Source organism: Haloarcula sp. CGMCC 1.2071 (assembly GCF_037078445.1).
GTDB classification, from domain to species: Archaea; Halobacteriota; Halobacteria; order Halobacteriales; family Haloarculaceae; genus Haloarcula; species Haloarcula amylolytica.
The window spans coordinates 109,865-165,086 of the sequence record NZ_JAYMGY010000002.1 but is presented as its reverse complement, the minus strand read 5'-3'; the positions used below and the strand labels follow the sequence as shown (position 1 = coordinate 165,086).

Below are 55,222 nucleotides of genomic sequence, written 5' to 3'. Positions count from 1 at the left end.
GACGATCCGGAGCACATCCGGAACATCGCCATCGCTGCTCACGTCGATCACGGAAAGACGACACTGACAGACAATCTGCTGGCCGGTGCCGGCATGATTTCCGACGACACCGCCGGCGAACAGCTGGCGATGGACACTGAGGAAGACGAACAGGAACGTGGGATTACCATCGACGCGGCTAACGTTTCGATGACCCACGAATACGAGGACCAGAACCACCTCATCAACCTCATCGACACCCCCGGCCACGTCGACTTCGGTGGCGACGTGACCCGTGCGATGCGTGCCGTCGACGGCGCGCTGGTGGTCGTCGACGCCGTCGAGGGCGCGATGCCCCAGACCGAGACGGTGCTCCGGCAGGCGCTCCGCGAGGGCGTCAAGCCGACGCTGTTCATCAACAAGGTCGACCGCCTCATCTCCGAGCTTCAGGAAGGACCCGAGGAGATGCAGGAGCGCCTGCTCGCGGTCATTCAGGACGTCAACGACCTCATCCGCGGTATGACCGAGGAGATGGACGACATCGAGGACTGGACGGTTTCCGTCGAGGAAGGGACCGTCGGCTTCGGCTCCGCGCTGTACAAGTGGGGCGTCTCGATGCCGTCGATGCAGCGGACCGGCATGGACTTCGGCGAAATCATGGAGCTCGAGCGCAACGACAACCGCCAGGAACTCCACGAGCGCACGCCGCTGTCCGACGTGGTGCTCGACATGGTGTGTGAGCACTTCCCGAACCCTGTCGACGCCCAGCCGATGCGCGTGCCGCGTATCTGGCGTGGCGACGCCGAATCCCAGCTCGCCGAGGACATGGCGATGGTCAACGAGGACGGCGAAGTCGTCCTGATGGTCACCGACATCGGTGTCGACCCCCACGCTGGCGAAATCGCCGCCGGTCGTGTCTTCTCCGGCACGCTGGAGAAGGGCCAGGAGCTGTACGTCTCCGGAACTGCGGGCAAGAACCGCATCCAGAGCGTCGGTATCTACATGGGTGGCGAGCGCGAGGAAGTCGAGCACGTTCCCGCCGGGAACATCGCCGCCGTCACGGGCCTCAAGGACGCCATCGCTGGCTCCACCGTCTCCAGCGAGGAGATGACGCCGTTCGAGTCCATCGAGCACATCTCGGAGCCGGTCATCACGAAGTCCGTCGAGGCACAGAACATGGACGACCTGCCGAAGCTCATCGAGACGCTCCAGCAGGTCGCCAAGGAAGACCCGACCATTCAGGTCGAGATTAACGAGGACACCGGCGAGCACCTCATCTCCGGGCAGGGTGAACTCCACCTGGAAGTCATCGGCCAGCGTATCGAGCGCAACCAGGGCATCCCGATCAACACCGGTGAGCCGATTGTTGTCTACCGCGAAGCCCCGCAGGCAGACAGCCGCGAAGTCGAAGGTCGGTCGCCGAACAACCACAACCGCTTCTACATCAGCATCGAGCCGCTCGGCGAGGACATCGTCGAGACCATCAAGATGGGCGAGGCGTCGATGGACATGCCAGAACTGGAGCGCCGTGAAGCGCTGCAGGAGGCCGGCATGGACAAGGACGACTCCCAGAACATCGAGCACATCCACGGGACCAACATCCTGCTCGACGAGACGAAGGGTATCCAGCACCTCAACGAGACGATGGAACTCGTCATCGAAGGCCTCGAAGAAGCCCTCGACGACGGCCCGCTCGCGTCCGAGCCGGTCCAGGGGTCGCTCATCCGTCTCCACGACGCTCGCCTCCACGAGGACGCCATCCACCGCGGCCCGGCCCAGGTCATCCCGGCCGTCCGCGAGGCTGTCCACAACGCGCTCATCGACGCCAGCATCAAGCTGCTGGAGCCGATTCAGCAGGTCCGCATCGACGTGCCCAACGACCACATGGGCGCTGCGAGCGGCGAGATCCAGGGCCGCCGTGGCCGCGTCGACGACATGTACCAGGAAGGCGACCTGATGGTCGTCGAAGGCGTCGCGCCGGTCGACGAGATGATCGGCTTCTCCTCCGACATCCGCTCGGCCACTGAGGGCCGTGCCTCCTGGAACACCGAGAACGCCGGCTTCCAGGTCCTTGCCGACAATCTCCAGCCGGACAAGATCAGCGAGATCCGCGAGCGCAAGGGCATGAAGCAGGAACTGAACCCGGCTATCGACTACTTCTAAGTACCTTTTTACTTCGTCGGGTTTCCTCGCGCCGCCGACGGCGGCGCTGCGGGAACCACTCCTCGTAAAAATCTACGCTAAAAACGACCTCCGAGTCGCGCTCTGCGAGCGCGCTCGGAGTGAAACCGCGCGCCGTCGGCGCACGGTATGCCTTCCCGCGCTTTGACCCCTCTTTGTTCCGCCACCGAACAGCTCTCACTCTCCCGCTTGTCCCCGCAACCGGTCGATTCGGTTCCCCAGCGGTGGCGATTTCGAGAACGGGTTCGCGAGCCGTCGTCTCGACGGTTCCATGTCGTGGATGTCGGCGTACCGTTCGAGGGCGTCCGCGACGGCACCCGGGCCGATGCGCTCGGCCGCGTAATCGTCGGCGGCCCGAACCCCGCGGCGGGTGACCCACTGGCTGACGACGATGAGTCCGAGACTCGCGCCGACGAGGGGCCACAGCGGGCCGATGCCGGCCAGTGCCACGAACAGCGGAACTACTGCGACGAGCAGGCCGCCGACGACCCGGGCAAGGACTCGGGCGTTCTGGCGGCCGGCCTGGACTGCGAGGAGGGCCGTCGCCGTCTCGTCGTCGAACACGTCGAGGAACGTGCTCGTCAGGAACAGGCGACGATAGCCGGGGACGCCGCGCACGGTCACGTTCGCGGTTCTCTCCTGTTCGGTGTCGAACACCCGGACGTCTCGGACAGTCAGTCCCGCACGCTCTTTGAGTCGCTCCAGTGTCTCCGCTGTCGGTTCGTCCGGCCTATCGACCGACCGCACTAGCGGGATGAACCACGGTGAGACGGCCTGTACGGTGACAGCGAAAACGGCAACGAGAGCCAGCAGTCCGGGGGGCGACAGCCCGGCTTCGAGCGGCACCACGACGACAGTCACCAACGCAGTGATTCCGAGGACGTACCGCCCCATCCGGACCACCGCCCGCCCTGTCGAGAGTTCGATGTCACGAACGCTGCGGATACCCGGGACAGTCGGCGCGTAGGCGGCCAGTCCGACGGCGCCGGCGGCGAGTAGCTCGGCGAACGTCGCTACCACTGCTCCGACGACTCCGGGCTGCCCGCCGGCAATCAAGTGGCCGAGTCCGAGCAACAGAAAGACGACGTACGACAGCAGCGTAAACGGGAGTATGATAGCGAGGAACAACTGCCGGTATCTGGCGACGGGGTTCGAGAGTCGTCGTACGACCGCGCTTCCGAGCGCGCCGATGCCCGCTCCGACGACGGCGAACGTTCCGACGGCGAGCAGCGCTGCACCTGTCGACAGCGATGTGGCTTGGAGGGCGTACACATACGAATCCCTCTGCTGTCAGGCAAAAAAACGTAGCGTTCACCTGTCTGTATCCGGCACGAGTAGGGTTGAGCCCCACGTTTAGGTCAACCGACGTCGAACAGCACGGTATGAGCGACCGCCTGCATCAGATTGTGGACCTTCTCGTCGCTGCTGTCATCGCCGGCACGTCGACGTTCATTTGGAGTTTCGTCCTGCCGACGGGGCTGGCACTGACGCTTGCGGGGATGTTCGCGGCGATGTACTACTTTTCACGCAATCCCTGGGGGTCGCCTCGCGGCGAGGCGTACAACGAGTGGATCGACGACCTGTACGACCGCTTTCTGCCGTGAGACCAAACGAACGGTTTCTTATACGTGCCCCTGCTGAGTCATCCACAATGAGCCGAGATACTCAGGAGGTGAGCGGGCGATGAGCGACTCGACCGACGAGGTACGGTCCTACACAGTTCGGCTGGAGCTGGTCGACGAACCGGGCGAACTGCTGCGGGCGCTCGAGCCCATCGCCACGAACGGCGGGAACCTCCTCTCTATCTTCCACGAGCGGGGGAACGTGACCCCGCGGGGCCACATTCCCGTGGAGGTCGACCTGGAGGCGACCCCCGAGCGGTTCGACGGGATCGTCGACGCCCTCCGCGACGCGGGCATCAACGTCATCCAGGCCGGGGCAGAGCAGTACAGCGAGGCGCTGACGATCATCCTCACCGGCCACCTCGTCAACACAGACCTCTCTGACACACTTTCGCGGATTCACGAATCTACTGACGCGACCGTGACCGACCTCTCGCTGTCGGCACCGGAGGGAACCGACGACGCCTCCAGCGCGCGCATCCGACTGGCGACCGAGGAAGGGGCAGTCGACGAGACGATGACTTCGATTCGTGCTGTCGCCGACGAGAAGGGGCTCCACGTCATCGAGCCGCTCGCTGCGGGAGGTGAGGCATGAGACTCGCCGTCATCGGAGCCGGCGCAGTCGGATCCAGCGTCGTCGAATTAGCGAGCGACCACGGCCATTCGGTCACCGCGTTCGCTGACTCCAGTAGTGCCGTCATCGACAGCGCCGGCATCGACACTGCCGAGGTGCTCGACCGGAAGCGAACCGACGGCGTTGTCGGCAGTGCCGCACCCGAAGACGCGCTTTCGGCCGAGTACGACGTACTCGTCGAGGCGACGCCGACGACGCTCGGCGACGCCGAACCGGGATTCAGCCACGTTCAGGCCGCGCTTGAACGAGACTGCCACGCCGTGCTGGCGAACAAAGGCCCGGTCGCAGAGCGGTACGCCGACGTTCGCGCGCTGGAACGCGAGAGCGAGGGGAGCGTGCTGTTCGAGGCAACCGTCGGCGGTGCGATGCCGGTCCTCTCGACCATCGACGACTTCGACCCGAGCCACATCACCGCCGTCCGCGGGGTGCTCAACGGGACGGCGAACTTCATCCTCTCCCGGATGGCGACCGAGGGTCTCGATTACGAGCACGTCCTCGCGGAGGCACAGGACCTCGGCGTCGCCGAGGCCGACCCGACCTTCGACGTCGACGGCACCGACGCGGCGCTGAAAGGCGTCATCATCGCGAACGTCCTGGCCGATGACGAGACGGAATACACGCTCGACGACGCCGAAGTCGAGGGCATTCAGGATATCTCCGGCAGTGCGCTCGAACTCGCACGGGCTGACGGCCGGACCGTTCGGCTCATCGCCGAGGTCGTCGAGGGCTCCGTCCGCGTCGGCCCGCGGCTCGTTCCGGACAACGCGCCGCTTGCCGTCTCGGGGACCCGCAACATCGCTCAGCTGGAAACCGAGCACGCCGGCCAACTCAACATTTCCGGCCGCGGTGCCGGCGGCCCGGAGACGGCGAGCGCGGTGCTTGCCGATATCGGCCGACTGTAACGAGACAGCGGGATTTCCGACACGCCCGCATCGTTCTCTTATTCACTGTGCTTCCCTCAGTTGGCAGTCCCGTTTGTCACTCCGAAGGACACAAACCCGGCCGTGACTGTCGGTATCGGTCGTTCTCCCTGACCAAGCTATTGGGTGCCACACTACCATGCCATGTCGTGCCGAATCGCAAGAAAGCGACGGGCTGACGCTTACACGCTTTCGAAATCGTTTTATGAACCACCAGCTAATAAACCCGATACAGCGCCTCTGCGCGTGAGAGATAACAATGAGCGACGAACAACACCAGAACCTGGCCATTATCGGCCACGTCGACCACGGGAAGAGCACGCTCGTCGGCCGACTCCTGTACGAGACAGGATCGGTACCGGAGCACGTCATCGAACAGCACAAGGAAGAAGCCGAGGAGAAGGGCAAGGGCGGATTCGAGTTCGCCTACGTCATGGACAACCTCGCCGAAGAGCGTGAGCGTGGTGTCACCATCGACATCGCCCACCAGGAATTCAGCACTGACGCCTACGAGTTCACCATCGTGGACTGTCCTGGCCACCGCGACTTCGTGAAGAACATGATTACCGGCGCGAGCCAGGCCGACAACGCCGTCCTGGTCGTCGCCGCTGACGACGGTGTGCAGCCGCAGACTCAGGAACACGTGTTCCTGGCCCGCACCCTGGGCATTGGCGAGCTCATCGTCGGTGTCAACAAGATGGACCTCGTCGACTACGGCGAGTCCAAGTACAACCAGGTCGTCGAAGAGGTCAAGGACCTCCTCACCCAGGTCCGCTTCGACTCCGAGAACGCCAAGTTCATCCCGCTCTCGGCGTTCGAGGGCGACAACGTCGCCAGCGAGTCCGAGCACACGGACTGGTACGACGGCGAAATCCTGCTGGAAGCACTCAACAACCTGCCGGCCCCGGAGCCGCCGACGGACGCGCCGCTCCGACTGCCGATTCAGGACGTCTACACCATCTCCGGTATCGGGACGGTCCCGGTCGGCCGCGTCGAGACTGGTATCCTGAACACGGGCGACAACGTGAGCTTCCAGCCATCGGACGTCGGCGGCGAAGTGAAGACCGTCGAGATGCACCACGAGGAAGTCCCGAAGGCCGAGCCCGGTGACAACGTCGGATTCAACGTCCGCGGTATCGGCAAGGACGACATCCGACGCGGTGACGTCTGTGGTCCGGCCGACGACCCGCCATCGGTCGCCGAGACCTTCCAGGCCCAGATCGTCGTGATGCAGCACCCGTCCGTCATCACGGAAGGGTACACGCCGGTCTTCCACGCCCACACGGCACAGGTCGCCTGTACTGTCGAGTCCATCGACAAGAAGATCGACCCGTCCTCCGGCGAGGTCGCCGAGGAGAACCCCGACTTCATCCAGAACGGGGACGCTGCCGTCGTGACGGTCCGCCCACAGAAGCCGCTCAGCATCGAGCCGTCCTCCGAGATTCCGGAGCTCGGTTCGTTCGCTATCCGCGACATGGGTCAGACCATCGCCGCCGGCAAAGTCCTCAGCGTCAACGAGCGATAACGTATGTCCCAGCAGGCACGCGTTCGGCTCGCGGGCACAAGCCCCGAGGACCTCGACGACATCTGCGCCGACGTGCGGGAGATTGCGAACAAGACCGGGGTCGAACTCTCCGGTCCGGTTCCGCTCCCCACCAAGACGCTTGAGGTTCCCACCCGCAAGTCCCCCGACGGCGAGGGGACCGCGACGTGGGAACACTGGGAGATGCGCGTCCACAAGCGGCTCATCGATATCGACGCCGACGAACGGGCACTGCGCCAGCTGATGCGCATCCAGGTTCCCAACGACGTCTCCATCGAGATCGTCCTCGAGGACTGAGCCTCGGGGCCTGTCGCTTCGCGACAGCGTCGTTGTGCCACCCGTCCGAACCGCTGGCCGGGACAGTGTGAATCGCTATCGAAGGCCGCTCTCACGCGCAGGGTTTTTATAACTCCGCGTTCGAGTGGCAGACCACGCGGGCTCGTAGATCAGTGGCAGATCGCTTCCTTCGCAAGGAAGAGGCCCCGGGTTCAAATCCCGGCGAGTCCATGCCGACTTTTCATTGTTCCGAAGGGCCCCTGAGTACGGCTCGAAGCTACTGCAGACCGATCACGAACCCAGAAACCGCTGCATAGAGCCGGTGGATCAGAAGAACTGAAACAGGTCGTCCCGCTGGGCCTCGTGAAGGTGGTGCCGGACGGCCTCGTTCAGCGGCTCGACGGAGCCGCGCTTCGCGCTGATCGGCGCGATAGTCTCCTGCCACTGTTGCCATGGCGGGTGCAGTCCGAGTCGGTCACAGAGTTCGTTCAAGCGGTCGTCCTTGTCGTCGACCTTGTCCATCTTGTTGACGGCGACGACGGGTTCGACGCCCACTTCTCGGAGGAAGTGAAACATCTCCACGTCGTGTGGGATCTCGTCGGGGCCGGAGTGGCGGTCGATGATGTCGATGACCGACTTGCCGTCCACGACGAGGATGCCGACGAGGATGTTCTCGGCGTTCCGCTCGACGTACTGGACCACGTCGGTCTTGATTTCCTCGCGGACGTCTTCGGGGACGCCTTTCATGTACCCGAAGCCGGGGAGGTCACTGATGACGAAATCGGCGCTGGCCCAGTCGAAGTGGTTGGGCGAACGCGTGACACCGGGTCGCTGGCCCGTGTCGAACGTGTGGCCCGTTATCTCGCGCATCAACGTCGATTTCCCGACGTTTGACCGACCGACGAGCACCACCTCGGCGTCCCGGTCCGGTCGTGATTCGAACATACCCCGTGTACTCCGCCGGCGGGGAAAAGCGCGTCCGTTTCCCGAGGACCGACTGTTTCGCGATTCATAGCCGCGTCTCGCTCCAGTTCTGCACCCGGGACCCGCTAACTAGCCGCTTTTTTACCCTCGCGGGTCCCACCCGGAGCCGTGCGGCTGGTACAGATACTGATTCCGACCGGAAAGCGCGACGCCGTCCTGGGCGTGTTGGCCGAGGAGGGCATCGACTACGTGCTCACCGACGAGACGAGCGGGCGGGAGTTCACCGCTGTCGTCACCTTTCCAGTCCCGACCAACGCACTCGAACCAGTCCTCGAAGAGCTGCGGGACGTCGGTATCAACGACGACGGCTATACGGTCGTCGTGGACGCGAACACCGTCATCTCCAGTCAGTTCGACGAGCTAGAGGAGACGTACGCCGAGGAGGAAGACGAAGACCGCATCGCGCGAGAGGAACTCACCTCGAAGGCAAACGACCTCGCTCCCTCGATGTCGAACTACGCGCTCATGACCATCATCAGCGCGATTATCGCGACTGCCGGGCTCCTGCTCGACTCCCCGGCCGTCGTCGTCGGCTCGATGGTCATCGCGCCGCTCATCGGCCCGGCGATGACCGCCAACGTCGGCACCGTTGTCGACGACCACGAGATGTTCATTCAGGGCGTCAAACTCCAGGCCGTCGGGCTCGGACTCGCCGTAGCAAGCGCGACTGTTTTCGCCCTGCTGGTCCGGTACGCCAACGTCATCCCGCCGCTCGCCGACGTGACCACGGTCGGCCAGATACGCGAGCGGGTCGCCCCCGACTTCCTCTCGCTGATCGTCGCGCTCGGCGCTGGCGCGGCCGGTGTCGTCAGCCTCACCAGCGGCGTCTCGACGGCACTGGTCGGCGTCATGATCGCCGTCGCGCTCATCCCGCCGGCGGCCACGGTCGGCATCGGTATCGCGTGGGGCCAGCCGCTCGTCAGTCTCGGGTCCGCCGTGCTCCTGCTGGTGAACGTCCTCTCGATCAACCTCGCAGTGCTCGTCGGGCTCTGGTACCAGGGCTACCGCCCGGAACACTGGTTCCAGGAGAGCGACGCACGGTCGGCGACTGTCAAACGAATCGGCGTCCTCGTCCTGTCGATACTCGTCCTGTCGGCGTTCCTGGGCGGCGTCACCTTCGACTCCTACCAGCAGGCGACGACGGAGTCGGACATCCGCGACGCCATCCAGGGCAGCGTCGACCCGCCGGCTCGCGTGCTGACGGTCGAAATCGAGTACACCAACACTGCGATATTCCAACAGCCGCGCCGCGTCATCGTCACCGTCGGTCTGCCGCCGGACGCGGAGCAGCCACTGCTTGTCGACCAACTGGATGCTCTGGCTGATGACGCGGCCGGCCGAGACGTTGCGACGGAAGTTCGCTACGTCACTGTCGAACGGAACGGCTGACGCTCAAAGCCGACTTTGAGCGTTCGACGATGTAAATACCACTGGGTGTGTCGGAGACGATATGGTATCACGACCACTCGCAATCGCTGGTGTGCTGGCACTGCTCGTCGCCGGCGGCGTCGGGTTCGCACTCGCGGACACCGGGGCCGTCGCGCCGTCGACGAATTCGACCGTGAGCGTCAACGCTGACGCGACCGTCGAACGCGCGCCCGACCGTGCAACCGTCACCGTCGCCGCCGTGGGCCGCGGTGAGACTGCCGAAGCAGCGCGCAACAACCTCAGCGGTGACGCCGACGCCATTACGTCGGCGCTGGAAGACGAGGGCGCGAACGTGACCTCCTCGCGGTTCCAGGTCCGCCCCGAGTACGAGGAGAGTCGAGAGGGCCGCGAACAGGTCGGCTACGTGGCGATCCACACCGTCGAAGCCGAGACGAGCAACGTTTCGACTGCCGGGACACTCATCGATGCCGCAGTCGACGCCGGCGCGGACCGCGTCGAGGGCGTGCGCTACTCCTTGAGCGAGGAGACGCGACAGGCCGCTCGCGAGGAAGCCCTGACGACCGCGATGGACAACGCCCGAACGGACGCCGAAGTCGTCGCCGCTGCGGAGGATCGGTCCGTCGGTGACGCCGTCACGGTCCAGACCAGCGACCACGGCCGCGCCGTCGTGTACGCGGAAGCGATGGCCGCCAGTGATGCCGGCGGACGGACGAGCATCCAGCCCGGCGATGTCACTGTCGACGCCTCTGTCAGTGTCTCGTACGAACTAGAATAAGCCGTTCTGACTCGCCACTGCGGTTCCTTGTTCGGATTGATCAAGACGCCTCCCGTTGGTGACCGCAGTCCTCGCGGGTCGCTTCGCTCCCCGCTCGGAGTGTTCGAGACGCCTCCCGTTGGTGACCGCAGTCCTCGCGGGTCGCTTCGCTCCCCGCTCGGAGTGTTCGAGACGCCTCCCGTTGGTCGGCGTCTCGCTATTCGTCAAACGGCAGTTCGATCTCGTACCCCACCGCGTCGATAGCGGCCTGCAGGACGCCGTCGACGTTGTCGTCTTCGGTGACGCTCATGTAGTGGTCGGCCTCGACGTCCGTCGAGAGGTCGCTCTTGTTGGCGATGGTCAAGACGGGCACGTCGAAGCGCGCTTCGATGTCGTTGCGCAGTTCCAGTTGGTCCGCGAGCGGGTAACCACACTCGCCGCTGGGGTCGACGAACACGAGAACGGCGTCGGCGAGGTGTTCGAGCGCGCTCACGGCCTGTGATTCGATCTCATTGCGGTCCTCCGGCGGCCGGTCGAGCAGGCCGGGGGTGTCGACGAGCTGATAGCGGATACGCTGGTCCTCGAAGTGCCCGACGCGGATCTGCGTCGTCGTGAACGGATACGAGGCGATCTCGTTGTCGGCCCGCGTGACGCGGTTGACGAACGACGACTTGCCGACGTTGGGGTAGCCGGCGACGACGATGGCCGGCTCGTCCGGTCGGATGTCGGGGATGTCTTTGAGGGCGTTGTGCGCCGTCGAGATGGCGGCGAGGTTGTCTTCGACCTCCTCGACCACGTCGGCGATACGGGCGAACGCCTGCTTGCGGAGCTTCCGGGCGGTGTCGATGTCGCCGCGGGCGACGCGGCTCTCGTACTCCTGGCGGATCTCGACGACCTTGTCGGCGGCCCACGAAACCTCTGCGAGGTGCTGTTTCAGCGCGTCGATACCGGGGTCGTTGTCTGCGGGGTAGGCTTCGCCGATGACCGCGTCGGCGAGTTCGATATAGAAGGGGTCCAGATCGTCGATCGTCGGCCACGCCGTCACCACGTTCTCCATGTTGTCGGAGGCGATGTTCGACGCCGTCATCAGCATCGACTGCTGGGCTTCGTTCCCGTCCTTGGCCCCGCCGGCGCGCGACGCCCGCGAGAAGGCTTTGTCCACGAGCTCCTCGGCGGTGGGCGTCGTCGGCAGACCCTCGAAGGGATGGCTCATAGGTCACGTTGACGTCCGGAGCGTAAAAGCGCATTCAATCGCTCCCCAAACTGTTGCGAGTCACGTTTTTGAGCGTCCCGACCGCAGTTCCGGTATGGCACACATCGACGCCGGCGAGATTCTCCCCAACGACCACGTCCAGCAGATGGCCGCCGAGGGACGGGTCACCCAGATGCACCGCGGCCACCAGTACGCCGACGAGGGCGACACGTTCGAGATCGACGGCACCGAGTTCGCGGTGACAGACGTAACACACCGGACACTGGGCGACATGACCGACGAGGACGCACAGCGTGAGGGGTCGGAAGACCTCGACGCGTACAAAGAGCGGATGAAGAAAGTCCACGGCAGCTTCGAGTGGGACGACGACAGCGAGGTCGTCCGGCATCGGTTCGCGCCAGTCGAAGAATAACCGCGGTCACCCGGTCAGGGCGCGAACTCGACACCAGTTATTTCGAACCGCGCGCCGCCGCTCTCACTGCTTGTCGCCCGGATACGCCAGCCGTGAGCTCCCGCGATCTCCTTGACTATCGCAAGTCCGAACCCCGTCCCGCCATCTCCTGTCGTGTAGCCGCTCTCGAACACCGTTTCCCGGTCGATTTCGGGGATTCCGGGGCCGTCGTCCTCGACGTAGAAGCCGGTCCCGTCGTCGAGTTCTCCAACCGTAATCGTCAGGTCAGGCTCACCGCCGTCAATGTCGTCGGCCCCCGTCCGACTGCCCGTGGAGCCATGCTCCACACTGTTCCGAAACAGGTTCTCGACGAGCTGTCGCAGCCGCTCCTGGTCAGCCATAATCGGCCGCATCGCTTCGGTTTCGAGCGCTGCGTTCCCAGTCCCGACAGTCGCCCAGCAGTCGGAACTCAGTGGCCCGATGTCGACGGGTTCGACGTCGCTTATTTGCTCGCCCTGCTGTGCGAGCGTCAGCAGGTCCTCGATGAGCGTATCGATCCGCTCGTGGGCGGTCCCGATAGCGTCGAGGTGCTCGCTGTCGTGGTCCGCCTGGGCCAGCTTGAGACGGCCACGCGCGACGCTGAGCGGGTTCCGGAGGTCGTGTGACAGGACGCCGGCGAACCGCTCTAACTGTTCGTTCTGTCGCTTGAGTTCTTGCTCCTGGGTTTCGAGCCGCTGTGTGTACGCTTCGAGCTGGTTCGTCCGTATGGTAGCCTTCGTCTCCTCGATACCGATTATTAGCCCACCGATGGAGCCGAGCATCAGCGCGATGGCCTGGGTCCCGTTCGCCCACTCGACAGTGACGCCCGGATGGAGGTCGCGCAGGAGGATGAACCCGAACATCACGGCGATACCGCCAAGCACCCACGCGATGATCCGCGGATAGTGGTGCTTAGTGATCTCGGACTGTGGCAGCCAGTAGCCCGTGTATATGAGCATGCCGCCCGGGCCGCCGATGAACAGCAGGTCGAGCAGCGCGAGCAGTATCGACCCGGTGGCTCGAAAGGCCAGCACCGCCTGAACGACCGCGAGCAGGATCAAGATCCCACCGGCCACAATGACCACGAACGGCAGCATAGATCTGTCCGATTTCGACGCCGCTCGTCGCCACAGCCCGGCGGAACCGGCACTTTCCGTGTTAGAATCCACGGTCAGACTAGGCTCCGAGCATAGATATTTTGGACTATTTTTACTGTAGGATTGTATTCGAGTGAATACAGCGCACGACTGCCCGCGAGCGGGCTGCCACCGCGCCGCAGACAACCCTTATCAACTACGGTAACTATCAGTAACTACATGACAGAGACGATGAGCAAGTCGAAAGCGGACGATCCGGAGCGGGCGTATCTCGCGGACGTTGCGGATGGCTGTGGCTGCACCGAAATCTGGGAGCACATGAGCGAAGCCCGCGACGCAGACGACAACTGAGCGCCCTATTCTTCCGATGCCACGTCGACGCCTGTAAACTCGAAGCGTGCGCCGCCGCTCTCACTTTCGGTGAGCGTGACCGTCCACCCGTGAGCAGTGGCGATCTGTGAGATTATCGAGAGTCCGAACCCGGTGCCGTCAGTCGTCGTCGAGTAGCCGCTTTCGAACACCCTCTCCCGGTCGGCTTCGGGGATGCCCGGGCCGTCATCCGAGACGGCGAACCCGCCCGGTATTTCGCTAATCGCCACTGTCACGCCTGGAGCGTCGTGTTTATCGGTACCGCCGGACTGCATCCGACTGTCCGTAGCGCTGTGCTCTACGGCGTTTCGGATCAGGTTCTCCAGTAATTGTTTGAGCCGCGTCATGTCCGCCTGTATCTTGCGGTCGGTGTCGACCACCAGTGCCGCGCCGTCGGTATCGACTACCTCCCAGCAGTCCTTGACTGCCGTCGCCAGTGCCACCGTTTCCATCTCCGCGACGCTGTCGCCGGTCCGGGCCAGCAACAGCAGGTCGTCAATCAACGCCTGCATCCGGTCGAGCGCCTGCTCTATCGCAACGATGTTGTCGTCGTCGCACTCTTCTCTCAGCGTACCCAGTCGGCCGATAGCGACGTTGAGAGGGTTGCGAAGGTCGTGACTGACGACTGTCGTGAACTGTTCCAGACGGTCGTTTTGCGTCGATAGTTCCTGCTCACGGTCACGGAGTTGTTTGTCGCGCTCGACAGCGGCGAGGGCCGCCTCCATGTTCGCCGCGAGGATGCGTCCAGCGACGATGTCTGCTTCGTCAAACGCGTCGATAGTCGCCGATGCGGCGATGAGAATGCCGTACTCCCCCAGTGGCAGATACAGTTCGCTGCGTATCGGCGTCTCGGGGTTCTGTACGTCTTCCTCCAACCGCACGTCAGGCACTGCGGTCGCCTCGCCATGCTCGTACACCCGCCAGGCGATGCTGTCGCCCGGCTCGAATGTCGGGATATCACCGACCAACTGCCGGAGCGACGCGGTCGCGGCGACGGGTTCCAGTTGTCCATCGTCGTTGATGAGGTGGACGGCGTTCGCGTCGAGTCCGATAATCTCGGCGGCGGCGTTGACCCCGATACCGGCGACTTTGTTGCGGACTTCTGCGGCCATCAACTGCCGGGTGGCCTCGTGCAGCGCTTCGAGCCGCTGTTCGCGCTCGTCCGTATCGCTCCGGTCGCTGATGACCGAAACTGTGCCGTCTTCGCCGTCCCAGGTCACGTCACACGCCGTGACGCTGGCCTGCACTCTGTTGCCAGAGAGGGTCCGTATCGTCCGGCTGACTTGGCCGGCCGTCTGGCCGTTCTCGACGACGCGTTCAACGGTCACGGTCCCGCCGTCCGTTGTCGGTTCGACGAGGTCGGTCAGTGGCCGGTCACAGAGTTCGTCGCTGTCTGCTGCGCCGAAAAACCCCACCGCCGCCGGGTTCGCATACACGACGGTGTCGGTCACGCTGACGAGGACCGCATCGCTCGTCACGTCGAGAATCCGTTTCGTCCGCTCCTGTGCGGTATCGGCCGTTGCTTTCGCTCTGACTCGTTCGACTGCGTTTCGGACTCGTTCCGCGAGCACGGCGTACTGCTGGGACCCATGTCTTTTTTGAATATAGTCAGTGACACCGGCCGAGACTGCCTCGCTTGCGAGTGACTCGCTCCCCTGACTGGTAAATAACAGGAACGGCATATCCGGGTCTCTGGCGCGGACCGCCTCCAGAAACTCCAGCCCGTCGATGCCGGGCATGTCGTAGTCGCTGACGATGCAGTCCACGTCGTGCTCGTCCAGATATGACAGTCCGTCCGTAGCGCTCGTGACCCCGGTGGCGTCGATCGCCTCGTCGTTGCGTTCGAGATGTGTCGCGATCAGGTCTGCGTACGACGGTTCGTCATCGACACAGAGGACTGTAACGCCCGACGCCACATGGCCCATACCCCTGATAGGAACTGTGTCCGTGTCAATCTGTCGCGGCCTCTCACCTGGTGACGGATCGTCTCACCGCCGCTTGGCCAACTCCGCCCGCAAATCGTCGACGTCCATGTCCTTCATCGACAACAGGACGAGCAGGTGATAGACGATATCGGCCGATTCGTGGGCGAGCTCATCGGTGTCGTCGTCTTTAGCTGCTAGAATCAACTCCGTCGTCTCCTCGCCGAGCTTCTCCAGCACGGCGTTTTCGCCCTTCTCGTGGGTGAATAGCGACGCCGTGTAGGAGTCTTCGGGAAGGTTCGCCTTGCGGTCCTCGATGACAGCGAACAGTTCGTCGATAACGTCGCCGGTGTCGTCGCTCATAGCCGCCGTTCGGTCAGCGGGGCCTTCAGGCCGTCGCTACGACTCCACCGAGTCGAAAAAGGCCAGGTCGTGGATGCGCGGGTCCTCGGTCAGTTCGGGGTGGAACGACGTGCCGACGACCGGTCCCTCACGGACCGCGACTGGGTGGTCGTCCCACGTCGCCAGCACTTCGACGTCCGTGCCGACGTAGTCGATGACCGGTGCGCGGATGAACACCGCCGGGAACGGGTCGTCGAGACCCTCGACCGCCAGTGGGGCCTCGAAGCTGTCCTTCTGTCGCCCGAACGCGTTGCGCTCGACGGAGACGTCGATGACGTTCAGCGTGTCGACGCGGTCGTCCTGTGCGTCGCTCGCGCTGACGATGAGCCCGGCACACGTCGCCAGCACCGGCTTGCCGGCTTCGACGTGGGACTGGATTTCGTCGGCGATGCCCTCCCGGTGGATGAGCCGCGATATCGTGGTCGATTCCCCGCCCGGTAGCAACAGCACATCGCAGTCGGGGACGACTCCGGACTCGCGTATCTCGACGACCTCCGCCGTCTGGTCGTGGGCCGCTGCCGCCCGCCTGATCGCGTCTCCGTGTTCAGAGACATCGCCCTGAACAGCGAGTACACCCGCGCGTAGCGTCATACGTCCCCGTTAGTGAGCCTGTGCGAAAAGCCTCTCGTCTCCTCTGCAAAGATCCGGTAGCAGGGCCGTCTCTGGCTCCTCCGGCGTCGTCTACGACGCCGTTCAGTGTCCCTTCGGATATAGTCGAACCAAACGGTTAGGTGAGGCGGCCTGTAGACGTGGCACATGGGAAAGCGACGGCAGGACCCGGTCGAGGTAAACGCGGACGGGTCGGCAGACCTCTATGAGATATCGACTTGGGAGCCCCGGTCGAGGCTGGACCGGTTCGCCCACTGGCTCTACCACATCGGAATACGGACGCTGCGGTATCTGGTCATCCTTGCAGCCATTCTGATCCTCCTCCTGCAGGTCGCGTTCGGGAGCCTCGGCGCGCTCAGCGACCAGCCGCTGTTTGCCGGGATGGCCATCCTCTCTGCCGTGCCGGCGCTCGGACTCGCGGCCTACATCTACTACGCCGACGTGACCACCCAGGAGCCGCTGACGCTGCTCGTGGGGACGTTCCTCCTCGGTGTGCTGTTCGCCGGCTTTGCGGGCGTGCTCAACGGCATCTTCGGTGCGCCGATACAGGCTATCGGTTCCGGATTCGGTCTGGTGCCGTTTCTCGGCCAGGTGTTCTTCTTCTTCCTCATCGTCGGTCCTGTCGAGGAGACGGTGAAACTGCTGGCGGTACGCCTGTACGCCTTCCGCGACAACCGCTTCGACGCCGTCGTCGACGGTGCGGTGTACGGCGCTGTCGCCGGTCTCGGCTTTGCGACTATCGAAAACGCGCTGTACATCACACAGAACGCCGAGATGGCTACCGGGACGGTCGAGTTACTCGCCGCGAGCAGCGACATCACCGCGATCAGAGCGCTCGCGGGGCCGGGTCACGTCATCTACTCGGCCTTCGCCGGCTACTACCTCGGGCTGGCGAAGTTCAACCCCGACGACGCCGGCCCGATCGTTCTGAAAGGGCTGCTCATTGCTTCGCTCATCCACGCCGTCTACAACACGCTGGCCGGCCCGGTGACAGCTATTCTGGCTGGCATCTATAATGTCGACTTCCTCGTTGCCTTCTTCGGGTTCGTCATCGTGTACGACTCGTTTTTCGGCCTGCTGTTGCTGAAGAAGGTACACGCCTACCGGCAGGCGTACAAGCGCGCTCACGAGGACCCGGACGAGACTGCGCTTCGCCCGGAACAGACCGAGTTCGACCCCTAGACCAACTGTTCGACGTATTTCGCGACCACGTCGACCTCCAGATGCACCGGGTCGCCGACTGATTTCTCCGACAGCGTCGTCTCGGCGTACGTCGTCGGGATGATCGCCACGTCGAACTCCTCGGAGCGACGGTCGGCGACGGTCAGGCTGATGCCGTCGACCGTTATCGACCCTTTCTGAACCAGATAGTCCCGGTGGGCCTCGGGCAGGGAGAAGGTGAACGTCCAGTCCTCGCCTTCCTGTTCGATACCGACAATCTCGGTCGTCGTGTCGACGTGGCCCTGGACGATGTGGCCGTCGAACCGGCCGTCCGCGGGCATCGCCCGTTCGAGGTTCACCTGGTCGCCGCCCGAAAGGTCGTCGAAGAACGTCCGAGCGAGGGTTTCCCGGGCGAGAAACACCTCAAACCACTCGCCGTCGGCCGCCTTCTCGACGGTGAGACAGACGCCGCTGACGCTGATCGACTGCCCGTGGTCGAGTCCCTCGAACGGCGCGCCGATCCGCATCCGACGCCCGCCCTCGTCGTCAATAACTGCCTGGACCTCGCCGGTCGTCTCGACGATTCCGGTGAACATACCCCAGATACGGCACGGCTGGCGGAAAGCACTTCGCTTCCCGGAGACGTAATATAAACTCGGAACCGAGTGATTACTTACAACAGCTTGTCGGAAGGAATTTATTCTCGCCGCTGGTAGCGCGGTGTATGGCAGCTACGCCCGACGCTGACCACGACTGGACTGGCCGTCACGCACGGACGGAACCGACCGAAACCGGGCGAATCGTCGAGGTGCCCGACGAACTAATCGAGGACTGGGACCTGCGACACGCGGAGACGAAAGGCCGCAGTTAACGCTGTAGCGCTTCGACGCCGACCAGTTCCGCGCCGGTCAGCGCCCGGATGTAGGCCCCGCCCGCGATAGAGACGTGGCCGAATTCGTCTTCTTCCATCCCGTACATCTCGATGGCCCGCGAGGTGTCGCCGCCGCCGACGACGGAGAAGCAGTCGGTGTCGGCGATGGCTTCGAGCACGCCGGCGGTCCCGACCGAGAACCGCTCGTCCTCGAACATCCCGAGCGCGCCCTTCACAAAGACGGCCTCGGAGTCGCGGATGATCGGCGAGTACTCCATGACGGTCTCGCTGCCGACGTCGAGGTAGGAGACGGTTTTCTCCTCGATATCGTCGACAGCCTGCTCGGCGCGGTCGCCGTTCTCGTCCTCGTAGGCCAGGTCGACCGCGAGCGTGATCTGGTCGCGGTGGTCTTCGAGCATGGACTCGATCTTCTCGCTGTTTTGCTCCCACTGCTCGTCGTAGAGGTTCGCGTCGTCGATGTCGTAGCCGACCGGGTAGCCAGCGGCCCGGAGGAACAGTTCCCCGGCGATGCCGCCCAGCAGGAAGTCGTCGACCTTCTCGTCGAGGTGGGTCATGACGTCGATGACGTCGGTGGCCTTCGTCCCGCCGACGACCATCGTCACCTGCCCGTCGAACTCCTTCTCGGCGATGGCGGTGTTGGCCTCGTACTCGGTTTCCATCACGCGGCCGGCGTAGGCGTCCATGACTAGCGGGAAGCCCACCAGCGAGGCGTGTGAGCGGTGGGCCGCCGAGTAGGCGTCGTTGATGTAGGCGTCGAACTCCCCGGCCAGCGTCTGGACGAACTCCGTCTGTGACTTGATTTCGGGGTCCTCCTCGGGCAGTTCGTCGTCGCACATCCGCGTGTTCTCCAGAACGAGTACGTCGCCGCCGTCGAGAGCCGCGATGTCGTGAATCGCCTGCGGCCCATAGGTCTCGTCGACGAAGTCCACGTCGTGGTCGATGTGTTCCGCGAGGATGTCGGCGTGTTGCTCGAGTGAGACGAAATCGTCGCGACCCGGGCGGCCCTGGTGAGCCAGCACCGCGATCTCGAACCCGCGGTCGACCAGTTCGCTGATCGTCTCCGCGTGGCGGTCGAACCGTCGATTGTCCTGTACTGTGCCGTCCTCCACCGGTGAGTTGAGATCGAGTCGAACGAGGACGCGCTGTCCGTCGTCGAGGTCGTCGAGCGTCTGGAAGGTCATCACTCGGGAGGAAACCTGCCGACCGCTTAACGGTTTCCGAGTCCGATAGCAGCCGGTTCGCCCGGCCGAGCCATACCGTCACTACGCCTTCTGCCTCGGCTACTGACTCGGAAAGGGAGAGAAGGGATGGGGTGGGAGTGAGTGGTGGTCCCTCGTCCGCTGTACCCAACTGTGGGTCACGGGCTGTCGACTGCGGATACGGCTGACTGCGCCGACACACAGAGCCGACCAGTTGTGTGGAACTGATTCACACTCTGTGTGTACCAAGATGTTTTGCGAACAATCGTGATAAACTTTCCTTCTATTTTGACCAGTTCCTGAATAAAACGGCCGGGCGACGACTACTCCGTGATGTACTCGGCCACGTCGAGCATCCGGTTCGAGAAGCCGTACTCGTTGTCGTACCAGGTGAGGATCTTCGTCTGCCCATTGACGACGTTCGTCGAGGAGAGGTCGACCTGCGAGGAGTACGGGTCACCGAGGATGTCCGAGGAGACGACCTCGTCGTTCGTGACGCCAAGCACACCTTCGAGTTCGCCGGCGGCGGCCTCCTCGAAGGCGGCGTTGACATCGCTCTCTGTCACGTCTTCGTCGAGATCGACGACGAACTCGGTGATGGAGCCGTTCGGGACGGGGACGCGGATGGCCATCCCGTCGAGCTTGCCCTCTAGCTGGGGCAGGACCTTGGTGGTCGCCTGTGCGGCACCGGTCGAGGTCGGGATGATGTTCTCGGCGGCGGCGCGGCGACGGCGGGGCTTGCCGTTCGGGCCGTCCATCAGGTTCTGCGAGCCGGTGTAGGCGTGGACGGTCGTCAGCTGGCCGACGTTGATGCCGAACTCCTCGTCGAGGACCTTCGCGACCGGCGTGATGGAGTTGGTCGTACAGGACGCGTTCGAGACGACGTCTTCGCCGTCGTACTCGTCTTGGTTGACGCCGTAGACGATCTGCTTGACCGGCTCGTCGCCCTTCGGCGGCGCGGAGATGAGGACCTTGTCAGCGCCCGCGCCGAGGTGCTGGCTCGCGTCTTCCTTGGTGCGGAAGATGCCGGTGGCCTCGAAGGCCACGTCCACATCGAGGTCGTCCCAGGGGAGCTGTGTGGGGTCGGTTTCGTGGAAGACGCCTGCCTCGAAGTCGGTGCCCTCGACCGTGAGGACGCCGTCGTCGACGCTGGCCTCTTCGAGTTCGCCCATGACAGTATCGTACTGGGCGAAGTAGTCGATCTCCGAATCGTCCATCACGTCGTTGATGCCGACGATTTCGACGTCGTCGTTGTGTAACGATGCGCGGAACACGTTCCGGCCGATACGGCCGAAGCCGTTGAGGCCGACACGAACTGGATCACTCATTGGTGACTAGAGAGGCAATCGGTCAGTGTAAAATCTTTTCGGATTTGTTGTAAATTGTGTTTGTTTATGCGCGTTCGAGCACGAATGATTAATAGTGATAGTGCGCTCGTTCTTGATGGCACTGATGGTGCAGGCGCTGAGTTGGTCCGAAGGCTTTTGAAACGGACGGACATATGGTCGATAGGAATGAGACGCGATGACAGTGACGACCCGTTCGACGAGTTCTTCCGGGAAATAGAGCGGATGATGGACGAGATGATGGGGGCCGAAGGCGACGTCCACATCGACCGGGACGCCGGTGGCGGTGGGGCCGACCTCCACGTCGATGTTCACGAAACTGACGAGGAGATCCGGGTCGTCGCCGACGTACCGGGTGTCGATAAGGACGCAATCGACCTCAAGTGCGATGGCACTGTCCTCACGATCAACGCCGAGAGCCCGGAGCGTGAGTACCACGAGCGACTGACGCTTCCGACCCGCGTCGACGAACACTCAGCCGCCGCGACGTACAACAACGGCATCCTCGAAGTCACCTTCGACCCCGAAGAGGACTCCGCCGACATCGAACTGTAGCGCGCCCAATACACGGTTCTGGTTTTCTGCGTGCCAGCAACAGCACGCTTGCACTGCTACTGTTCAGCCGTTTGCCGTATCAACGCCGCCAGATCGTCCCAGAAGCCGTCCTCGTACTTCGTCGCCGAGTCGATGGTCGGCCGGGCGTTCGTCTCGTTGACCACTGCGCGGTCCTCGGTCACCAGCAGGTCGACGCCGAGGTACGGAATCTCCAGTTCGTCGGCCGCGTCTTCGGCCAGTTCCCGTAGCGCCGCTGGCAGTTCCTGCCCTTCGGCTTCGGCCCCGCGGTGGACGTTGTGTTTCCACCGGCCCTGCTCGCGGCTCGCTTCGGGGAGTCGGCGCTCCACCGCGCCGACGTACTCGCCGTCGACGACCATCACGCGGTAGTCGGCGGCGTCGGCGATGTACTCCTGAACGAGAAACGACTGGTCGCCGACCGCGCGGTAGTCGTGGACCAGATCGAGGTAGTCGACGATGCCGAGAAACGAATCCAGATCGTGAGCCTTGGCCACGCCGACGCCGCGGGTCGTCGAGTTCGGCTTCACGACCACGGGCGGGTCGAACCGCTCGAAGGCCGCCGTTAGCTCGGCCTCGCTCGCCGGGTTCGACACGACGACGGTCTCGGGAACGGGGACGTCTGCACGGCCGAGACGCGCCAGCACGTCGGCCTTGTTCCGCGAGCGGAGGATGGCCTCGCGGTCGTTGACCCACGGCACGTCCAGCATGGCGTCGGCGACCGCTCCCTCCATGATTCGGGAGGGGTAGACGAAGCCCACGTCGTACGCGTCGAAGGGACGCTCGTCGAGCGCCAGCGTCCGCTCGGCTGTCTTGACGTGGCCCACCTCGATGTCACGGGCCGCCAGCGGCCCCTGCATCCGCTCGAAGGTCTCGGCGTTCGTGGCGACGGCCAGCCTGTGCATAGCTTGCAGTTGTCGTGGAGGGATAAAACACGCTCGCAGCCGCTCTCGGCACACGATGACCGGACTCTGCTGCGCGTCGCGTACCTATTCTCGCTAGCCACAGAATTGCGGCGTATAATGGATGAATACGCAACTATTGGCGGAAATGACAGATAAGCGCTAAGTATGTCCGGGAATAATAGACCACGCGTGTACGACGACATTCTCTTCCCGACGGACGGCAGTGACGGCGCGGACGAAGCGCTTGCACACGCGCTCGAACTGGCAGAGACGCACAACTCGACGATTCACGTTCTCTCTGTCGTCGACTCGACCTATCTCGGAAGCGCCGCAGCAGAAGCGACGACCATCGAATCGCTGCAGGAACAGACCGAGCAGGTCGTCGACGAGACGGTTGACGATATCGCTGACCACGGCACGGCTGTCGTCGCCGAGCGCCGAATGGGTGATCCCTACGAGGAGATCCTCGACTACGCCGAGACTGCGGGCGTCGATATGATCGTCATGGGAACCCACGGCCGGAGCGGCCTGGACCGGTTTCTACTGGGGAGCGTCACCGAGAAGGTCGTTCGGACGGCGGACGTGCCTGTTCTCACTGTGCGTCTCTCGGACGGCGAGCCGTAGCCGGGCCTGTCGAGACGAGCACTGACCGGTAGCAGTGCAACCGCTACGGCTATTCGAACGGTGGAAAAGACGCGAGGCCTACGCGATCAGCTTCTCTTCGCCGCGTTCGACCTTGATGCGGCAAGAGGGCGTGATCTTGTTGTAGGCGCGGCGGAACGCTTCCTTGACGTGCTCTGCGTCCTCGACGTTGACGTAGGCGGTAAACAGTCGCTCGCCGGCCTGAACGCGGGCGGCGGTGCCGACAATCTTCCCGAAGGCGGCGCGCATCCCGTCGGAGACACGGTCGGCCCCGGCACCGGTCGCCTGCTTGTTCTCGCGCAGGACCTGGTGGGGGAACTTCCGGAGGGTCATCTTGTAGTCGCCCTCTTCGCCGAGCTCCTTGATCATGTGGCGGTTGGCCGACAGGCGGGAAGCCTCCAGCGAGCCGTGACGGAGCTGGACGGTCTCCTCGACGATGAGGCTGATCTGGACGGGGTAGTCGTCGGCGTCCTTCTGCTTGCGGCCCATCTTGTGCTGTGCGATCTTCGACCCGGGAATGCCTGTGATGTATTCGCGTCGGGTGTACGCGGGCTTGTCGATGTCCCGGTACATTGAGGCGGGTTTGTCCGACATAGGTACTCTTGGAGAATACGTCGCCGAGCGGCCCAATAAGGGCTTCGAACCCGCCCGGCGGCGTGCCGTGGTGTCCCATACGCCGGCCCCCGACCGCGAGCGGTGCCAAATTGACCGTTGCTGAGGTTGCTGGAGTCCCTGCTCTCGGTAGCGTCGGGAACATCGGTGTTGGACCGGTAACACCGCTGTCACCGCGCTCTTTTACCACTCGCGCGCGTACGACTGTTATCATGAATATGCTCGTCGACGGCGAGTGGCGGACTGACGCGTACGAAACGACAGACGAGGACGGGGCTTTCGACCGGCAGGACACCACCTTCCGAGACCGGGTCGAGGACGACCCCGACGCGCGGTTCCAGCCCGAGGCGGGCCGGTATCACCTGTACGCCTGCCGCGCCTGTCCGTGGGCCCACCGGATTCTGGTCGCCCGGAAACTGCTGGGACTCGAAGACGCCATCACCGTCGACTACGTCGACCCGTTCCGCGGTGAGGACGGCTGGCAGTTCACGCCCGACAAGGACGGCTGCACGCCGGATACGGTCAACGGATCGGACTACCTCCGCGAGGTCTACGTCGCGGCCGACCCCGACGCGACCTGCCGCGTGACGGTCCCGGTGCTCTGGGACAAACAGGAGGAGACAATCGTCAACAACGAGTCCGAGGAAATCCTCAGGATGCTCGACACTGAGTTCGACGACGTGGCCGACAACGACGTCGACCTCTACCCCGAAGGCTATCAGGACGAGGCCGACCGGATCATCGACGACATCTACGAGCCCATCAACAACGGCGTCTACCGCTGTGGCTTCGCGAACAGCCAGTCGGCCTACGACGAGGCCGTCGCGGAGCTGTTCGACGCCCTGGACCACTGGGACAGCGTGCTCGAAGACCAGCGCTTCCTCGCCGGCGACCGCCTGACCGAGGCGGACATCTGTATGTTCACGACGCTCGTGCGCTTCGACGAAGTGTACCACACCCACTTCATGTGCAACCACAAGCTCATCCGCGAGTACGACAACCTCTGGCCGTACCTCCGGGACCTCTACCAGCTCCCCGGCGTCGCCGAGACGGTGAACATGGACCACATCACGGAGCACTACTACACCACCCACCCCGACGTGAGCCCGAAGCGCATCGTCCCGATGGGGCCCGACCCCGATTTCGAGGCCGACCACGACCGCGACGAACTGCCGGGCGACCTCCCCGAAACGCTACTTCCGACGGCGTAACCGGGCCGTTTCGCGGCCGGATATCGAACGCTGAGTCGACGCTGTTCCTTTTATATACCCAGTTCTCACCTGTGTTCAATGAGTCGGGTAGACGGGCGAAGTCGGGCCGTGAGCCCAGTCATTGGCGTCGTTATCCTCGTCGGAATTGCTGCAATTCTCGCTGCCACCATCGGTGTGTTCGCGCTCGGCTTCAGCGAGCAGCGACCCACGCAGGCACCGCAGGTCGCTATCGTGGCCGACTACAGCGAGCGGACTACCGGCAATGGGGAGTATCTGAATCTCAGCTTCGAAAGCGGCGAAACCGTCTACCGGGACAACCTCACTGTCGTCGTCTCCGGTGCCAGGAGTTCCGACGGCAGCGACGTGACGCTTGACACCGACCCGATACAGGCACAGGCCTCGACGCGGATTACGTCGGGGACAGAAATCACGATCCATCGTGGACAGTTCTCCGGTATCACGACTGGGGAATCTCTGGATCTGAGCGACGCGACGCTTCGACTCGTCTGGGCTCCCGTGGACGAACCGGAGTCGGAAACGTACGTCATCTATCGCTGGCCGGACCCGAGCCAGCGCAACTGAACGGCTGTTTTGCCTCCGCTGTCGGACTGCTCTCTTCACTCGGCCAGCGAGAGCGTGACTTCGTCGGTTTCGTAGTCCTCGATGAACGACCCGGAGCCGCCCAGCGAGACAGTCCGGTCGCCGATATCGACGACTAGCGTGTGTTCGATGGGGTAGGAGTTGGTCTGTGGCTCGGCGACGCCCTGTTTCGTCTCGACGACGGTCCCCTCGATGGTGGTGGTGTCGTCGTCGGCCTGTACCGCTCGTACTTCTGCGGAGACGTGGATGTCGTGCCCGGCGCGCAGATGGAGCGTCGCCTGGAGGACGGCGTGGCGGAAGTCGTGGTAGGTGGCGGGGAGCGGGGCCGGGTCGGTGACGGTCTCCTCGGTGGCCATCAGCCAGTAGTTCCCGAGGAACGACCCCGACAGCACGGGGACGAGCTGTTGCTGGACGAAGGCGATAGCGCGCTGGTCGGAGTTGGTGCGTGTCACCATCTCCGCTGGGGAGACGAGGCCGAACTGGGCGTCGACGGTGAGCATAATCGGCATCGGCTGGTTCCAGGACCGGACCACGGAGGCCAGCCCGCGCACGTCGTCCGGCTCCAGGCCGTCGGCGCTGCTGACGACCAGCATCACGAGGACGCCGCGGTCGACGGCCGCGACCAGTTCCTCCGAGATCTCCGGGAGGTACTGCTGGGGAACCGACAGCATGATCTCCCGTTCCGCGTTTCTGATGTACTCCGTGAGCCGCTTGATGACTGTCACCCGGGACTTGATGACGTCGAACTGCTGTGGTTCCCGCGCACTCGCCGAGTATCGGGAATCGAGCGCCCCACTCATCTCTTCGAGCCGGTCGGTCAGGGCGTCGATGACTTCCTCGGGCGGCCGGGCGCGTATCGTCGTGGGCACGACGTGGTCGTTGACCTCGATGAACCCCCGGTCTTCGAGCGATTCACTGATGCTGTAGACGTACCGTTTTGAGACGCCGGTGTCGTCGGCGATTTCGCTGGCCGTGGCCTCGCCGCTGCCGAGAATCGACAGGTACGTGTCGACTTCCTTCTCCGACAGGCCCAGTTGCCCCAGCCTGTCCCTGAGAGTCGAATCGTCCATCTGTTCACATCTGGTACCGGCGGCGGATAACTGTGTTTCGGTGCTGTGTGGCCCGCCAACGCCCCCGAAGCCGCCCAATGGGCCGTATCGTCGACTGGCCCACACCGCGCTCACAAGAATGAAAAACTATTACACCATATTTTATATCCCCCGCAGTGGTGTCTCTCACCAATGACGCTCCGGACGGCACTTAACGACTTCAAGCGGACCCGGGACCGCCGCCACCAGTTCCCGGGCGAGTTCCGCTCTACGACGGGCACTTTCTCCGGACTCGACAGCCGGTTGGTGCACGTCGACAGCGATGGCTCGCTGCGGGACTACTCCTATCCGCTGTGTGGGCTCACGGGGATCGACCGCTCTCGGTTCGGCATCGACACGGGTTCGACGACGTGGTTCAGCGCCGACGCCGACCAGCGGTATCGCGGTGACGCCGGCGTCGTCGAGACCATCCACGACTGCGGCGACTGGGCCGTCGTCCAGACGGACTGCACTATCGAGCAGGCTCATGTCACCCGGTTCGAACTTCGCGGCGACGCCCCCGCCGACGTGTCGCTTCGGGCGTTCGTCGATTTCGCACCTGACGGGCGGGACGGCCGACAGAGCCTGCTGATGCACGGAAACACCGTCGAGGCCTACCATCGCTCCGAACACGACTTCGTCGGCGTCTCTACCGAACTCGACGCCGTTCAGGGCCAGATTCCCGAGCGGTTCCCCGAACTCGTCGACAGTGAGCCGGTCTCGTTCCCCCGAGCGACAGGGGAACGACGGTACGAGGACACGACGCTGACTGGTGGTGTCCTGCTGTCCGCGCCGTTCGTCGACGGGGGCGTCACGCTGACCACGCTGCTGACGGACACGAACGATATCGGCCGTGACGCGGCGCTGTCGACCATCGACCGGCTGGTGAGCGACCACTACACCTCGGAGACGCTACTCGAAGCGGGCCAGGCACAGCGGCGATGGAGCGTGCCCGCGGACACGCCGAACCGCGAGAGCGTCGTGGCCGACCTTCGCGTCCTCTCGCTGCTTTCGGCCGCGAACGGGGCCAGAATCGCCGCGCCGGACTTCGACCCGTACTACGTCACCTCCGGGGGGTACGGGTACACATGGTTCCGCGACGACGCCGAGATTTCGGCGTTCCTGCTCGAAGCTGACGGGACGTTCGACCTCGGACTACAGTCGTGGCACCGGCGCTCCGCCGCGTTCTACTGTCGCACCCAGCAACCGGACGGTAGCTGGCCCCACCGGGTCTGGCCCGGCGACGAGACGCTCGCGCCGGGCTGGGCGAACGCTCGGCTCGAGAGCGGTTCGGACGCGGACTACCAGGCCGACCAGACCGCGAGCGTCACCACCTTCCTCGCGACGTACCTTCGAACCGGCGAGCCGGCGAATCCGGAGTGCATCGAAGCCACGCTCGGGCGCGCCGTCGAGAGCATCGACGACACGCTGGCCGACGACGGCCTCCCCGTCGCCTGCCAGAACGCCTGGGAGAACATGCAGGGCCGGTTCACGCACACCGCTGCCACCTTCCTGCACGCCTACGCGGCCGTCGCCTGCGCACCCGTTTCAGCCGCACTGCGCGATCACGCCCGGTCCCAGGCCGAAATAGTGCTGTCCTCGCTGGATGCGCTGTGGACCGGTGACCGCTACGCCCTCCGCGAACACGAAGGAACCCTCGATGACCGACTGGACTCCGCGACGCTGGCCCTCCCTGCGGCCTGTCGCGTCGCCGCCGATGTTGTCGACCTGCCGACGGAAACCCGCGAGCAGCTCTGTACCCACGTCGAGACGACGCTCGACGGGCTGGAACGGGACACCGGCGACATCCGCGGGCTCATCCGCTTCGAGGGCGACGACTGGCGGCGCGGCTCGCAGGACCGCGAGAAAGTCTGGACCGTCTCGACGGCGTGGGGCGCAAACAGTGCCGCCCAGCTGGGTGCGCTCCTGCGTGACGCCGACGACAGCCGAGCGACGGCGGCCTACGGCCGCTCCCGGGACCTGCTGGACGAGATCCTTCCCGGCGGCTCGCTCGTCCAGTCCAGCGGCTACCTTCCCGAGCAACTGTTCGACGACGGGACGCCGGACTGTGGCACGCCGCTCGGCTGGCCCCACGCGCTCCGGCTGGCAACCGTCGCCCACCTCGCTGACGCCGGGGAGCTCACTGCCGAGCCGCTGAGCGCCCGCGAGTAAACTGCCGAGCCGCTGAGCGCCCGCGAGTGGTTTTTTACGGACCGCGCTGCTCGCGCACTCGCAAACGTAGCGGATGGCCGTAGGGACTCTATAACTGGTCGAAAACAGTGACTACGCCCGGACGTGGACACTGCCTATCCCTTACTGCGGTGCTGCGACGGGCGCGTCCTCGCCGGCTGTAACCGTCTCGCCGGTCCCCGGGTCGAACAGATGGACAGCGGATTCGTCGAACGACACCTGCACGCGGTCGCCGATGGCCGGCTCTACGTCGGTGCTCACCCTGGCGATGAAATCCGGCGCACCGTCGCCCTCGAACCCGGTTTTCGATTCGCCCAGATCGAGATAGAGGTAGTTGTCGCTACCGATGGGCTCGAGCACGTCGACTGTCGCCGGAACGGCGTTCTGGTCGCCGCCGTCGCTGACGGAGACGTGTTCCGGTCGGATACCCAGCACGTACGAACCGCCTTCGATGTCGCCGAAGGCACTGGCACGGCCGCCCGTGAGGTCGTAGGAGAAGTCGTCGTGAGCACCGGTGAGCCGGATGCCGCTGCCGAGTGGCTCCGCGGTCACGTCGAGGAAGTTCATCGAGGGCGAACCGACGAAGCCGCCGACGAACTGGTTCGTCGGGTTCTCGTACACCGTCTTCGGCCGACCGGCCTGCTGGAGCTCCCCGTCGTTGAGGATGACGATGCGGTCGCCCATCGTCATCGCTTCCTCCTGGTCGTGGGTGACGTAGACGGCTGTGATGCCGAGTTCCTCCTGCAGGCGCTGGATTTCCGTCCGCATCGTCGTCCGGAGCTTCGCGTCGAGGTTCGACAGCGGCTCGTCGAAGAGGAACACGTCCGGCTCCCGGACGATGGCGCGCCCGAGCGCGACCCGCTGTTTCTGCCCGCCGGAGAGCTGGTCCGGCGTGTCATCGAGCAAGTCCCCGATACCCATCATCTCCGCCGTCTCGGTGACTCGCTCCTCGCGCTCTTCCTTCGAGAGGTCGGTGCTCATCCGGAGGCCAAACGCCATGTTCTGTCGGATGGACTTGTGCGGGTACAGCGCGTAGTTCTGGAACACCATCGCCACGTCGCGCTTGCGGGCGTGGACGTCCGTCACGTCCTCGTCGCCGATACGGATACGACCGCTCGTCGGCCGTTCAAGCCCGGCAATCATCCGTAGCGTCGTCGATTTCCCACACCCCGACGGGCCGACCACCGTTACGAACTCTCCGTCGTCGATGGACAGGTCGACGTCGTCGACCGCCACGATGGAGCCACCGTCGAACTCCTTCCGGAGACCGTCTAGTTCGAGACTCGCCATTACACAGAGTCTCACACCCATCGCTAATAAGTTTGATGGGATTTTTCATAGAAGTTCTAGCAAAGTTCAGTCGGTCGTGAAACTGAGTGCCGTCAGTGACCGCTCGCCGGCGGTATCACGACGACATCTCCGACCTCGACCGCCCCGCCGCTATCGACCGGGTCGCCGCTGAGAAGGTCGGTGTCCCCGACTGGAGTGTCGAGCGAGACGGTCGCCGTGCCGTCGCCGAAGTGTAGCACGACCACGAGCCTTTCATCGCCGTCGGTGCGCTCGTACGCGACGACGCTGTCCGCATCGCCCGTTTCGACGGTGTGTGGAACCGGGCGTATCCCGGGCGAGCGCAGTGCGGCGTGGTCCGCTCGGAGGGCCGCCAGTCGCCGGTGGAAGTCGGTCAGCGCGTTGTCGCCGTCGTGCCAGCGCATCGTTCCGCGCTGCTGTTCGACGCCCCGTTCCTGGCCGGCGTATATCATGGGTGTTCCAGGCAGGGTGAACGTGGCCCCGACGGCCGCCCGCAGTGACGCGGCCCCGCACTCGTCGAGATAGCGGTCCTCGTCGTGGTTGTCGACGTATCGCATATGCGCCGTGCGGTCGGGGTAGCCGTGTTCGACCGTCGCGTCGAGCGCCTCAAACAGCGCCGACGCCGGTTCCTCGCCGGTCCCGATGTCCCGGAGCGTGTCGAACAGGTCCGTGTCGTAGTGGACGTCGAACTCGTTTTCGGCGAAGGCAGCGTCGCGCGGGACCGTCTCGTCGAGCAGCAGGAACTCGGGGTCGTCGGCTTTCACCCGCTCCCGGACTTCCTTCCAGAACCCGTGTGGCACGCCCCAGGCGACGTCACAGCGGAACCCATCGACCACGTCGCGCCACTCCTCGACCACGTCGAGCATCCAGCGCCGCACCGCGAGCGAGTCGTAGTTGAGGTTCGGGATTCGCGTCCAGTTGAAGTAGTAGCCCGGCGCGTCCTCGCCAGCCCAGTCGATATCGGAGACGTCCTGTGACGCCGGGATTCGCTCGTAGTGGTCGGCGTACTCGGGGACACCGGCCCGGTGGAGCTGGAAGGCCGGGTGGTCCCGCGAGCTGTGGTTGATGACCAGATCGAAGACGACCCGAATCCCCGCGTCGTGGAGCCGGTCGACCAGCGATTCGAACTCCTCGCGTGTTCCCAGGTCTGTGGCGGTGTCGAAGAAGTCAGTGATGTGGTAGCCGTGCCGGGTCGGACTCGCCTGGACGGGCGTGAGCCACACCACGTCGACGCCCAGCGACTCGATGTACGGGACCCGCTGCTCGATGGCCTCGAAGCTCGTGTCGACGGTTTCGCCGGCGAACGACCGGACGAATATCTCGTAGATGGTGGCGTCACCGGCCCAGTCCGGCGGGTCGGCGGGCCGTGACACGGTCACTGTGCCGTCTGCGGTCGCGTTTCCGGTTCCACTGTCGCGTTCCACGACCAGCGTGTCCGCGACGCTGTGGCGCTCAGCGACGGCGACGGCGTGAATCCGGGTCGTTTCGGGTAGGGCTTGGTGTGGTACCCGGAGTTCGTCGCTGCCGATGGTCACAGCCGACTCTTCCAGCGTGTCGCGGCCGTCGAGATAGAATTCGACCTCCGGCTCGCTCCCCGACGGGGCCGCGCGGGCGTCCGCGGAGACGACGAGGCCCCCGTCCTCCGTCTGACTGGTGAGTTCGACTCGTGGGCGTCCCGGTCCCTCGACAGTGACCTCGTCGGTCGCGGTCGATTCGAAGGAGCCGTCGAAACTGAAGATGGCGTGGTGGGTCCCCGGCGGGAGTTCTGTCTCGATGACCCACTCGTCGCCGTCGCGCTCGGCCCAGTGGGTGCCCATCGTGAAATCGTTGAACTTCCCGATGACGATGGCGCGGTCGGCGACGGCGAGGTCGTCGGTACCGCCGTCGCAGTCGAAGTCCGCCGCCGTGACGCTGAACCGGACCGTCTCGGTGATGCTTGGGAACGCCCGGACGACTTGCTCGTGTGTGCCGTCCGGTGCGGTTACCGCCGCTCGGTAGACGCCCGGCACGTCGGGTTCGAGGTGACAGACCGGGCCGTCGCCGAGCGCTGCCGTACTCGCCGCTGGCCGCTCGACTAACCGCCACTCGGCAGCCATGCCGGGGTCGGGCTGACGCGGGGCCAGTTCGACCGATTCGCCGACGGTGGCGAACCGTGGCGGGCCTGGATGGTGCATACGCCTACGGTACAGGGTCGGTACTGTGAGTGTTACGTTTCGCGCTGAATTTTAGAAAGAATATTACTTCGTTTGTTCTACCGCACCCAGTTTGCTGAAAACCGATACACGGAGAAGCGACTCCACGCCGATTCTCGAAATCTATCATCATTGTCTCCTTCTATTTCCGAATGATTTAAGTTATGAAGGACTATTTCATCCTATATCTATCCATGACAATGGAACGACGGACGGTGCTCAAACGGATCGGCGGTGTCGGGGCGGCTACGGCCTTGGCTGGCTGTAGTGTGCAAGAGCAGGGCAGTGGCGGCTCGGAGGGGGAAACGGCTTCCGGTGACGGCGATGGGTCAGGCGGCGGGAGTCAGCAGTCCGGCGGGACCGCGACGGCGTGGTACCAGCTTCAGGACTCGGAGATACCCGCACGCGAGGCCGCGATGGAGTCGTTCGCGAGCGAGACGGAGTTCGGCGTCGAGGGCTCGGACATCTCCAACATGGAAAAGAAGACCACGAGCGCGATTCCGGCCGGGCAGGGGCCGGAGATCTTCGAGTGGGCACACGACTGGGTGGGCGACTACTACCAGCGGGAGTTCGTCGTCGACCAGTCTGACGAACTCTCCGTGAGCCTCGACCAGTTCACGGACGCCGCCGCCTCCGCCGTCCAGTTCGACGACGCCGTCGTCGGCCTCCCGCACTCGGCGGAGACGGTGACGCTCATCTACAACGCGGACATCGTCGACGAAGCGCCCGAGACCATCGACGACATGGTGGCGGCGATGGAGGCGTACCACGACCCCGACAAGAGCCAGTACGGCCTCGCCGCGCCGTTCGACCCGTACTTCACGAGCGGCTGGATACAGGCCTTCGGCGGCTACTACTTCGACCCTGAGCAGGACCCGGCGCTCGGCCTGGATGCCGACGAAGCCATCGAAGGGCTCCAGTTCGCGCTCGACACCCTCCGTCCGTACATGCCCGACGACCCGAACTACGAACCGCAGGCCGCGACGTTCTCGGAGGGGAACGCTGCCTTCGCGGTCAACGGGCCGTGGTACCTGCCGACGCTGAACCAGAGCGACGTGAACTACGAGGTGGCGACGTTCCCTGCCATCGACGGCGGCGAGGTGACGCCGTACACCGGCATCTCGATGTGGTACTTCGCGGACGCGATGAGCGAGGGCGGGGCCGACGCCACGGCCGCCCGGAACTTCGTCGAGTGGTTCGCCACCAACGAAGACCACGCCACGCGACTCGCTCAGGAGCAGGGCGCGATTCCGGTGCTCGACAGTCTCGTCGGCAGCGACGAACTCCCCGACCACGTCCAGACGTACTCCCAGACCGTCAGCCAGGGGGTCCCGATGCCGACCGACCCGCGCATGAATAAGGTGTGGTCGCCACTGGAGAACGCGCTCATCGAGGCGTTCAACGGCGACGCGAGCGCCGAAGACGCACTGACGACCGCCGCCGAGGAAATCCGCAGCAACTGGGAGTGAGCACTGACCCATGAGCACGGTTTCACGAGCGGCGGACCGCATCGAGTCGGTCCCGTTTCTGACGCGGGACGACGCGTCGTTACTGCTAGTGCTCCCGGGGCTGTTCGTCTTCTCGGCGTTCATGCTGTTCCCGGTGCTGTACCTGCTGGGAATCTCGTTTACGAACGCAGATCCGGCGAACCTGTTCGCCGGCGAGGGCGTCGTCGCCGTGCTCACGTTCGGCGACGCGCTGTTCGTCGGGCTAGAGAACTACGCCGACGTGCTGACCGACGGGCAGTTCTGGAACTCTTTCGGCGTCACCTGGCTGTTCGTCGCTACGAGCGTCACGCTCAAGATCGGGGCGAGCCTGGCCATCGCGCTTATCGTGACCAGTGAACTCGTCCGCGGCAAGCGCGTCCTGCGCTCGCTCATCATCTTCCCGATGGGGCTGCCGCCGATCTTCACTATCACCGTGTGGCGTGGCATCTTCAGCTCCGCCGAATTCGGGCTGATGAACCAACTGCTGACCGCGTTCGGGGCGAGTTCGGTCGCGTGGCTCTCGGGCCGCTGGACCGCCTTCGTCGCGTACAACGTCACGGAGGCGTGGCTGGCGTACCCGTTCATGGTCATCATCACCGTCAGCGCGCTACAGGACGTGCCCGAGGAACTCCACGAGGCGGCCGTCGTCGACGGCGCGGGATTCCTCGCACGCTTCGCCCACATCACGCTGCCGTCGATTAAACGTCCCGTGCTGTTCGCGTCTATCCTGACCTCCGCGGCGTCGTTCCAGCAGTTCCTCATCCCGTTCGTGTTCAATAAGGGCGGCCCGGCACGGGCGAACGAACTCATCGTCGTCTACGGCTATCGTGAGGCGCTGTCGTTCCAGCAGTACGGCCGCGGTGCGGCCATCAGCATCATCGCGCTCGTGTTCATCGGCGCGTTCATGTGGCTCAACGTCAAGAAAGGCAAACTCGCCGACGGGGTGAACGACTAATGCTCCTCGGTGCAATCGCCAGAAAGCTCGGCAACGACATCAAGACGTTCGCGACGATGCCCGCGCGGACGGTCCGCAAGTGGTCCTACACCGTGCAGGCCGTCCGTCGGGGCGAACTGCCCGCGTCCGAAGTCCTGAAGGTCATTCTCTCGAGCATCGGTGCGACGCTGGTCGTGCTGGCACTGCTCTTCCCGATCTACTGGATTCTGATGGCGGCCCTCTCCGGCTCCGGAAGCTCGCTGTACACGTCCGAGAGCTTCTCGCTGTTTCCCACTGATCCGTCGGTCAAACCGTTCATCTGGGTTATCGGTGACCTCATCGTGCCGTCGTACTCGATCTCCGCCGCCATCCCGTTCACCGACCTTGCCTTCGTGTTCCAGACGCCGGGCATCGAGATCCTCGACGCCTCCGACTACGGCGTCGACCGCCCGTCGGAGTTCAAGCGCTTCCTCTGGAACAGCCTCATGGTGGCGATTCCGACTGTGCTGATCGCGATGTCGCTCATCATTCCGGCGGCCTATGCCCTCTCGCGGCGAGAGTTCCTCTTCCGCCGGAAGATTCTCTTCCTCTACGTCCTGATGACGCAGGTCGGTGGTGGCCTGGGGGTCGCCCTGCTCATCGGGATGTACGCGCTGTACGTCCAGTTCGGTATCAACGACAGCAAACTGGCGCTTGCGGTGTACTACGCGGCGACCGCCGTGCCGTTCAACACCTGGCTGCTGAAGACCTATATGGACGGCATCCCGGTCTCCTACGAGGAGGCTGCAGTCGTCGACGGCGCGCCGCCGTGGCGGGTCGTCACCGAGGTCATCATCCCGATGTCGACCGCCGGGCTGGCGACGGTGTTCATCTTCGTCTTCCTCACCGGGTGGACGGAGTTCGTCGTCGCACAGACCCTGCTGGGGACGGAGAACTACACGCTGCCGGTCGGCCTGTACGCAATGGTCGACGAGTACTCCATCCCGTGGGCGCGGTTCTCCGCGTTCGCGCTCACCTTCGCCTCGCCGATCATGCTGGCGTACCTGTTCGCCCAGCGCTACATCGAGGGCGGCCTCTCCTTCAGCGGGATGGAAGGCTAAGCTGGCGCGACGCCCGTCGTCATCCAGCACCCCTCGTAGGGCGCTTCGGTCTGCTTTTCGACCGTCCACTGGTAGCTCGTCGTCGTTCCGTTCCCATCGACGACCGTCACTGGCTGTGACGCGGTGTCGCCGTCGCGGTCCAGCGGTCCGTACCGCACGCCTGTCGCGTTCAGGAGCGGCTCGAACCCACTTTCGATAGTCCGGACGAAGTTCGAGTACGGTCCCGTCAGGTCCCGGTTCGACGGCGACGCGAACTGCCAGGTCGTGTTGATGCCCTCGTTCGTCGCCGGGTCGTTGTTCTGGAGCGCCAGCACCTGAATGTGGACGACCAGCGCCGGCGGCCGCTCGCAGTTCGGTCGCAGTTCGAGGACCCGCGGCTGTGTCACCGCCGATCTGTTGGTGTCGACGGAGACGTTGCCCCAGTAGCTCCCCTCGCCTGTCGTCTCGACTGCTCGCGTCTCGTCCGTCGGCACGTCGGCGGGCGTTATCGTCGCTTCCGACCCTGCCGAGTCGCCACCACCGAAAAACGCACCGCAGCCCGCCAGTGCGACGACCGCGGCAAGTGCGACGAGCGCCAGCGGCCGAACGGCTGTCATACCCCTGTATTGGGGTGACGCTCCTTCGATGTTCCGTCGCCGCGTCCGTGCGCTGTTTCGCTTGGCAGCGGTCGATGCCGTCAGCCGAGCCGTTCCTCGACCGCGTCGATGTCGCTCGGTTCGTTGACGTTGTGACACCACCCGTCGAGTTCGACCGCCTCGACGCGGTGGCCGGCGCTCAGTAACAGGTCGATTGCGTCGGGGAGTTCGTACTCGCCCCGCTCGGAAGGTCGCGTCAGCGCGCAGGCGTGGCCGACGGCCGGCTCGAACACGAAAAAGCCCCGCGTGACCATCGTCGACGGCGGGTCCGACGGCTTCTCGACGAGACCGGTCACCCGGTTCTCGTCGTCCGTCGTGACGACACCGGTCGTCTTGGCTTCGGCCCGCGACACGTCCTCGACGAGCAGCGTCGCGCTGGCGTCGGTCTCGCGGTGGCGCTCGATGGCCCCGTCGAGATTTGCCCGGCAAACGTTGTCGCCGTTCAGCACGACGAAGGTCCCGTCGACGGCCGAGCGGGCCTGTTCGAGCGCGTGGGCCAGTCCTAACTGTTCGTCCTGCCGGACGTACGCTATCGGGGTGTCCCGATACCGCTCACCGTAGCGAGCTACGATGTCATCGCCGCGGTAGCCGATGACGACGACCAGGCGGTCGACGCCGACTGACAGCAGCGTGTCGAAACAGTGTGTCAGCAGCGGCTTTCCGGCCACCTCGACCAGTCCCTTCGGCTTGTCCGCAGTGAGCGGTCGCATCCGCGTCCCTTCGCCGGCAGCGAGTACGACGCCGTCCATATCCGGCCCCACGCTTGCACCGGCTAAATGCCTGTGGGCGAGCGGGTTTTGTCCGTGGCCAGCCAACCTTGACGCATGGCTGAGGAGTGTGACACCTGCGGCCGGTCGGTCACCGTCGATGAGGCGGTCCGCCGGGAGACGTTCGGTGACCTCGACAACGACCGCTGGCAGACGCTGTGCTGTCCGGACTGCGGTGCGCGGCTCCGGACGATATTCGTCGGGCCGGACTCCTGACGGGGAAAGAGACAGGTAGCAGCAGTGTGTGGCTCTGACGCATGGAAGACGAAGCGTGGCGCTCGGTCGACATCATCCGGGACAACGACGGCGTACCGCACGTCCTCCAACAGAAGCTGCTGGTGTTCACAAGCGGTGTCTCCGAGGAATCCGCCGGCTACACGAAGCCGGCGATGGAACACCGGCTAGTGCCGCTCAAGGAACTCACGAAGTTCGGGCAGTCGTAACGAACAGCCGCCGGAACAGTCTGCGCCGCGGCCGATAGCTCGGGTGCTGGACCGGTTGGACAACGAACACCTCGGGATACACTTTTGCGCCTATCCGAACGAGTATCGATAATGGCGGAACCGCTGTACGTCGGTGTCGACCGGAGCGACGAGTCCTGGGTCGCTGTGGCGCTCACCGGCGACGGGTTCGACCACGCGTCGGTGTTCGACAGTATCGGCGAGTGCTGGTCAGCGTACGAGGAGCGCGCTCGGCTGATTCTGGTCGGAGTGCCGATTGGGCTCGTGGAATCCGGTGATCCGGACCGCCGGTGTGACGAACTCGCCCGGTCGGTGCTCGGCGAGCGGAGCGCGGCGGTTCGCACGCCGCCGGTACGAGAAGCGACCCGGAAACAGCGCTACTCGACGGCCAACCGCGTCCACAAGCGCAAGACCGGACAGAAACTCTCCGAGCGGGCGTTCGCACGCAGCGACAGCCTCGCCCGGGTCGACGAACTCCTGCAGGAACTGCCCGAGGCTGCCGCAGCCATCCGGGAATCCCACCCGGAGGTCTGTTTTCGAGCCTTCGGTGGCGAGCCGCTTAGCTACTCGAAGCGCACCGCCGGGGGATACGCCGAGCGGATGCGGGTTTTGGCCCACTACGACCGCGATGCCGCCCCGACGGTCCAGAAAGCCGCCGAAGCGACCGGCGGCGCGGCGGTAGCCGTTCACGATGTGCTGGACGCCGTCGCTCTCGCGTACACAGCACAGCCGGGCGACGGGGAGTTGTACACGCTGCCGCCCGAGCCGCCGCGAGATGCGGCGGGGCTGCCGATGGAGATCGTCTATCGGGCGGCGTCGCCACTGATCACGTCGTGACGTGTCTCGGCGAGCGCCGTCGCTCGTCGTGAGTTATGTGCATGCCAGCGACACTGCCGTGTACGCTACACCGCGACCGCTGACAAGTGATTATAGTGCTAGACTGTAGACAGAAGCCGTCTTACAGTCGCGTGAGGTTGGTCGCACGCGGACCCTTGTCCGCCTGCTCGATGTCGAACTCGACTTCCTGCCCCTCTTCGAGGTCAGGGCCGCCGACGTCTTCCATGTGGAAGAAGACGTCTTCGTCCGCATCGTCGGTTTCGATGAAGCCGTAACCACCAGTGTCGTTGAAGAAGTCGACAGTGCCTTCCGCCATTGTTAGAGCCGTGTGACGTTGTTGGCGCGCGGACCCTTGTCCGCCTGCTCGATGTCAAATTCGAGCTCCTGTCCTTCCTCGAGGTCCGGGCCGCCGATGTCTTCCATGTGGAAGAAGACGTCTTCGTCCGCGTCCTCAGTGTCGATGAAACCGTAACCGCCAGTGTCGTTGAAGAAATCAACCGTTCCTTTCGCCATTGCAACCAAAGAGATGCCAGCACCACGGATAACAGTGTCGGTACGATGCTCTGGTGGGAAACTGATCTATCCGGCCGCTGTCTGGCGATTATGGAGTGTGTAATACTGGCATGCCACATACGCAGTCGTCTCTCCAATCTAGCTGGAGACGCTCCGGTGTCACGTTCGGTCTTACCGTCTCACTAACCGAATGGAACCAGCCGGAACCCCAATCGTAACTATGCGCCGTGGCGCACGGGACCGTCTCGTCGATGACGGGCCGGGGATTCCCGACGACCGGCGTGACAGCGTTTTCGACCCGCGGGCGGGCGACACGCACGGTGGCGGACTCCATCTCGTCGAGACGCTCGTTACGAGCTTCGGCGGCGAGATCTATCTCGCCGACGCCGCCAGCAAACCCGACACGACCATCCCCGACACCGACTTCGACGGCGCGCACTTCGTCGTCGAACTCCCACGGGCATGACACCAGTCCGCACGACCGACGTTTCTTGATTGTGGGAGGCACAGTGAGGCGTATGTTCCCTCGCTTGCGCGCACAGGGCCCGACCGTACTCATCCCGCTCGCGTGGCTGCTCGTGGGGCTGGCTCATCTCGATGTGGTCACTGACCGAACGGTGCTGGTGTTTCACGTCGTCGCTGCCGTCCTCATTGCCGCTTTCGCCGCTCTCTCGTGGGACGAGATGGAGACGGGCGTCCTCCGGGTCTGGCGCGACATTCTGCTCGTCGGCCTCCTCCTGACCGTCGGCGGTATCGTCGGCTTACTCTACGCTCCGCTCCGGATCCCGTTCCTGACGACGACGATACTGGGATGGATGGTCGTTCCGGGCGTGGGCCTCTACTACACCGGGAAGCGCGTTCCAGCAGGCCAGCGGGCGTACACGGCCGGAGCAGTATTGAGCGTTCTCGGTGGGGCGGTCTACGCCGGCGCGCTGTTCCCGCCGGCGGAAACCGCGCTGCTCGCCGGCATCGGGCTTGCGCTGGTCGGCCAGACCGTCGGCATCGTTCAGGCGGTTCGCCAACCGGGCGAGACCGACTCAGGCTAAGGCAGCGTCGAGTTTCTCCACCGGATGGGGCGGTTCGCCGTCGCTTTCGTCCCAGTCGTCCAGTTGCGTGCGACAGGACGCACCGGGCGCGACGACGGTGTCGCCGCGGCTCTCTCCGATCTGGTCGAACAGGATCGAACCGATGGCCTTGCTCATCGAGAAGTGCTCGGCCTCGTAGCCGAAGGAGCCGGCCATGCCACAACAGCCCGAATCGAGCGGGTCGACATCGTAGCCGGCCCGCCGGAGGACGCCGACGGCGTGGTGGTCTTTCTTCGTCGCCTTCTGGTGGCAGTGGCCGTGGTAGGTCAGCGTCTCGCCCGGCGTGTCCCAGTCGGCCCCTTCGTCCAGCCGGAAGGTGTCGAGGTACTCACAGACGCCGTAGGCGTTGGCCGCGAGCGTCTCCACGTCCTCGCCAGAGAGCAGGTCCAGATAGTCCGACTGGAACATCACGGCGTCGCTCGGCTCGACCAGCACCACGTCCCAGCCCTCCTCGACTGCCGGGACGAGCGCGTCAACGTTGTCCCGCGCAGTGGCTCGTGACTGGTCGAGAAAGCCCTTCGAATGAGCCGGTCGCCCGCTGTCGGTCCGGTCGGCCAGTTGGACGTGGACGCCAGCGGCTTCGAGCACGCGGACGGCGGCCTTCCCGACCTCGGGGTGGCTGTAGTTCGTGTACGTGTCGGGGAACAGCAGGGCTTGCCGCTCGGCTTCGTCCGCCGGGACCTGCGAGCCGCGTTCGTCGAACCAGTCCTGCAGCGTCGTCCGCTGGAAGCTCGGGAGTGTGCGGTCCGTGGCGATACCGACCGTCTTCTCCAGAACGGTCCGAGCGCCCGGCACCTTCGTCGCGAGGTTCGAGAGCGGCGCGAAGGCACTGCCTAACCCCGCCAGCGAGTCGACGTTGGCGAACACCTTGTCCCGGAAGCTGGACCCGTGTTCCTGGTGGTACGCGTGGGTCACTTCGGCTTTGAGCTTCGCCATGTCGACCTCGCTCGGGCAGTCCTTCGCACACCCTTTGCAGCCGATACAGAGGTCGAGCACCTCGTGCATGAACTCCTCGTCCGTGGGGTCGTCCGGAAGGTCACCGCTCATCGCTTGCCGAAGCATGTTCGCGCGCCCGCGGGTCGTCGTCATCTCCTCCTCGGATGCGCGGTAGGTCGGGCACATCACGCCGCCGGTGGTCTCCTGCGGGCCGCGACAGCCGCCACAGCCGTGACAGAGTTCGACCATCCCCTGCATCCCGTTGTCGTTGTCCCACTCCAGTGCGGGGTCGAAGCCGGCGTCGAACTCGTACGCCGGGTCGAAGCGGAGGTTCTCGGTCATGTCGACCGTACGCGCCCGCTCCGGTTTTGTGCCGGACTCGACCTCGCCCGCGTCGACGCCGACGACCTGGCCGGGGTTGAGCAGCCAGTCGGGGTCGAACGCGGATTTGAGTTCCTGGAACGTCTCCCAGAGGTCCGCACCGTAGAGCTTCTCGTTCCACTGCGTGCGGGCGCGGCCGTCGCCGTGTTCGCCGGAGACGCTCCCGCCGTACTTGACGACGAGGTCGGTCACCGCGTCGGCGATGGACTCCATGGTTTCGACGCCCTCGACCGACTTGGTGTTGATGAGCGGCCGGATGTGGAGGACGCCGGGACCGGCGTGGGCGTAGAAGGAGGCGAAGGTGTCGTGTTCCTCAAGGATATCCTGGAAGTCAGCGACGTACTCCGGGAGGTTCTCGGGCGGGATGGCGGTGTCCTCGATGAACGAGCCGTGTTTCTCGTCGGTCGTCCGCGAGAGCAGGATGGGGAGGCCGGACTTGCGCATCTTCCAGAACTTCTCGCGTTTGGCCTCGTCGTGGGCCTCCATGGCGTCGAACGCCCGCACCGGCGCGTCGACGACGGTCCGGCCATCTGTTGGGTCCGCGACCGAGTCGATGCCGTTTGTCCGGTCCGCCAGCAGGTCAGCGACCTTCCGCCGGCCGCTCTCCGCGTCGTCGGCGTAGAACTCCACGATGAGCACCGTGCGGGTCCCCTCGGGCAACATGCCGACCACGTCCTCGAATTCGGCGGTGTCCCGGGCCAGGTCGATGAGCACGTCGTCAAGCACCTCGACGGCCGCCGGGTCGTGTTCGAGGATGTCCGAAACGTCTTCCATGGCCTCGATGAGCCCCTCGTAGGCGAGCAGGGCCATCGACTTGGTCTCGGGAATCGGCTCCAGCGACACCTCGGCCTCCGTGACGATAGCAAGCGTCCCCTCGCTGCCGGCCAGCAGCGAGGCGACGTTGACGGTCCCGTCCTGCGCGTCTTCCAGAACCCAGTCGAGATTGTACCCCGAGACGTTGCGCTTCAGGTCCGGGTAGTGGCTCGTGATTTCCTCGCCTTCCTCCGTGAGTATCCGCTCGATTTCGGCGTAAATCTGCCCTTCGAGGTCACCGTCGGGGGCCGCTCGGTCGCGCAACTCTTCGCGCGTGACCTCACAGAAGGTCGTGACGGTGCCGTCCGCGAGGACGACCTCGCACTCCTCGATGTAGGCGTCGGTCTTGCCGTACTGCAGGGAGTGGGCCCCGGTGGAGTTGTTGCCGATAGCGCCGCCGAGCACGCTCTTGTCGCCCCACGCGGGGTCCGGCGCGAACTTCAGCCCGTGGTCGGCCAGCGCCGCGTTCAGGTCGCCGAGCTTGATGCCCGGCTGGGCCCGCGCCCGCCGGTCGTCGGGTCGCGCTTCGACGAGGTCGTTCATGTATCGCGAGAAATCCAGCACGACGGCCTCGTTGACGGTCTGGCCGGCGAGACTCGTCCCGCCGCCCCGCGGAAGGACCGGAATCTCCCGCTGGGCGCAGTAGGACATGACCGCGGCCACGTCATCGGTCGACCGCGGATAGACGACGCCGATAGGCAGCACCTCGTAGAGGCTGGCGTCGGTCGCGTACAACTGTCGCGAGTACTCGTCGAACCGGACCTCGCCGTCGATCCGTGTCTTTAGGTCGTCGACGAGGCCCGACCGAGCGACGCGGTCGTTCTGGTAGTCGTAGTTCGATACCTCGTCGGCCGAAGGGTCTATCCGGGTGCCGGAATCGGTTGCCATAGTGTGTGTCGTGTCCAGTCGCCCGGCCACCGACGGACCGGGTACTCGGCGGTTTGCTCTGGCTGTTCTAGCTGTACGCCTGCCAAAACAGTTCCGCTACGGTAGCCCATGACGCACTTTTGACCCGGTCGAGCGTCTGCCCGGAGCACGCGCTTCTGTCTCCCTGTGATAGCACATGTTACGCAACTGTTAATATCAGTACTAGCCTATATAAGGTGATTATGACACACAGCAACGATCCGTTCGAGACGATGCTCCGACTCTTCGCACAGACGCGACGGTCGATGATGGACGACAGCCAGAGTCGCTGGACAGACGACAGTTTGGGCCGCCGGATGGGTGACGATTCGAGACACCGGATGGACGACAGTCCGGAACGCCGTACCGACCGACCGTCCACGGACGTACGCCGGAGCGGCCACCGCCGGCCCGGTATCGACACGAACCTCCACGTCGACGAGACTGACGACGGATACGCCGTGATGGTCGACCTCCCGGGCTTCGAGCGCGACGACCTCGTCGTCCGCTTCGAGGACGGCGTCCTCAGCATCCAGGGCGAGAGCACGGTCGCTGAAGAGACCAGCGACAGCGCTCGCCGCCACAGCCGACGGGTCGCCGAACGGGTCACTGTTCCCGAGCCGGTCGTGGACGACGACATCAACGCCACCTACCACAACGGCGTTCTCGAAATAACGCTGCCGCGCGCGGACGACGCCGACGACTCGAACCGGATCGAAATCGAATAGACTCGCTTTTCGGCTGTTGTCTGCCGACGTTACACGACTGTCCCAGTGAGAACGCCCTTAGAAACCTGCTATTCCGGTATTAGTCAGCTGCCGCTCTATTATCGCCTCTATAGTTTCGTGCGACCGCCGGGGACTCCGTGCTGTGAGGCCGTAATATGTCCGACGCGACCTGGGACGTTCAGGACGGCGCCATCGTCGAGCGGCCGCGGAACGTCCGGAAACACCCGCTGTTGCACCGAATCTACGAGCAACACGACGAGCTACTAGCCGAACAGCTCCCGCCCGGCCGGACGCTCGAACTCGCGTTCGGCCAGCATATGCATCCCCGCGCCGATGTCGGACTGGAAGGCTGGCCGTCGAACGCCGAAACCGTCCGCAAGCCGGCGCTGGCTGGTGACGCCCGCGCGCTGCCGTTCGACGACGACTCCTTCGACGCCGTCATCGGCCGCCGGTTCCTCCATCACGTCCCGCCCGCGGACCGCCCGGAAATCATTCGCGAAGCCGCCCGCGTGCTCCGCCCCGGCGGCCGCGTCGCCCTGCTCGAAGGAACGCCGGGGCTGTACCGCAAGCTCACCAAGGGTGCCGCGTTCCGGCTGGGGCTTCTGGAGGAGGACACCGATATCTACGGCCACCTCTCGGAGACCGCCGTCACCGACCTCGTCTCCGGCTCGTTCGAGGTCATCGCGAAACGGACGCTCGGATCACCGCTGATGCTCGCGAGCATCTCCGAGTCGGACGCGTCGGCGCGGCTGCTCGACCTCTACGAACGGACGCAGTTCGTCAAGTGGTGGACGCTCGTGGTGGGCGAGCGTCCCGAGTCCGTCGCGTGACTACAGGTCGACAGTCACGCGCAGTTCGCTGTCAGTGATCGTTCCGATGGCGTCGGCGGCGACCTCGATATCGTCCTCGTCGGCGTCACCGAACCCGAGCCCCTGCACCCAGGCTTCGGTGAGATCTGGCTCCGGCTCGACGTACGCGACCTGCCTTTCCGGGTCGACCTCGGTCACGATGCCGATCTGCTCTCCCTGTGCGTCCATGAGGAACTTCCCCTCGTCTTCTGTCGATAATACTGCCATTTCGTCTGACACCACTGGCCGGATCAAGTAATAAACGTTGGTCACGCCGACGTCGGTCACGCCGACGCCGGCCACCCGTGTCCCTGCCGTCTGCCGTCGGCCGGCACCCGCTCTGGTCCGCTAGTACCGGGAGAAGTTCTCGTCGGGGTATATCCCCTCGTCGGTGATGTCAACCACATCCAGCGTCGCCAGCCGACTGAGACGGTCCGCCGCGTCACCCTCGTCGACGCCCAGTTCCACCGCCCGCGCAAGCACGCGGTCGCGGCTGGGTACGGACTCGATGAAGCCGTCGCTGTCCGTCTCTGTCGCCTCTGCGATGATCGCCTTCAGGATGGCCCCGTGTTCCCGCTTCGACGGCGTGGTGCTGTCGCCGGTCCAGTCCACGCTCAGCGTCCCGTCCTCGTTGACGTGGGAGACGACGAACCCGTCCGGCAGCGCTTCCGTCACCGCCGCCACCAGCGCCGCCCGGTCGAGCCGCGCCTCGAATCGGAACCGCTTGCCGTCCTTGGACTGCCCGAGACTCCCGACGTTCGCGCCCGCTTCTGCTATCGCCTCCGAAACCGCGTCGGCAAGCCGGTCCTGTACTGCCGCCGCGACGGCGTCCCGCTCCGCACCGAGGGCCGCGAGTTCGTCGGTCAGGGTCGCGTGGCGCTCCATCTGCTCGTGTGCTGGCTCCTCTGTCATACCCATGCCACTCGTCGCCACGGAATTACCTGTTCCGGCGGCTGTGTCGAACCGACCGGGGCGACGCAGCGGTCGCCGCCTAGTCGCCTGCCGTCGCGGTCCCGCGAGCGAACTCGCGAATCGGCCAGATACCAATCGTCGGCGTCGTACACTCGCTCAACTGAAGGTGATCTGATGCCTCGATCTTCGGCCGAAGACGCCGATTCAGGTGGCAGTTACCGCCGATTCTGCGCCACAGCGGCGTCAACAGGTCTTGACTCCGGCCAACCCACCCGTCCGATCGGATGTGGTCCAGAAACCGGAACTCCCCCTCGGGTCGGAGCACTCGGGCAATCTCCGCGAGCATCGGATCGATAGTCGGTACTGAACAGCACACCCCACACTCGACAACGTAGTCGAAGGTGTTGTCACCGTAAGGCAGCGTTTCGCCGCGGCCACTGACCAGCGCCATCTCGACTGTGCTGTCCGCGATTTTCTCCTCTGCCCGCTGCCACATCCCCGGGTCCGGCTCGACGGCGTGGAACGATGCCGTCCCCTCGGCCTCGGACTCGTAGTACGGCAGCATCGGCCCGGTTCCGGGGCCGATTTCGAGAACTGTCCCGTCCAGTCCAGCCGCCAGATACTCCCGATGCTCCGGAACCTGACACCGCTCGAAGTACCACTGTACGGGGTCGTAGAGTGCCGCAACGACTGGATGGAACTGAATATCACCCCCGGCCATGACCTTGTTTCGTCACTGATTCCACTGTACAAATATGTTCGGGTCCCCCCACCCCTCAGCAGGTGATGCGTAGACACGGTCACAAAGAACCCACGTACCATGACGAGCGAGGCACGTTACAGTCTCACCGGACGCTACCGGCGGGACCGTCCGGCTATTCCCCCACTTTTTGCGACGAGTGGTTCGCTTTTAACGAACTGGAAAAAGATGGTATGTCGCTTCTCGGATTGTGACCCACGCCCTGAAATGCTCGCTGTGCCTTTCTGGTCTCGCTCAAATCTGCTTGGGGCTGTGTTCACTGCTCATTTTGTACGCAGGAAAATGCCGCCTCCCGGATTGTGAACCACGCCGAGACGGTCGCCTCGCTCCGCTCGGCGCTGCAACTCGTCTGGTTCAAATCCGCTCGGGGTCCACTCACAGAACCCGCCGCGCTCGCTTCGCTCGGCGGTCGGGTTCAGAGGAGTGCCGCCTCCCGGATTTGAACCGGGGACAGCTCGATCTTCAGTCGAGTGCTCTCCCAGTCTGAGCTAAGGCGGCGTGCACTCCAAGCGATGACGAGGGTAGAAAAAAGCATTTCGAAAGCGGGCGCAGGTTCTGTGGGATCGACCGGGCGGTTCGACCGCCGATTACGGGAGGAACAGGTCCGCGCTGTCGAACGTCTCGCCACAGTCGTCGCATTCGTACTCAGTGCCGTTGGTCGTCGAGACGTGCCCGCTGCAGGCCGGACACGTCGAGCCATCTATCATGCCACGCACTACCACCACTCCGGATATATGGATTACGGGCGACTATCAATCGAGATAGACGCTCTGGTACCTGGGTCATGATATCGTGCGCGACTCGCAGGAATCGAATCCACAGGGACCATCCGCTCCTCACGTCCGTTCGTCGCAGGATGGGTCCGGGCGTCCTCGTGAGCAAAGTGAACGGGGGGTTCGGGAGAAAAGCGCTCTCCCGGCGGATTCGAACCGAAGGAAGACTCACTGCGTTCGTCTTCCAGGGTTCGAATCCACAGAGACCATCCGCTCCTCACGTCCGTTCGTCGCAGGATGGGTCCGGGCGGATTCGAACCACCGGCCTCGGCCTTGTAAAGGCCACGTCATAACCAACTAGACCACGGACCCGTATGCCACCGTTTTCCATCGGCAGGAATAACGCTTTCTCTCTCGGTCGACAGTGGGCACCGACAGTATTACCCACGGCCTGCCCCTCACACGGAGTATGCAGCGCCCTGCCGTGGTCGTCCTCGGACTCGTCGGCCTCCTCGTCGCCGCCGCCGTGGTCCTCCAGACCGGCCTCTGGGTCGAAGTGCTCGGAACCGGTGAGTACGAGGAAGGCACGGTAACGGTCCGGGAGGGGTCGGACGCGGCGACAACGACCGCAACACAGCCCGCGACGGGGGCTTCGACCCCAGGGACGACAGTCGCGGTCCGTGAACAAGAGGCCGGGGAACCGCTGGGGACAGTCGAGGTGCGAATCGCGCAGACATTTACTCAGCGGCGCGTCGGACTGAGCGAGACGGCGTCGCTCGGACCCAACGAGGGAATGCTGTTCGTCCACGACGAGGCGGGCCAGCACACCTACGTCATGCGGAACATGTCGTTCCCGCTCGACATAATCTTCATCGACGCCAACGGCACCATCACCACCATCCACCACGCGCCGCTCCCGCCGGAGGGGACCAGCGAGAGCGGCCTGACGGGCTACGAGGGGCGGGGCAAGTACGTCCTCGAAGTGAACCGCGGGTGGACGAACCACACCGGCGTCGAGGTTGGCGACCGGGTCGAACTGCCGCCCGAAGCCACGTAGCCCGACGGCCTTTTGCGGGCTCAGCCCGTGAATTTGACAATGGATTTCGACGCGGGTTCGGACGACGACGTGTTCGAGGACGCCAGGGAACGCGTCGACCGGCCGATGCTTCGACTGTTCACCGGCTACGGTCGGGGACAGTGGGGTGCGTTCGTCGTCGGCCTGTTCAGCTCTATCGTGGCTCGGATGCTGGACCTGCTGCCGCCGCTCCTCCTGGCGCTGGCTATCGACGCCATCTTTCTGCAGGAGGCCGAATACGGTCTCTTTCTGGTTCCCGATGCCTGGATTCCCAGTGGGCAAGGCCCACAGCTATGGCTCACCGCCGGCATCATCGCCGCCTCGTTCGGTATCGGGGCTGTTTTCCACTGGAGCCGGAACTGGGGCTGGAACAAGTTCGCCCAGCACGTCCAGCACGCCGTCCGGACGGACACCTACGAGACGATGCAGCGGCTGAATATGGACTTCTTCGCAGACAAGCAGACCGGCGAGATGATGTCGGTGCTGTCGAACGACGTGAACCGGCTGGAGAAGTTCCTCAACGACGGCCTGAACTCCGCCTCGCGGATGATAATCATGGTCGTCGGCATCGCCACGTACCTGTTCTACATGAACTGGCAGCTGGCGCTGGTCGCGCTGTTGCCGGTCCCGATTATCGCCGTGTTCACGAAGCGGTTCATCGACGTCATCCAGCCCAAATACGCCGAAGTGCGGTCGACGGTCGGCAAGCTCAACTCCAGGCTCGAAAACAACCTCAGCGGCATCCAGATAATCAAGACCGCCAACACCGAGCCCTACGAGGCCGACCGGGTCGAGGACACGTCCGAGGACTACCTCGACGCCAACTGGGACGCTATTGAGACGCGTATCACGTTCTTCCCCGGCCTCCGGCTGGTCTCGGGTATCGGCTTCGTCGTCACGTTCATCGTCGGCGGGCTGATGGTCACCGGACAGGCCCCCGGGCCGCTGACGGCGAGCCTCTCCCGCGGGCAGTTCGTCGCCTTCATCATCTACACCCAGCGGTTCGTCTGGCCGATGGCACAATTCGGCCAGATCATCAATATGTACCAGCGGGCCTACGCCTCCGCCGAGCGCGTGTTCGGGCTGATGGACACGCCCGGCCGCCTCGAAGAGGCCGAGGACGCACCGCCACTCGACGTGACGGAGGGCCGGGTCGAGTACGAGGACGTGTCCTTCAGCTACGACAGCGACGACGAGTCGGTACTCTCGGACATCTCCTTCGAGGCTGCGGGCGGCGAGACGGTCGCTCTCGTCGGCCCGACCGGTGCGGGGAAATCCACCGTTCTGAAGCTCCTGCTTCGGATGTATGACGTTGACTCCGGTACGGTCCGAATCGATGGCCAGAACGTCAAGGACGTGCAGATCCAGAGCATCCGACGCGCTATCGGCTACGTCAGCCAGGAGACGTTCCTCTTCTACGGCACCGTCCGCGAGAACATCGCCTACGGGACGTTCGACGCCACCGACGAGGAAATCGTCGCCGCCGCGAAAGCCGCCGAGGCCGCCCAGTTCGTCCGCAACCTCCCCGACGGCTACGACACGATGGTCGGCGAACGCGGCGTCAAGCTCTCGGGCGGCCAGCGCCAGCGCATCGCCATCGCGCGGGCCATTCTGAAGGACCCGGAGGTCCTCATCCTCGACGAGGCGACCAGCGACGTCGACACGGAGACGGAGATGCTCATCCAGCGGTCGCTCGACGACCTGACCGCCGACCGGACCACGTTCGCCATCGCCCACCGACTCTCGACGGTGAAAGACGCCGACACGATTCTCGTCGTCGAGGACGGCCGCATCGTCGAGCGCGGGACCCACGACGACCTGCTCGCCGCGGACGGCCTCTACGCCAACCTCTGGGCGGTCCAGGCCGGCGAAATCGACGAACTCCCCGAAGAGTTCGTCGAGCGTGCGATTCAGCGACGGGCGCGGACGGATGCCGACGACTGACGGCTCGAAGATGGAATCCTCACCGGTTCAGCCGTCGGCAGTTGCTGATGACTGAAGCGTCGAGAACGCCGTTTTCCGGTCGGCTGGGCACAAACGATTATTACGCATTATCTTGTAATGGTTTCACATGACAACCGCGTACCTCGCTAGCACGGCACTAATGGGCGTGTTGGTGATGGCGGTGGTCGCATGGATGGTCCGCGGGCGCGGCTGGTATCAGTACAGTCCGGGGGCGTCGACGAGCAGCCGGTCCCCGGCGGTCGACCGCGAGAGTCGCTTCACGGAAATGGCTGACCAGCCGATGGTCTGGGTCGCCGCGTTCGCGGTGCTGGTCGTCGGCCTTCTGGTCGGCGTCGTCGCATTTATCTCCGGCCCCGTCGAGACGCAGGCAACAGCGGGGCTGGCGGTCGCTGTCGTCGGCGGGGCGGGCCTCTGTGGCTACCTGCTGTTTGGCGTCTACCTGTCGGCGACGCGACGGGGACACCCCCGCTCGCTGGCCGTCGCCGAATCCGCGACTGTCGCCGGTGTGCTCTTTCTCATCGCTATTGGCTTCCAGCTGGTGGCCTGATTTTCAGGTTGTTTGGCCGGTCACAGTATCGAGTATGCCGCTGCGCCGGTCAGCGCGAGCGCGGCGACAGTCCCGCCGAGGACGAGGTACGTGACGGCGCGTGGTTCCCAGCGCAGGTGCTGGTAGTACGCGGCAACGCCCACGGCCTTGATCACCGACAGCACCATGATGAGCGCGAAGGCGGCCCAGTAGGCGCTGTCGACGAGGCCGGCGAACTCGACGACGGCCTGTGCGGTCGCGAAGGCGAACAACACGACGTATATCACGGTGTAGCCTTTCCAGTCCATTGTTCTAGAGGATGTAGAAGAGCGGGAACAGGAACAGCCAGACGATGTCGACGAAGTGCCAGTACAGGCCGAAGTACTCGATGGCCCTGTCGTCGCCCTGGTAGGCCCCGTTCCAGGCCCTGATGGTCATGTACGCACAGATGATGAGCCCGATGGTGACGTGGGCGCCGTGGAGCCCCGTCGTCAGGTAGAACGTCGACGACGCGATGTTCGTCGAGAGGCCCCAGCCGTTCGGGAACGCCTCCGTGCTGATGTGGAACAGGTGCTGCCACTCCAGTCCCTTGTTGATGAGGAAGCCGACCCCGAGCGCGAACGTCCCGACCAGCGCGGCGACGGTCCCGCGCTTGCTCTCGCGCTCGGCGGCGACCATCGCCAGCACGACGAGGAAACTTGACGTGAGCAACAGGTACGTGTTGATGAGACCGGGCATCGTCACATGTTCGGCCGGGATGAGGTCGTGGTGCCAGGCCGTCCAGCCGTAGGCGACCCGGACGAAGGCGTAGGAGCCGATGAAGGCACCGAACAGGACGATGTCGCTGGCGAGGAACGTCCACATCCCGAGTTTCATCTTCTCGACGCGCTCGAAGGGCCACCGCTCGGCGATGGCCATCTCCGGCGCGTGGAACGGCTCGCGGGTCATCCCGACGAGCGACCCGAACGTCGCAACCCCGCCGACGGCCGCCAGCGACAGGTAGAACACGCTCCCCGTCCGCACGCCCGACAGCCCGAGGAAGGCGATGAACCCGCCGAGGCTGACGAGGAACGGCCAGAAGCTGGCGTGGCTGGCGTGTTCCTCGCCAGCGGTCTCGTGGGCCGGCTCCATCGCGGTGGCCGTCGCCGCGGCCCTCGCTGTCACCGCGCCGCCGTCCGTCGCGGTCCCGCCGTCGGTCGCCGCGTGGCCGTGGGCCGCGGCTCCGGGCGCGCGCTCGGTCCGCTCCGTGACCGTCTCGTCGTCGAGGAACTCCAGCTTGCCGGTGGCGTAGCTCGGGACGCCGGGGAAGTTCTCCAGCGGCGGCGGCGAGGAGACGGCCCATTCGGCGGAGGTGGCGTACTCCCAGGGGTTCGGCCCGACGTCTTCGCCGCGCCAGAGGCTCATGAAGAGGTTATAGAACATGATGAGGAAGCTCGCGCCGAGGATGAACCCGCCGGCGGTGGCCATCGAGTGCCAGATCTGCAGGCCGTCGGGGTAGACGAACACGCGTCGCGGCGTCTCCCAGGCGATGAACATCGGGAAGTACAGCAGATTGAACCCGAGGAAGTAGACACCGAAGTGGATCTTCCCCAGGCGCTCGTTGTACATCTTCCCCGTTATCTTGGGATACCAGTAGTAGAGGCCGCCAAAGAGGGCTGTCGCGCCCGCGACCATCACGTAGTGGAAGTGGGCGACGACCCAGTAGGTCCCGCGGAACTGGTAGTCAAGCACGATTGCGCCGAGGAAGACGCCGGTGATGCCGCCGATGATGAACAGGATGAGCGCGCCGAGCGAGAAGAGGAACGGCGTGGTGAACCGGACCCGGCCCTTCGCCATCGTGTAGATGAGCGAGAACACCATCAGGTCGAAGGGCAGCGAGATGCCGATAGTCGTCGCCATGAAGATGGTCTTGATTGGGAGGTTGATCCCGGTCAGGAACATGTGGTGCATCCAGACGACGAAGCTCTGGAGCGCCACCAGCACCATCGAGATGATGAACCACTTGCGGCCGACCAGCCGGCGGCCGGTAAAGGTCTGGAAGCACTCGGCCATCACGCCCAGCGCGGGGAAGAAGACGATGTACACCTCCGGATGGCCGAAGAACCAGAACAGGTGCGCCCAGAGCAGCGACGCACCCGGGTTGTCCGCGTCGGTCGCCATCGTCGTCCCGTCGATGGAGTACTGGAAGTAGGTCGTCCCGAGGATGTGGTCCGACGCGAGTATCATCAGCGCCGCAAGCAGCGCCGCGAAGGCGAACAGCATCATCCAGACGGTGAGGTTGATCGACAGCGAGAAGATGGGGATATCTCGCATCCGAAGGCCTTCGGCACGCATGCGGTACATCGTCGTCAGGAAGTTCACCGACCCCAGCGTCACCGCGGCGGTGAACATGATGAGCGCCAGCACGACCGATGTCGCGCCCAGGCCCTCGCCGGGGATGTACGCCGGCGTGTTCAGCGGGGCGTACATCGTCCACCCGCCCGCGAAGGTAGTCCCCTGGAAGAAGGAGACGCCCATCAGGATGCCCGAGAACAGGTACAGCCAGTACGACAGGGCGTTCAACCGCGGGAAGGCGAGGTCGTCAGCGCCGATCTGCAGCGGGACGATGTAGTTCGCGAAGCCGAAGGCAAACGGAGAGATGAACCAGAACACCATCAGCAGGCCGTGGGTCGACACCGCCTGGTTGTACCCCATCGACCCCAGCAGGTCAGCGCCTGACGAGATCAGTTCCAGGCGAAACAGCAGGGCGAGGACGCCGCCGAAGACCAGGAAGAACAGCGCAGTGATGAGATACAGCACGCCGATGTCCTTGTGGTTGGTCGTGAGGAACCACCGGCTGACTGATGATTTGGGCGGCAGGCCGTGTTCGTGCTCCTGGCTCATGCGGGCGCACCTCCGAGGGCGGTCGCCTCAGCCGTAATTCGTTGGTCCGTTTCGGCAGCGGTCGCCGTCTCGTTGCCGCCTGCATCTGTCTCGTTTGTCTCCGCGTACCACTCCTCGTACTCGTCCTGTGGCATCACAACCACATCTGTCGTCATCAGCGAGTGGCCGCTGCCACACAGCTCGTAGCACTTGGCGGCGTAGGTCCCCGTCTCGTTGGCTGTGAACCAGGCCGACGTGTACTGGCCTGGGACGGCGTCGGTCTTGACTCGCAACTCCGGTATCCCGAAGTTGTGGAACACGTCCGTCGCGGTCACCTGTAACCTGACCACCCGGTCCTGTGGCACGTAGAGCGTGTTGGTCGTGTGCCCGTTCGGGTACACGAAGTCCCAGCCGAACCGGTATCCCTCCACGTCAATTTCCAGCGCCTCCTCTTGAGCCAGATCGGGCCCCTGCTCGATGTACAGCAGTTGCGAGTACGTCCAGGCGATGAGCGAGACGACGATGATGGCGCTGATGCTGAACGAGTAGAACACCTTCCGGCCACCCGCGCCGCCGGTCGGCATCTCCCCCATTTCGGGCCGTTCGACCTTGTCGGCGTACGGGTCCGTTCCGCCCCCGTCGTCGCGGTACTTGAGCGCGTGGTACATCGTGTACGCCACGACGACCACCCCGACGGCCGTTCCCAGCAGCAGGAACACCTCGAAGATCTGGTCGAACACCGCACTGGGTGCCCTGACGTCGCCACCGTGCAAGGGGAACACAACCGTGGCGTATGTTATCAAGGATACCGCCATTTCTTCATGATTCTTCCCACCTTGTAATAGGTATTGCGGACAGATTTCTGACATATGTCCTTCGCTGGCCTAACGTGTGCGGGAACTTTTTTATCAACTGCCATGTTACAACACACCATGGAAGACACGTCACCCGGCGTCGAGGACCCGCCTATCAACGACGACGGCCTCACAGAGGTCGAGGAGTTCGATAGCCTCGCCGGGATTCTCGCCGACGGTGTCGTCGGTGCTGCCGGCGGGCTGGTCGGGACAGCGATGATGTCCGTCGTCTTCCTCATCGCCCAGTCACTGGGCGCGTTCAGTCTCGACGACTTCGCAATCCTCACCGAGCTCGTGGGCCTGACCGGCTACGTCCCGGAGGTACTGTTCGGCTTCTTCATCTTCCTCGGTGGCGGGATGTTCCCGTGGCCGCTACTGTTCGCTTCGCTGAAAGCGTACCTCCCGGGCCAGTCCGATCCCGTCAGCGGCGCGTTCTTCGGCGGCGCGATGTGGACCGGATTCGTGCTCGCCTTCTACACCGACCAGTCCGGACTTACGCTGGTGCTGTACGCAGTGTTGACGCTCGTCGCCCACGTCGTCTACGGCATCGGACTCGGCGCGGTGTTCAACTACTTCTCGACGCGCCCGGACTCTATCGTCTGAGGCCGAGGAACGTCTGAAACTGCGGGCTATTCCGTCGTTACTGTCTCCGACGCGGTGAGCGTCGTCGCACGGTGTGTCGCGGATGCGACCTGGAAGTGAACGGTCTGCTCGCCGGCCTCGTATGCATCGCCCAGTTGCTCGGCGAGGTCGAGGCTCCCGCTCGTCGAGCCGTCGCCGTAGTGGACGTGTCGCGCATCGTTTGGGATGACCTCGCCGGTCGGCACCGGATCGGTGTTGACGATCGCGTGCAGATGGCCCGTATTCGACGTGATACCGTCGCT

Annotated in this window: 58 protein-coding genes and 3 tRNA genes (2 of these 61 cut by a window edge); 32 read left to right on the top strand and 29 right to left on the bottom strand. The window is 64.4% G+C overall.

Annotation, left to right across the window (positions count from 1 at the left end; translation table 11 throughout):
- Positions 1-2,142, top strand: partial view of an elongation factor EF-2 gene (locus tag VI234_RS04825; RefSeq protein ID WP_008307537.1) — the 3' portion only. The gene continues 45 nt to the left of window position 1, outside the view; only the last 2,142 of its 2,187 coding nucleotides appear in the window; its start codon lies beyond the left edge, outside the window; the stop codon is at positions 2,140-2,142.
- A gap of 195 nt (positions 2,143-2,337) precedes the next feature.
- Here VI234_RS04825 and VI234_RS04820 read toward each other — a convergent pair whose 3' ends face one another.
- Complete coding sequence (locus VI234_RS04820) at positions 2,338-3,390, bottom strand: peptidase (protein ID WP_336329628.1); 1,053 nt, start codon at positions 3,388-3,390, stop codon at positions 2,338-2,340.
- A gap of 152 nt (positions 3,391-3,542) precedes the next feature.
- On the opposite strand from VI234_RS04820, the gene VI234_RS04815 reads away from it, so the two are divergent.
- From VI234_RS04815 to VI234_RS04790, 6 genes are all read left to right on the top strand, one after another.
- Positions 3,543-3,764 carry a hypothetical protein gene (locus VI234_RS04815; RefSeq protein WP_004959077.1) on the top strand — a complete coding sequence of 74 codons (222 nt, stop codon included), beginning with the start codon at positions 3,543-3,545 and terminating at the stop codon, positions 3,762-3,764.
- Between the two features lie 79 nt (positions 3,765-3,843).
- Positions 3,844-4,377 (top strand): amino acid-binding protein, encoded by a 534-nt coding sequence (locus VI234_RS04810; RefSeq protein ID WP_008307542.1) that lies wholly within the window; start codon positions 3,844-3,846, stop codon positions 4,375-4,377.
- The gene (locus VI234_RS04805; protein ID WP_336329386.1) at positions 4,374-5,318 is read left to right on the top strand and encodes a homoserine dehydrogenase; all 945 of its coding nucleotides are present in this window, start codon (positions 4,374-4,376) and stop codon (positions 5,316-5,318) included. Before VI234_RS04810 ends, VI234_RS04805 begins: the two co-directional genes overlap by 4 nt.
- Positions 5,319-5,595: 277 nt before the next feature.
- A complete protein-coding gene (gene tuf / locus VI234_RS04800; protein ID WP_336329385.1) occupies positions 5,596-6,861 on the top strand; it encodes a translation elongation factor EF-1 subunit alpha in 1,266 nt (421 codons plus the stop codon).
- A gap of 3 nt (positions 6,862-6,864) precedes the next feature.
- On the top strand, positions 6,865-7,176 hold the full coding sequence (rpsJ, locus tag VI234_RS04795) for a 30S ribosomal protein S10 (RefSeq protein ID WP_004515425.1): 312 nt from the start codon (positions 6,865-6,867) through the stop codon (positions 7,174-7,176).
- 138 nt (positions 7,177-7,314) lie between these two features.
- Positions 7,315-7,386: transfer RNA gene (locus VI234_RS04790), tRNA-Ala, on the top strand.
- A gap of 96 nt (positions 7,387-7,482) precedes the next feature.
- Here VI234_RS04790 and engB read toward each other — a convergent pair.
- Positions 7,483-8,100: a GTP-binding protein EngB gene (gene engB / locus VI234_RS04785; protein ID WP_008307583.1), complete on the bottom strand. Its 618-nt coding sequence runs from the start codon at positions 8,098-8,100 to the stop codon at positions 7,483-7,485.
- 147 nt (positions 8,101-8,247) lie between these two features.
- On the opposite strand from engB, the gene VI234_RS04780 reads away from it, so the two are divergent.
- Positions 8,248-9,528 (top strand): TIGR00341 family protein, encoded by a 1,281-nt coding sequence (locus VI234_RS04780; RefSeq protein WP_336329384.1) that lies wholly within the window; start codon positions 8,248-8,250, stop codon positions 9,526-9,528.
- A gap of 61 nt (positions 9,529-9,589) precedes the next feature.
- On the top strand, positions 9,590-10,303 hold the full coding sequence (locus tag VI234_RS04775) for an SIMPL domain-containing protein (RefSeq protein ID WP_336329383.1): 714 nt from the start codon (positions 9,590-9,592) through the stop codon (positions 10,301-10,303).
- A 196-nt stretch (positions 10,304-10,499) separates the two neighbouring features.
- Here VI234_RS04775 and VI234_RS04770 read toward each other — a convergent pair whose 3' ends face one another.
- Positions 10,500-11,495 (bottom strand): NOG1 family protein, encoded by a 996-nt coding sequence (locus VI234_RS04770; protein ID WP_008307588.1) that lies wholly within the window; start codon positions 11,493-11,495, stop codon positions 10,500-10,502.
- A 94-nt stretch (positions 11,496-11,589) separates the two neighbouring features.
- On the opposite strand from VI234_RS04770, the gene VI234_RS04765 reads away from it, so the two are divergent.
- A complete protein-coding gene (locus tag VI234_RS04765; RefSeq protein ID WP_336329382.1) occupies positions 11,590-11,907 on the top strand; it encodes an ASCH domain-containing protein in 318 nt (105 codons plus the stop codon).
- A 14-nt stretch (positions 11,908-11,921) separates the two neighbouring features.
- On the opposite strand, the gene VI234_RS04760 is transcribed toward VI234_RS04765, so the two are convergent.
- Positions 11,922-13,022 carry a sensor histidine kinase gene (locus tag VI234_RS04760; RefSeq protein ID WP_008307591.1) on the bottom strand — a complete coding sequence of 367 codons (1,101 nt, stop codon included), beginning with the start codon at positions 13,020-13,022 and terminating at the stop codon, positions 11,922-11,924.
- A gap of 219 nt (positions 13,023-13,241) precedes the next feature.
- Here VI234_RS04760 and VI234_RS04755 point away from each other — a divergent pair, with 219 nt between their 5' ends.
- On the top strand, positions 13,242-13,373 hold the full coding sequence (locus tag VI234_RS04755) for a hypothetical protein (protein ID WP_336329381.1): 132 nt from the start codon (positions 13,242-13,244) through the stop codon (positions 13,371-13,373).
- Between the two features lie 5 nt (positions 13,374-13,378).
- On the opposite strand, the gene VI234_RS04750 is transcribed toward VI234_RS04755, so the two are convergent.
- The 3 genes from VI234_RS04750 to pdxT all read right to left on the bottom strand — a co-directional run bounded on the left by VI234_RS04750 (position 13,379) and on the right by pdxT (position 16,306).
- Positions 13,379-15,316 carry a response regulator gene (locus tag VI234_RS04750; protein ID WP_336329380.1) on the bottom strand — a complete coding sequence of 646 codons (1,938 nt, stop codon included), beginning with the start codon at positions 15,314-15,316 and terminating at the stop codon, positions 13,379-13,381.
- A gap of 63 nt (positions 15,317-15,379) precedes the next feature.
- Positions 15,380-15,676, bottom strand: a complete 297-nt coding sequence (gene hisE / locus VI234_RS04745; protein ID WP_008307596.1) for a phosphoribosyl-ATP diphosphatase — start codon at positions 15,674-15,676, stop codon at positions 15,380-15,382.
- A 36-nt stretch (positions 15,677-15,712) separates the two neighbouring features.
- Positions 15,713-16,306, bottom strand: coding sequence for a pyridoxal 5'-phosphate synthase glutaminase subunit PdxT (pdxT, locus tag VI234_RS04740; RefSeq protein ID WP_008307597.1), 594 nt, complete (start codon positions 16,304-16,306; stop codon positions 15,713-15,715).
- 165 nt (positions 16,307-16,471) lie between these two features.
- Between pdxT and VI234_RS04735 the strand changes: the two genes are divergently transcribed.
- Complete coding sequence (locus VI234_RS04735; protein ID WP_336329379.1) at positions 16,472-17,506, top strand: PrsW family intramembrane metalloprotease; 1,035 nt, start codon at positions 16,472-16,474, stop codon at positions 17,504-17,506.
- Here VI234_RS04735 and VI234_RS04730 read toward each other — a convergent pair.
- Complete coding sequence (locus tag VI234_RS04730; protein WP_008307599.1) at positions 17,503-18,081, bottom strand: riboflavin synthase; 579 nt, start codon at positions 18,079-18,081, stop codon at positions 17,503-17,505. The two genes, VI234_RS04735 and VI234_RS04730, sit on opposite strands and share 4 nt — an antisense overlap.
- Positions 18,082-18,209: 128 nt before the next feature.
- On the opposite strand from VI234_RS04730, the gene VI234_RS04725 reads away from it, so the two are divergent.
- Entirely contained in the window at positions 18,210-18,356 is a 147-nt protein-coding gene (locus tag VI234_RS04725) for a hypothetical protein (protein WP_008307600.1), read from the top strand.
- Here the strand turns inward: VI234_RS04725 and VI234_RS04720 are convergent.
- Together VI234_RS04720 and gap are read right to left on the bottom strand one after the other, a co-directional pair.
- Positions 18,353-19,558: a phosphoglycerate kinase gene (locus tag VI234_RS04720; protein ID WP_336329378.1), complete on the bottom strand. Its 1,206-nt coding sequence runs from the start codon at positions 19,556-19,558 to the stop codon at positions 18,353-18,355. The two genes, VI234_RS04725 and VI234_RS04720, sit on opposite strands and share 4 nt — an antisense overlap.
- A gap of 341 nt (positions 19,559-19,899) precedes the next feature.
- Positions 19,900-20,904 (bottom strand): type I glyceraldehyde-3-phosphate dehydrogenase, encoded by a 1,005-nt coding sequence (gap, locus tag VI234_RS04715; protein ID WP_336329377.1) that lies wholly within the window; start codon positions 20,902-20,904, stop codon positions 19,900-19,902.
- Positions 20,905-21,090: 186 nt separating this feature from the next.
- Between gap and VI234_RS04710 the strand changes: the two genes are divergently transcribed.
- Positions 21,091-21,477: an Hsp20/alpha crystallin family protein gene (locus VI234_RS04710; protein WP_336329376.1), complete on the top strand. Its 387-nt coding sequence runs from the start codon at positions 21,091-21,093 to the stop codon at positions 21,475-21,477.
- Between the two features lie 56 nt (positions 21,478-21,533).
- Here VI234_RS04710 and VI234_RS04705 read toward each other — a convergent pair whose 3' ends face one another.
- A complete protein-coding gene (locus VI234_RS04705) occupies positions 21,534-22,397 on the bottom strand; it encodes an ATP-grasp domain-containing protein (RefSeq protein ID WP_336329375.1) in 864 nt (287 codons plus the stop codon).
- A gap of 189 nt (positions 22,398-22,586) precedes the next feature.
- Here VI234_RS04705 and VI234_RS04700 point away from each other — a divergent pair, with 189 nt between their 5' ends.
- Entirely contained in the window at positions 22,587-23,021 is a 435-nt protein-coding gene (locus tag VI234_RS04700) for a universal stress protein (protein WP_336329374.1), read from the top strand.
- Positions 23,022-23,099: 78 nt separating this feature from the next.
- Here the strand turns inward: VI234_RS04700 and VI234_RS04695 are convergent, their stop codons facing one another.
- On the bottom strand, positions 23,100-23,633 hold the full coding sequence (locus tag VI234_RS04695) for a 50S ribosomal protein L16 (RefSeq protein WP_336329373.1): 534 nt from the start codon (positions 23,631-23,633) through the stop codon (positions 23,100-23,102).
- A gap of 230 nt (positions 23,634-23,863) precedes the next feature.
- On the opposite strand from VI234_RS04695, the gene VI234_RS04690 reads away from it, so the two are divergent.
- Both VI234_RS04690 and VI234_RS04685 read left to right on the top strand, forming a co-directional pair.
- A complete protein-coding gene (locus tag VI234_RS04690) occupies positions 23,864-24,862 on the top strand; it encodes a glutathione S-transferase family protein (protein WP_008307618.1) in 999 nt (332 codons plus the stop codon).
- Between the two features lie 108 nt (positions 24,863-24,970).
- Complete coding sequence (locus VI234_RS04685) at positions 24,971-25,444, top strand: type IV pilin (protein ID WP_008307620.1); 474 nt, start codon at positions 24,971-24,973, stop codon at positions 25,442-25,444.
- Between the two features lie 35 nt (positions 25,445-25,479).
- Here the strand turns inward: VI234_RS04685 and VI234_RS04680 are convergent, their stop codons facing one another.
- On the bottom strand, positions 25,480-26,532 hold the full coding sequence (locus VI234_RS04680) for a TrmB family transcriptional regulator (RefSeq protein WP_008307622.1): 1,053 nt from the start codon (positions 26,530-26,532) through the stop codon (positions 25,480-25,482).
- A gap of 171 nt (positions 26,533-26,703) precedes the next feature.
- Here VI234_RS04680 and VI234_RS04675 point away from each other — a divergent pair, with 171 nt between their 5' ends.
- Complete coding sequence (locus VI234_RS04675) at positions 26,704-28,722, top strand: glycoside hydrolase family 15 protein (RefSeq protein WP_336329372.1); 2,019 nt, start codon at positions 26,704-26,706, stop codon at positions 28,720-28,722.
- 141 nt (positions 28,723-28,863) lie between these two features.
- On the opposite strand, the gene VI234_RS04670 is transcribed toward VI234_RS04675, so the two are convergent.
- Together VI234_RS04670 and VI234_RS04665 are read right to left on the bottom strand one after the other, a co-directional pair.
- Positions 28,864-30,030 (bottom strand): ABC transporter ATP-binding protein, encoded by a 1,167-nt coding sequence (locus VI234_RS04670; RefSeq protein ID WP_008307624.1) that lies wholly within the window; start codon positions 30,028-30,030, stop codon positions 28,864-28,866.
- Between the two features lie 92 nt (positions 30,031-30,122).
- A complete protein-coding gene (locus tag VI234_RS04665) occupies positions 30,123-32,222 on the bottom strand; it encodes an alpha-amylase family glycosyl hydrolase (RefSeq protein ID WP_336329371.1) in 2,100 nt (699 codons plus the stop codon).
- A 212-nt stretch (positions 32,223-32,434) separates the two neighbouring features.
- Here VI234_RS04665 and VI234_RS04660 point away from each other — a divergent pair, with 212 nt between their 5' ends.
- The 3 genes from VI234_RS04660 to VI234_RS04650 are packed head-to-tail and all read left to right on the top strand — an operon-like array spanning position 32,435 to position 35,761.
- Positions 32,435-33,709 (top strand): extracellular solute-binding protein, encoded by a 1,275-nt coding sequence (locus VI234_RS04660; protein ID WP_336329370.1) that lies wholly within the window; start codon positions 32,435-32,437, stop codon positions 33,707-33,709.
- Positions 33,710-33,719: 10 nt separating this feature from the next.
- Positions 33,720-34,682, top strand: a complete 963-nt coding sequence (locus VI234_RS04655; protein ID WP_336329369.1) for a carbohydrate ABC transporter permease — start codon at positions 33,720-33,722, stop codon at positions 34,680-34,682.
- Positions 34,682-35,761: a sugar ABC transporter permease gene (locus VI234_RS04650; protein ID WP_336329368.1), complete on the top strand. Its 1,080-nt coding sequence runs from the start codon at positions 34,682-34,684 to the stop codon at positions 35,759-35,761. The genes VI234_RS04655 and VI234_RS04650 overlap by 1 nt, the downstream gene beginning before the upstream one ends.
- Here the strand turns inward: VI234_RS04650 and VI234_RS04645 are convergent.
- Complete coding sequence (locus VI234_RS04645; RefSeq protein ID WP_008307633.1) at positions 35,758-36,357, bottom strand: DUF4864 domain-containing protein; 600 nt, start codon at positions 36,355-36,357, stop codon at positions 35,758-35,760. The two genes, VI234_RS04650 and VI234_RS04645, sit on opposite strands and share 4 nt — an antisense overlap.
- 80 nt (positions 36,358-36,437) lie before the next feature.
- Positions 36,438-37,145: a nucleotidyltransferase family protein gene (locus tag VI234_RS04640; protein WP_336329367.1), complete on the bottom strand. Its 708-nt coding sequence runs from the start codon at positions 37,143-37,145 to the stop codon at positions 36,438-36,440.
- A 75-nt stretch (positions 37,146-37,220) separates the two neighbouring features.
- On the opposite strand from VI234_RS04640, the gene VI234_RS04635 reads away from it, so the two are divergent.
- The 3 genes from VI234_RS04635 (at position 37,221) to VI234_RS04625 (ending at position 38,461) form a co-directional block, all read left to right on the top strand.
- On the top strand, positions 37,221-37,379 hold the full coding sequence (locus tag VI234_RS04635; protein WP_008307637.1) for a hypothetical protein: 159 nt from the start codon (positions 37,221-37,223) through the stop codon (positions 37,377-37,379).
- Positions 37,380-37,420: 41 nt separating this feature from the next.
- Positions 37,421-37,606, top strand: coding sequence for a hypothetical protein (locus VI234_RS04630; protein WP_008307638.1), 186 nt, complete (start codon positions 37,421-37,423; stop codon positions 37,604-37,606).
- A 111-nt stretch (positions 37,607-37,717) separates the two neighbouring features.
- The gene (locus VI234_RS04625; RefSeq protein WP_008307640.1) at positions 37,718-38,461 is read left to right on the top strand and encodes a DUF429 domain-containing protein; all 744 of its coding nucleotides are present in this window, start codon (positions 37,718-37,720) and stop codon (positions 38,459-38,461) included.
- A 121-nt stretch (positions 38,462-38,582) separates the two neighbouring features.
- On the opposite strand, the gene VI234_RS04620 is transcribed toward VI234_RS04625, so the two are convergent.
- Positions 38,583-38,777, bottom strand: a complete 195-nt coding sequence (locus VI234_RS04620; RefSeq protein ID WP_004515391.1) for a cold-shock protein — start codon at positions 38,775-38,777, stop codon at positions 38,583-38,585.
- 2 nt (positions 38,778-38,779) lie between these two features.
- Positions 38,780-38,974 carry a cold-shock protein gene (locus VI234_RS04615; protein ID WP_004515390.1) on the bottom strand — a complete coding sequence of 65 codons (195 nt, stop codon included), beginning with the start codon at positions 38,972-38,974 and terminating at the stop codon, positions 38,780-38,782.
- 220 nt (positions 38,975-39,194) lie between these two features.
- Between VI234_RS04615 and VI234_RS04610 the strand changes: the two genes are divergently transcribed.
- Together VI234_RS04610 and VI234_RS04605 are read left to right on the top strand one after the other, a co-directional pair.
- On the top strand, positions 39,195-39,440 hold the full coding sequence (locus VI234_RS04610; protein ID WP_336329366.1) for an ATP-binding protein: 246 nt from the start codon (positions 39,195-39,197) through the stop codon (positions 39,438-39,440).
- A gap of 52 nt (positions 39,441-39,492) precedes the next feature.
- Positions 39,493-40,020: a hypothetical protein gene (locus VI234_RS04605; RefSeq protein ID WP_008307647.1), complete on the top strand. Its 528-nt coding sequence runs from the start codon at positions 39,493-39,495 to the stop codon at positions 40,018-40,020.
- On the opposite strand, the gene VI234_RS04600 is transcribed toward VI234_RS04605, so the two are convergent.
- Entirely contained in the window at positions 40,012-43,077 is a 3,066-nt protein-coding gene (locus VI234_RS04600) for an FAD-binding and (Fe-S)-binding domain-containing protein (RefSeq protein ID WP_336329365.1), read from the bottom strand. The genes VI234_RS04605 and VI234_RS04600 overlap by 9 nt on opposite strands.
- Before the next feature lie 221 nt (positions 43,078-43,298).
- Between VI234_RS04600 and VI234_RS04595 the strand changes: the two genes are divergently transcribed.
- Both VI234_RS04595 and VI234_RS04590 read left to right on the top strand, forming a co-directional pair.
- Positions 43,299-43,823 (top strand): Hsp20/alpha crystallin family protein, encoded by a 525-nt coding sequence (locus VI234_RS04595; protein WP_336329364.1) that lies wholly within the window; start codon positions 43,299-43,301, stop codon positions 43,821-43,823.
- 155 nt (positions 43,824-43,978) lie between these two features.
- Positions 43,979-44,653: a class I SAM-dependent methyltransferase gene (locus VI234_RS04590; protein WP_336329363.1), complete on the top strand. Its 675-nt coding sequence runs from the start codon at positions 43,979-43,981 to the stop codon at positions 44,651-44,653.
- Here the strand turns inward: VI234_RS04590 and VI234_RS04585 are convergent, their stop codons facing one another.
- From VI234_RS04585 to VI234_RS04565, 5 genes are all read right to left on the bottom strand, one after another.
- Positions 44,654-44,899: a hypothetical protein gene (locus VI234_RS04585; RefSeq protein WP_336329362.1), complete on the bottom strand. Its 246-nt coding sequence runs from the start codon at positions 44,897-44,899 to the stop codon at positions 44,654-44,656.
- 120 nt (positions 44,900-45,019) lie between these two features.
- Positions 45,020-45,589 (bottom strand): hypothetical protein, encoded by a 570-nt coding sequence (locus tag VI234_RS04580; protein WP_336329361.1) that lies wholly within the window; start codon positions 45,587-45,589, stop codon positions 45,020-45,022.
- Positions 45,590-45,662: 73 nt separating this feature from the next.
- Positions 45,663-46,304, bottom strand: a complete 642-nt coding sequence (locus VI234_RS04575) for a class I SAM-dependent methyltransferase (protein WP_008307655.1) — start codon at positions 46,302-46,304, stop codon at positions 45,663-45,665.
- Positions 46,305-46,767: 463 nt separating this feature from the next.
- A tRNA-Phe gene (locus VI234_RS04570) sits at positions 46,768-46,841 on the bottom strand.
- Positions 46,842-47,354: 513 nt separating this feature from the next.
- A tRNA-Val gene (locus VI234_RS04565) sits at positions 47,355-47,428 on the bottom strand.
- Positions 47,429-47,525: 97 nt separating this feature from the next.
- Between VI234_RS04565 and VI234_RS04560 the strand changes: the two genes are divergently transcribed.
- The 3 genes from VI234_RS04560 (at position 47,526) to VI234_RS04550 (ending at position 50,643) form a co-directional block, all read left to right on the top strand.
- A complete protein-coding gene (locus tag VI234_RS04560; RefSeq protein WP_336329360.1) occupies positions 47,526-48,113 on the top strand; it encodes a DUF192 domain-containing protein in 588 nt (195 codons plus the stop codon).
- Between the two features lie 39 nt (positions 48,114-48,152).
- Complete coding sequence (locus VI234_RS04555) at positions 48,153-50,075, top strand: ABC transporter ATP-binding protein (protein WP_336329359.1); 1,923 nt, start codon at positions 48,153-48,155, stop codon at positions 50,073-50,075.
- Between the two features lie 127 nt (positions 50,076-50,202).
- Entirely contained in the window at positions 50,203-50,643 is a 441-nt protein-coding gene (locus VI234_RS04550; protein WP_336329358.1) for a hypothetical protein, read from the top strand.
- A 20-nt stretch (positions 50,644-50,663) separates the two neighbouring features.
- On the opposite strand, the gene VI234_RS04545 is transcribed toward VI234_RS04550, so the two are convergent.
- Genes VI234_RS04545 through coxB form a run of 3 tightly spaced genes read right to left on the bottom strand, consistent with a single transcriptional unit; the run spans position 50,664 to position 54,299 of the window.
- Positions 50,664-50,930: a cytochrome C oxidase subunit IV family protein gene (locus VI234_RS04545; protein ID WP_008307659.1), complete on the bottom strand. Its 267-nt coding sequence runs from the start codon at positions 50,928-50,930 to the stop codon at positions 50,664-50,666.
- Between the two features lie 4 nt (positions 50,931-50,934).
- Positions 50,935-53,505, bottom strand: a complete 2,571-nt coding sequence (locus VI234_RS04540) for a cbb3-type cytochrome c oxidase subunit I (RefSeq protein ID WP_336329357.1) — start codon at positions 53,503-53,505, stop codon at positions 50,935-50,937.
- Complete coding sequence (coxB, locus tag VI234_RS04535; RefSeq protein ID WP_336329356.1) at positions 53,502-54,299, bottom strand: cytochrome c oxidase subunit II; 798 nt, start codon at positions 54,297-54,299, stop codon at positions 53,502-53,504. Before coxB ends, VI234_RS04540 begins: the two co-directional genes overlap by 4 nt.
- Before the next feature lie 117 nt (positions 54,300-54,416).
- Here coxB and VI234_RS04530 point away from each other — a divergent pair, with 117 nt between their 5' ends.
- On the top strand, positions 54,417-54,941 hold the full coding sequence (locus VI234_RS04530; RefSeq protein WP_008307662.1) for a DUF6789 family protein: 525 nt from the start codon (positions 54,417-54,419) through the stop codon (positions 54,939-54,941).
- A 26-nt stretch (positions 54,942-54,967) separates the two neighbouring features.
- Here VI234_RS04530 and VI234_RS04525 read toward each other — a convergent pair whose 3' ends face one another.
- Positions 54,968-55,222: the final stretch of a DUF4399 domain-containing protein gene (locus tag VI234_RS04525; protein ID WP_336329355.1), read on the bottom strand. 633 nt of this gene lie beyond the right edge of the window; only the last 255 of its 888 coding nucleotides appear in the window; its start codon lies beyond the right edge, outside the window — the gene reads right to left on this strand; its stop codon occupies positions 54,968-54,970.

Coding starts and splice junctions, on each gene's coding strand:
- VI234_RS04815 (WP_004959077.1), top strand. CDS start 3,543: ATGAGCGACCGCCTGCATCAGATTGTGGACCTTCTCGTCGCTGCTGTC.
- VI234_RS04810 (WP_008307542.1), top strand. CDS start 3,844: ATGAGCGACTCGACCGACGAGGTACGGTCCTACACAGTTCGGCTGGAG.
- VI234_RS04805 (WP_336329386.1), top strand. CDS start 4,374: ATGAGACTCGCCGTCATCGGAGCCGGCGCAGTCGGATCCAGCGTCGTC.
- tuf (WP_336329385.1), top strand. CDS start 5,596: ATGAGCGACGAACAACACCAGAACCTGGCCATTATCGGCCACGTCGAC.
- rpsJ (WP_004515425.1), top strand. CDS start 6,865: ATGTCCCAGCAGGCACGCGTTCGGCTCGCGGGCACAAGCCCCGAGGAC.
- engB (WP_008307583.1), bottom strand. CDS start 8,100: ATGTTCGAATCACGACCGGACCGGGACGCCGAGGTGGTGCTCGTCGGT.
- VI234_RS04775 (WP_336329383.1), top strand. CDS start 9,590: ATGGTATCACGACCACTCGCAATCGCTGGTGTGCTGGCACTGCTCGTC.
- VI234_RS04770 (WP_008307588.1), bottom strand. CDS start 11,495: ATGAGCCATCCCTTCGAGGGTCTGCCGACGACGCCCACCGCCGAGGAG.
- VI234_RS04765 (WP_336329382.1), top strand. CDS start 11,590: ATGGCACACATCGACGCCGGCGAGATTCTCCCCAACGACCACGTCCAG.
- VI234_RS04760 (WP_008307591.1), bottom strand. CDS start 13,022: ATGCTGCCGTTCGTGGTCATTGTGGCCGGTGGGATCTTGATCCTGCTC.
- VI234_RS04755 (WP_336329381.1), top strand. CDS start 13,242: ATGACAGAGACGATGAGCAAGTCGAAAGCGGACGATCCGGAGCGGGCG.
- VI234_RS04750 (WP_336329380.1), bottom strand. CDS start 15,316: ATGGGCCATGTGGCGTCGGGCGTTACAGTCCTCTGTGTCGATGACGAA.
- hisE (WP_008307596.1), bottom strand. CDS start 15,676: ATGAGCGACGACACCGGCGACGTTATCGACGAACTGTTCGCTGTCATC.
- pdxT (WP_008307597.1), bottom strand. CDS start 16,306: ATGACGCTACGCGCGGGTGTACTCGCTGTTCAGGGCGATGTCTCTGAA.
- VI234_RS04735 (WP_336329379.1), top strand. CDS start 16,472: ATGGGAAAGCGACGGCAGGACCCGGTCGAGGTAAACGCGGACGGGTCG.
- VI234_RS04730 (WP_008307599.1), bottom strand. CDS start 18,081: ATGTTCACCGGAATCGTCGAGACGACCGGCGAGGTCCAGGCAGTTATT.
- VI234_RS04725 (WP_008307600.1), top strand. CDS start 18,210: ATGGCAGCTACGCCCGACGCTGACCACGACTGGACTGGCCGTCACGCA.
- VI234_RS04720 (WP_336329378.1), bottom strand. CDS start 19,558: ATGACCTTCCAGACGCTCGACGACCTCGACGACGGACAGCGCGTCCTC.
- gap (WP_336329377.1), bottom strand. CDS start 20,904: ATGAGTGATCCAGTTCGTGTCGGCCTCAACGGCTTCGGCCGTATCGGC.
- VI234_RS04710 (WP_336329376.1), top strand. CDS start 21,091: ATGAGACGCGATGACAGTGACGACCCGTTCGACGAGTTCTTCCGGGAA.
- VI234_RS04705 (WP_336329375.1), bottom strand. CDS start 22,397: ATGCACAGGCTGGCCGTCGCCACGAACGCCGAGACCTTCGAGCGGATG.
- VI234_RS04695 (WP_336329373.1), bottom strand. CDS start 23,633: ATGTCGGACAAACCCGCCTCAATGTACCGGGACATCGACAAGCCCGCG.
- VI234_RS04690 (WP_008307618.1), top strand. CDS start 23,864: ATGAATATGCTCGTCGACGGCGAGTGGCGGACTGACGCGTACGAAACG.
- VI234_RS04680 (WP_008307622.1), bottom strand. CDS start 26,532: ATGGACGATTCGACTCTCAGGGACAGGCTGGGGCAACTGGGCCTGTCG.
- VI234_RS04675 (WP_336329372.1), top strand. CDS start 26,704: ATGACGCTCCGGACGGCACTTAACGACTTCAAGCGGACCCGGGACCGC.
- VI234_RS04670 (WP_008307624.1), bottom strand. CDS start 30,030: ATGGCGAGTCTCGAACTAGACGGTCTCCGGAAGGAGTTCGACGGTGGC.
- VI234_RS04665 (WP_336329371.1), bottom strand. CDS start 32,222: ATGCACCATCCAGGCCCGCCACGGTTCGCCACCGTCGGCGAATCGGTC.
- VI234_RS04660 (WP_336329370.1), top strand. CDS start 32,435: ATGACAATGGAACGACGGACGGTGCTCAAACGGATCGGCGGTGTCGGG.
- VI234_RS04655 (WP_336329369.1), top strand. CDS start 33,720: ATGAGCACGGTTTCACGAGCGGCGGACCGCATCGAGTCGGTCCCGTTT.
- VI234_RS04650 (WP_336329368.1), top strand. CDS start 34,682: ATGCTCCTCGGTGCAATCGCCAGAAAGCTCGGCAACGACATCAAGACG.
- VI234_RS04645 (WP_008307633.1), bottom strand. CDS start 36,357: ATGACAGCCGTTCGGCCGCTGGCGCTCGTCGCACTTGCCGCGGTCGTC.
- VI234_RS04640 (WP_336329367.1), bottom strand. CDS start 37,145: ATGGACGGCGTCGTACTCGCTGCCGGCGAAGGGACGCGGATGCGACCG.
- VI234_RS04635 (WP_008307637.1), top strand. CDS start 37,221: ATGGCTGAGGAGTGTGACACCTGCGGCCGGTCGGTCACCGTCGATGAG.
- VI234_RS04630 (WP_008307638.1), top strand. CDS start 37,421: ATGGAAGACGAAGCGTGGCGCTCGGTCGACATCATCCGGGACAACGAC.
- VI234_RS04625 (WP_008307640.1), top strand. CDS start 37,718: ATGGCGGAACCGCTGTACGTCGGTGTCGACCGGAGCGACGAGTCCTGG.
- VI234_RS04620 (WP_004515391.1), bottom strand. CDS start 38,777: ATGGCGGAAGGCACTGTCGACTTCTTCAACGACACTGGTGGTTACGGC.
- VI234_RS04615 (WP_004515390.1), bottom strand. CDS start 38,974: ATGGCGAAAGGAACGGTTGATTTCTTCAACGACACTGGCGGTTACGGT.
- VI234_RS04610 (WP_336329366.1), top strand. CDS start 39,195: ATGCGCCGTGGCGCACGGGACCGTCTCGTCGATGACGGGCCGGGGATT.
- VI234_RS04605 (WP_008307647.1), top strand. CDS start 39,493: ATGTTCCCTCGCTTGCGCGCACAGGGCCCGACCGTACTCATCCCGCTC.
- VI234_RS04600 (WP_336329365.1), bottom strand. CDS start 43,077: ATGGCAACCGATTCCGGCACCCGGATAGACCCTTCGGCCGACGAGGTA.
- VI234_RS04595 (WP_336329364.1), top strand. CDS start 43,299: ATGACACACAGCAACGATCCGTTCGAGACGATGCTCCGACTCTTCGCA.
- VI234_RS04590 (WP_336329363.1), top strand. CDS start 43,979: ATGTCCGACGCGACCTGGGACGTTCAGGACGGCGCCATCGTCGAGCGG.
- VI234_RS04585 (WP_336329362.1), bottom strand. CDS start 44,899: ATGGCAGTATTATCGACAGAAGACGAGGGGAAGTTCCTCATGGACGCA.
- VI234_RS04580 (WP_336329361.1), bottom strand. CDS start 45,589: ATGGGTATGACAGAGGAGCCAGCACACGAGCAGATGGAGCGCCACGCG.
- VI234_RS04575 (WP_008307655.1), bottom strand. CDS start 46,304: ATGGCCGGGGGTGATATTCAGTTCCATCCAGTCGTTGCGGCACTCTAC.
- VI234_RS04560 (WP_336329360.1), top strand. CDS start 47,526: ATGCAGCGCCCTGCCGTGGTCGTCCTCGGACTCGTCGGCCTCCTCGTC.
- VI234_RS04555 (WP_336329359.1), top strand. CDS start 48,153: ATGGATTTCGACGCGGGTTCGGACGACGACGTGTTCGAGGACGCCAGG.
- VI234_RS04550 (WP_336329358.1), top strand. CDS start 50,203: ATGACAACCGCGTACCTCGCTAGCACGGCACTAATGGGCGTGTTGGTG.
- VI234_RS04545 (WP_008307659.1), bottom strand. CDS start 50,930: ATGGACTGGAAAGGCTACACCGTGATATACGTCGTGTTGTTCGCCTTC.
- VI234_RS04540 (WP_336329357.1), bottom strand. CDS start 53,505: ATGAGCCAGGAGCACGAACACGGCCTGCCGCCCAAATCATCAGTCAGC.
- coxB (WP_336329356.1), bottom strand. CDS start 54,299: ATGGCGGTATCCTTGATAACATACGCCACGGTTGTGTTCCCCTTGCAC.
- VI234_RS04530 (WP_008307662.1), top strand. CDS start 54,417: ATGGAAGACACGTCACCCGGCGTCGAGGACCCGCCTATCAACGACGAC.